Raw genomic sequence first — 51753 nt, 5'->3', positions numbered from 1 at the left:
CAAGGAGATCTGTTCAAAAATACTGCTCTCTGGCTGTACTTTTAGTGGGGATGACCATAAACCTCGGCATTAATGAAAAGAAGGCTTTACAAGCCTTTGCTGAGTGAGGATACTACAAGGACCCTATCTCTAAACTAATTCATAATATTGTCATTGAATCGGCATTATCTATATATTATATAACTGACTATACGTTGTGCGTAGCTACTTTGATCCTACACTAATCTCTAAAATGATGCACATGAGCTTACTACCCATAGCTGTTCTTTTAACGATTATCCCAGCTAGTGTTTATCTGGTATATCTTGTGGGAGCTTTTACAACAAAAAATCCATTGGTAAAAAAGCTTGAATCTTTGCCTGTGGTCAGTGTAGTTATTCCCGCTTACAATGAGGAATCTGGGATAGCTGATCGTATTAATAATCTTGTCTCTGTGTATCCCGTTGAGAAACTTGAAATAATAGTTTCCAACGATGGTTCACACGACAGGACAGAGGAAGTAGCAAAAGCTGCTCTTCAGAAGCATTCTATAAAGGGAAAAGTAATTACTCATGAAAGAAGCGGGGTCAATAAAGCTATCAATAGGGGAATAGAAAATTCCAGCAATGAGCTCGTGGTTATAACCGGAGCTGACGGACTTTTTGATGAAAATACAATTCCTGATCTTCTATCAGTACTTCTTAGCAGTGATGACATTGGTGCAGTTTCAGGCGACCTGATACCAGTAGCAAAAGGAGAATCAGTGTTCTCAAATTCTGAATCAGCTTACAGATCCATATATGGAAGAATGTGTACCTGGGAAAGCAAGATACATTCAACTTTCTGTTTTAACGGTCCCGTTGTTGCATTCAAAAAGGAAGCTTCTTCTTCCTTGAACACCCGCAGAGGTGCAGATGATGCAAGTATGGCATTGTCAGTAATAAAAAAAGGATATCGGTGCCAATACGTGCCATCTGCGAAGTTCTATGAATACGTTCCTGACAAATTCTATGAACAGCGCAGGCAAAAGATACGCCGGGCTACAAGGCTTCTGGAAGCTACTTTTGTCAACAGGGATGCACTTTCTCCTAAATTTGGAAAATTCGGAACATTCGTTTTTCCTCTCAGGATACTTCTTTTCTTTGTGGTACCTACAATGTTCTTTTTATCTCTGCTTGTTTGGTTCTTCTATTTAGTTTCTTTGAGCATAGTGTATTCAGTAATTTTTGTCTTAGCGATATTTGCACTCATATCCATAGGTGGAGTAGTACCAAACGTATTCTCTTCCTTTATTATCTACCAGAGTTATCTTTTCCTTGGTTTCTTCAATATGCTAAGGGATGTACACGTCTGGGAGCCAACTGAAAGAGTAAAGATAACCAATGAATGACCATTATGCAGAACAATAAAGCGATAATTGGAAAAAACTCTAATGTACAGGCTTTCGTAGAAATAAGTATTTATCCTCCAGAGGGTCCAGAAACAATAATCGGAGACGATGCGACAATACGCTCACATTCTGTCATCTACGGTGGGAACAAGATCGGTGATAAGTTTCAGACAGGGCATGGTGTGCTCATTCGTGAAGGAAATATCATTGGTGATAATGTAAGCATTGGTTCTCATTCTGTGATCGAACGTGAGAATAACATCGGCAACAATGTAAGGATCCACTCTAATTGTTTTATTCCGGAATTTGTGATCATTGAAGATAATGTGTGGATAGGTCCTTCTACTACGATATTGAACGTCCTTCATCCTCCATGTCCCCGTTTTGAGGATTGTGCTAAGAATGTTACATTGAAAAGAGGTGTGAAGATAGGCGGTAATGTAACAATTGGCCCAAGAGTAACCATTGGAGAAAACTCTTTGATCGGCATGGGATCAGTTGTCACAAAAGATATACCTCCGAATGTACTTGCTTATGGGAATCCGGCCCGTGTTATTTGTACAATTGATGAAATGAAATGTGAAGTTGGCTACTTCATAAGGCCTTATGAATGGTTGAAAGAGTGATAGGAAACTATCTGTAAAAAGGAGTTGAGATCTTGCAGGTTAATTTAAGTGAAATGTACATTGATGACGAGATTAAAAAAGCTGTTAATACTGTTCTTGACAGCGGCCAGTATGTGAAAGGTAAGAACTTGACAGCTTTTGAGGCAGAATTTTCTGCATATTGCAACTCCAAATATGCTATTGGCGTAAATTCCGGAACTTCAGCCATGCTTTTAACTATGATGGCTCTTGGAATTGGCAGGGGAGACGAGGTGATTGTTCCATCTCACACCTTCATTGCTACAGCAAGCCCTGCAAAGTTCCTGGGTGCTACTCCGGTATATGTTGATATAGATCCTGTAAACTACAATCTTGACCCTGCAAAGCTCGAGGAAGCTATTACTCCCAATACTAAAGCAATAATCCCTGTTCATCTTTATGGTCATCCTGCTGATATGGATCCAATCATGAAAATAGCAAAAAAGCACGGGATCTCTGTTGTTGAAGATGCCTGCCAGGCACATGGTGCAGAATACAAGGGCAGAAAAGCAGGTTCTATTGGAAATTTCGCTGTCTTCAGTTTTTTCCCCTCAAAGAATATGACTGTTGCAGGAGATGGAGGTATGGTTCTCACAGACAACGAGGAAATAGCTCATAAAATGTCAATGCTGAGGGACCATGGTCGTACTGATAAATACCTGCATGAAATGCTGGGTCTTAATCTCAGAATGAGCGAGATCCCTGCTGCAATTGGCAGACAGCAGTTAAAACACCTTCCACAATGGGTTGAAAGAAGAAGGCAAATAGCTTCTATGTACAACGATCTGCTGGAAGATTATGTAAGTGTTCCTCAGGAAGCGGATTGGGCAAAGCATGCTTATTATGTCTATACTCTGCAGACACCAAATAGGGATGCTCTGCGTGAATATCTGCACACTAAAGGCATAAGTACGGGAATTTACTATCCGGTGCCTGTCCACAGACAGCCATGTATGGAAGCTCCTGATCTAACGCTTCCTGTTACAGATGCGTGTGTAAAGAGAATTCTCTCCATACCGATGCACCCAAAACTTACGGATGAACATGTCCATTATATTGCTGACAATGTCATAGGAGGGTTAAAATGACAGGCATTGCAGTCATAGGTACTGGTTACTGGGGCAAGAACCATGTGCGTACCTATAGTGAACTTCTTTCAGAAGGCAGAATTGATAAAGTGATAATCTGTGATATAAATGAGAAGCGTGCCAAAGAGCTTGGAGAATTGTTCAGGATCGATTACATCACTGACTATAGAAAAATCCTTAATGATCCTACTATACATGGCGTTAGTATAGTCACGCCTTCTCCTACTCATTTCCATCTTGCCAAGGAACTGATGGAAGCAGGGAAAGATGTGCTTGTTGAAAAACCAATGACCATGGACATTGTTCAGGCAGAGGAGCTTGTAAAGGTTGCGGAAAGGACAGGCCGGATCCTTATGGTAGGCCATATTTTCAGACATCATCCTGCCGTAAAAGAGTTAAAGGAAAGAATTGACCTTGGAGAACTGGGTTCTATTAGGATAATGTTTGGAAATCGTTTTTCATTCGGTGCTCCGAGAAAGGACATGGGTGTTATCTATGCTTTGGGTATTCACGAAGTTGACATTTTCTGTTACCTTGTTAACAAGGACATGCCAATAAGCATACTTGCAGATACACGTTGTTCATTGCAGAATGACATTGAAGAAACCGCTATGATCACCATGGATTTTGGAGGGGCTACTGCTTATGCATTTGAAAGCTGGATCATGCCTGCTTATGGCAAGCACCGCGATCTTGTTGTGGTAGGATCTGAAAAAGTGGCTAGAATCGATTACTTAAAACCACAGGAACTCCATATCTTCGATATGCGGATAGCTGAACAGGAAATCCAGGACAATACAATTTTCAGTGTGGAGAATGAAGGCTTCTATACTATTCCCATTCCATATGCAGAACCTCTAAAGGAGGAACTTTGTCATTTTCTGGAGTGCATTGTCTCACGAAAGGAACCTCTATCCAATGGCACAATAGGTATGAGGGCTGTCAGGATGGCAGAGGCAGCATTGTTGTCTGCAAAAGAAGGGAAAAAGATTCAATTCTGAATCTCCTTTATTATATTAATTAGAAATAGGGAGCTTATCAGATGAAGGATGTTCTGAAGATGGCTCCTCAACAATGTGACCTATTGAAACCACTATTTTCTGCGCCCTCTAACAATAGTTCCTCTCATAAATATCCCGAGGGTAAAGAATTTGCAGTATGCCTTGTTCATGATGTTGGAATTATTTCTCCTTCATTACCAAATGTCTTTTATTACTGTTACAGGCACATGAAAAAAGGGTCAATAAAAAACGGCTTTAAAATGCTTTTTTCAAGGTTCAGCAGACAGTTCAATCCATTCTTTAATTTTGAAAAGCTCATAGAGCTTGAGCGTAAATATGGTGCAATTTCTGGTTTTTACTTCTCGGTCCTGAACAAAGGAGAAAAAGGTTATAACTACAACATTTCAGACCTTGCATGCGAATTAAAAAACATTCGTGAAAATGGCTGGGAAGTTGGTTTTCTTGGAAGTCCAGACTCACTTTTTGATCTTGAGGAGATAGTTTCACGAAAAATGAAATTAGAAGATGTCCTCAGGGATAAGGTGGTGGGGTATGTGGACCCATTTAACTCTTTGAATAATCCTGAAAATTGGATAATATTGTACCAAGCAGGTTTCGAGTATATGACTGCTTTTGTAGATCCGGTGAACCATTTTGGTGAAAGTGTCTGTTACCCTTTCAGGGCTTATGATCCTGAAATAAAGGACGTAGATATCACAGTATTGCCCTTGAATGTCATTGATTTCAATGCTTCAGAAAGTTTTGGAAATGCAAATCTAAATGATGATGATGATATTGAAAACACCTGGGAATCCATAAAGAAAATCATAGACTACGTCTCTGAATGCTCTGGCATACTTACTCTACGTTTTCCAAGTGAAGCCATGATAGGCAATGGACTGTTTTTTTACGAGAGAATACTATCCTATTGTTCAAAAAAGAATGTATGGATGACCTCTGGGAAAAAGATAACAGATTGGTGGAGGTCATTTCATACTTAAGGGTTGAAATGTAACTATTTAACTCAATTGCATGGATTAAGCGTTCTCAGATGCTCCAGCATTTCGTCTCTCATTTCCTCATTCTCTAAAGCAAAATCCACGATGGCTTTAACATATTCCAGTTTGTCACCGGTATCATAACGTTTGCCCGTGAACTTGTATGCGTAGATCTTTTGGGATGCGTTAAGAAGTCTAATACCATCTGTTAGCTGTATTTCTCCACCTACGCCACAAGCTGTTTGTTTTATGCAATCGAATATCTCTGGAGTGAATACGTATCTTCCAATAGCACCGGTATTCGAAGGAGCTTTTTCAGGAGCCGGTTTCTCCACAATATCTTCAAGGAGGTATAGGTGGTCATCAAGTTCACGCCCTTTGATGATACCGTAGTTGCTAACTTTTTCCTTTGGGACTTCTTCCACTGCAATGGTGGAGCGGCCATATTTTTTGAAAACCTCGATTAGCTGCTTTGTGCATGGAGTGCTGTTTACTATAATGTCGTCACCAAGCAGCACAGCAAAAGGATCTCCACTGATATGTTTCTCAGCTGTGAGGATTGCATCTCCCAGTCCTCTGGGTTCCTTTTGCCTGATATAGTGGATATCCACAAGAGAAGAGATGTCCTGCACCATTTTAAGCATCTCTGTTTTTCCCTTGCTCTTCAAGTGCATTTCCAACTCAGGAGAATCGTCAAAATAGTCCTCTATAGACCTTTTACTTCTTCCCGTGACGAATATAATATCATCTATGCCGGAGTTTATAGCCTCTTCTACTACATAGTGGATCACTGGCTTATCGATGATAGGAAGCATTTCCTTTGGCATGGATTTAGTTACCGGGAGGAATCTTGTACCAAGTCCCGCAGTTGGTATTACCGCTTTCTTAATAGTCATTTTTCATCCTCTTTATTGTTTCACCCTTCCATACTCATCGTCATAACGGACGATATCATCTTCATCCACGCATTCTCCAAGTTGCACTTCTATTATTTCGAGAGGCAGTTTTCCTTCATTAGCAAGTCTATGTCTCATGCCAGCTCTAATGAAAGTGCTTTCTCCTTGCCTGAGGAAAAATATTTCATCGTTTATCTGTACCGTGGCCATCCCTTTGACTACGATCCAGTGCTCACTGCGGTGGTAATGGAGTTGCAGGCTCAACTTCTTTTTTGGCTCAACTATGATGTTCTTTATCTTGTGTCTATCGGATTTCTCCATCACAGTATAGGAACCCCACGGCCGGTATACTGTCTGCTGCAAATATGCCCTCTCATCATTTTTGTTGTGCAATGTGTCAGCCACTTGTTTTACTTTCTGGCTGCTTTTCCTTGGACATACAAGTAATGCATCAGGCGTATCTATCACAGCCATATCTTCGACGTCTATAAGAGCAACGAGTTTATCGCATTTGGAATAAAGGAGGTTGTTCTTCGAATTGATCAGGATGTCTTCACATTCGTAAATGACATTTCCATTGTCGTCTTTATCCGATTCTTCATATATTGCATTGAAGTTTCCAAGATCGCTCCATTTATGTTCCAGGCGCACGACTACAACATTCTTGGATTTTTCCATGATTCCATAGTCGATAGATATTGCTCTTACTTTTTCAAATATTTCTTCAATGGTTGCATCAGGATTGTTCTCTGGATCAAAAGCCTTATAAAATGTTTTTTCCTGTTGCTGTAATTCTCTAAAGAATACATCAGTGTCAAAAAGGAACATTCCGCTATTCCAAAGACATCCTTCGTTCAAATATTTCAGAGCATCATCATGATTCGGTTTCTCTCTGAATTCAGCAACCTTATATCCGGCACCGATCTTTTCAGATGGTTTTATGTATCCATATCCGGTATGTGGTGATGTGGGTACTATTCCAAAAGTGACCAGATGATCCATTGCAAGGGTTTGTGCATTTTTGATCGTTTCCATTGCACGTATGTCGAGAACATGATCGGAAGAAAAAACCCCTACCATTGATTTTCCGAACTTCTTGACGATTTCCCTCATGCCGAAGCTAATAGCAGGAAGCGTGTTCTTCGGCTCTGGCTCAATAAGCACATTTTCTGGAGGGAGGTCGTATCCCAACTCTTTAGCCTGACCTGTAACAAAGAATCTCTGTGAATCATTTGTAACAACGAAGATTTCCGATATATCAGAGACTTCCAGGCAGCGTGTTAAGGTGTTCTGGAAAAACGATGTATCTTTAAGTTTCAGGAACTGTTTAGGATTATGCTTTCTGCTTAATGGCCATAGTCTTGTTCCAGATCCACCGGCAAGGATAAGCGATTTAATATTTTCATCTCCTCTTTTAATTGTGCACTTTCTTGATCAGTTTATGTTTTAGGCAGATTTGCTTTGTACCAATTGATAATAGTTGATGTTCTAGTTCTTTAGTCCAGAATTATATACTTAAAATGCTTATTAATATTTATCAGTTACCAATATTCTCTGTAGACGATAATTTACACTTCTGTTCTTTAGTAATGGTGTTCCTATCTAGGTGCATTAATATCTCTATTGCCGAAATTTGATATTATCATCATTGTCAAAAAACTTTCAGATTGCGTACCATGAACTATAATTTGATAACTGTGTTATCGATCGCATCTCATGCCAATGCTTGGGTTTTGGGAAATTTCAATATCGGATAAAAAATAAAATATAGAATGATTCCTATAATACATGTGAAGCAAGGTTTTTGTATGGCATCTCAAAAGCAATTAAATGTTAAACGGTCCTCTGTGAGTGCTACTTCAAAAGGAAATAGTAAAATATCGTACTTAATAAACATCATAAAATCATCCAGAGAACTGCAGTTAATATTGGCAATAACATTTTTAGGGGCTTTTTTAAGGATATATCAGCTTGGAACTGAATCTGTCTGGCTTGATGAAGCAACAACTTATCTGATGTCATCCAATACTTTGTCTGGAATATATGAGACGACAAAAGGCGATGTGCACCCTCCCTTCTATTATTTTGTGGTCCATTTTTTCCTTTTTGCAGGAAAATCGGAAGTACTCTTACGTTTTCCTTCAATGATTTTCGGAATACTTTCAATTCCATTATTATACATGCTTGGAACACGCTTATTCAGTGTAAAAGAAGGTCTCATCAGTTCATTTTTGCTTTCTATCTCTTTGGCCCATATTTACTATTCTCAGGAAGCAAGAATGTATTCGATGATGGTATTTTTGACACTTGGTTCCATTTTCTGTTTTTATGTTGCTATTGAGGATAAAAGGAACAGTTTCTGGTTCTTGTTTGTTGTTTTCACCGTGCTCAATATCTATACGCATTATTTCGGTTTCTTCATTTTCCCTATCGAAATACTATATTTTATATCTCTCTTGTTTTCTTATGAACAAAAAAAGCTGCATTTTAATACAGAAAGATTGTCACAATCAAAGGTCTTTTTTGCTAGCTTGGCTTTAATCTTAATTTCCATAATTCCCAGAATTCAGGTTTTCTTTGAACAGGCAGCTTCAAGAGTTGGAGGCGAAGTGACCTGGGGTGTGGACCAGGCGCATTTTGTATCAAGCACCATCTCTCATTTCACAATGTCTGAATCTCCTTCTCTGCTTTATCTTACTTTTTTTGTAATAGGTTTAGTAATAATGCTCCGTTCTAGTCGGAACCAGGCTTTTTTATTAATTTCTTGGTTCATTCTTCCAATGATAGTAAGTTATTACCTTTCGGATATAATGCCCTTTCATCCAAGGTATCTTCTTTTCATTTTGCCGGCTTATCTTCTTATAGTTTCACGCGGTCTGACTGGAACTTCGAGTTTTATACTTTCTGCAAGCAAATCCCCTAAGCAAAATGGTAAGTCATTAGAGAATATGCAGCAACTTCTAACAGTAATCATTTTGTTCATTTTCGTATTGAATGCCGTGTTTCCAATCGTAAACTACTATTCTTCTCTTCAGAAAGAAGATTGGAAAAGTGTGGCATCGTACATTTATTCAGTCACCAAAGAGGGAGATGTGATCATACCACTTCCAGGCTACATCGCAAAACCATTTGAATTCTATTACAATAACTCCGCTGATGGGACATATATAAAAACATCAGGATATAGCCAGCAGGAACTGGATAATATGGTCAACGGAAGGACAAGCACAAGTTTCTTTGTTCTTACAGGTGACATCAACGCAGCAAATCCAAATGGGAGCGCTGTTACATGGCTAGGAGCAAATGCTGAGGTGGTAAATATCATCACCAATGTGTACATCCTGACTCCTAAGGTCTGATCCATGCACATTGAAATCAAATAATTCTAGTTTTCAATAAATGAGAAAAATACTGTTTTTACTATTTATCAACTGAATTCTTAAGTACTATTAATATTATCCTATCCACCATAATCTTCCAATACAGTTTAAAATGTGATCGAATGTCATACAGGATAATTGAGAAACGTGATATGGTTCACCAGGTACACCTGATGAGGGTACTTGCGCCAGATGTGGCAAAGGCTGCAAAACCCGGGCAATTTGTGATAATCCGAATTGATGAGCAAAGTGAAAGAATTCCTCTTACAATTGCAGATTATAATGTTGCGGAAGGTTCAGTAACCATTATTTTCCAGGAAATGGGTAAGACTACCAAACGGCTGGCTGCTCTAAGAGCTCAGGACGAGCTTGAGGACTTTGTAGGACCGCTGGGTACCCCCTCCGAAATAGAGAAACTTGGTACTGTTGTACTTGTTGGAGGAGGCGTGGGTGTTGCTCCTGTTTATCCCCAGGCAAGAGCCTACAAGGCTGCAGGCAATAAAGTGATTTCTGTCATAGGTGCAAGAAGTGAGAATTTGCTGATCCTTGAAGAAGAAATGCAGGCAGCAAGTGACGAACTTCATATCTGTACAGATGACGGCACAAAAGGACATCATGGTTTTGTTACCGATGTGCTCCAAAAAATGCTGCAAAACGGTGAACATGTGGATAGAGTAGTAGCCATTGGTCCACCTATAATGATGCGTGCTGTGACAGGTGTCACCAAGCCTTTCGGTGTCCAGACTATTGTGAGCCTCAATCCCATTATGATCGATGGTACGGGTATGTGTGGAGGTTGCCGTGTTTCAGTGGGCGGTGAGACCAGATTTGCCTGTGTGGATGGGCCGGAGTTCGATGGACATAAAGTAGATTTCAACCTGCTCATGAGTCGTCTGGCAGTTTATAGAGATGAAGAAAGCAGTTCTCTTAAGAAACATGAATGTAAATGCGAAGGTGGGAAATAATGGCAACCAGACAGCCTATGCCAGTACAAGACCCGGCTGAAAGAAGTAAGAACTTCAATGAAGTGGCACTGGGTTACACTGAAGAGCAGGCAATTGCTGAAGCTGAACGCTGCCTTCAATGCAAGGATCCCAAATGTGTGCAGGGATGTCCAGTGAATATCGATATCTCCGCTTTCATAGCAAATATTGCTGAACACGATTTCGATGCAGCTATAAGGACCATCAAGCTCACCAATGCTCTTCCGGCAGTTTGCGGACGTGTCTGTCCTCAGGAAGTGCAGTGCGAAGAATACTGTGTACTTGCAAAGAAAGGGCAACCTATAGCTATAGGCCGCCTTGAACGTTTTGCTGCAGATTATGAGGGTGCTAAAGGTGTCGTATCTCCTCAGAAAGCAAAGTCAACCGGTAAACATGTGGCTGTAGTAGGCTCAGGTCCTGCAGGACTAACAGCTGCTGCTGACCTTGCAAAAGCCGGTCATTCAGTGACCATTTTTGAATCACTTCACGAGCCAGGAGGGGTGCTTACTTACGGTATTCCTGAGTTCCGTCTTCCTAAGGCGATAGTTCGCCAGGAAGTCGAATACATCAAACAGCTTGGGGTAGACATAAAAGTAGACTACATAATTGGCAGGATCAAGACGCTGGATGAACTGAGAAAAGAGTTCGATGCCGTCTTCCTGGGCACAGGTGCAGGACTACCCAATTTCATGGGTATCGAAGGCGAGAACTTCAATGGTGTCTATTCTGCAAATGAGTTCTTGACCCGTGTGAATCTTATGAAGGCTTTCCGTTTCCCTGATTATGATACGCCGATAAAGCGTGGTAAGAAGGTCATAGTCGTAGGCGGCGGAAATGTGGCAATGGATGCTGCTCGCTGTGCCCTCAGGCTGGGTGCTGATGAAGTTAGCATCGTCTACCGCCGTGGCGAGGATGAACTTCCTGCACGCAGAGAAGAAATCGAGAATGCTAAGGAAGAAGGCATTATCTTCAGGCTGCTCACAAACCCCGTGCGCATTTTAGGCGACGATAAAATGAAGGTAAAGGGTGTGGAATGCATCAGAATGGAGCTTGGTGAACCAGATGCATCAGGCCGCAGGAAACCCCTGACAGTGAAAGGTTCAGAACATGAGATCGAGGCTGACACTGTGATCATTGCCATAGGTACATCTCCAAACCCGATCATATTCACAGGTTCCAAGGGGCTTAAATCAACCCCCAAGGGCACTATAGTCGTGGATGATTCAGCCATGAGCTCTATTCCAGGCGTATGTGCAGGTGGGGATGTTGTTACCGGCGCAGCAACGGTTATAAGTGCCATGGGTGCAGGGAAGCTCGCTGCCCAGACAATCAATGAATACCTTAACAATTGACCGTATAATATCGGTCAATTCTTTTTTAAATACCCGAGTATGAAACCACAGAACAGATCTTTTTCTTCCAACAGGAATTCTTCAGCAGGAAAACCTGCACATGAGCGGGTTAGAAACAGTCCTTCGAGGTCTTGGAAACAGCATAGTGCTAATCTTCAGCATAATATTTTCTGGTGTCAGCATTGCAATGTGCCTCTGTTGAAGTCTACTTGTGACATCTGCCACTCAGAGGGTACTTATGTTAATCTGTCGTCTCCAGGAGACATAAGGTTCTGCTCGCCTTATGAGAAAGAAGTTCTCAAAGGTCTTCTGTTTACCTCTTTCAATTGTGATCCTATCGGTGACCGGATAGTATTCCTCAATAAGACTGCAGGTGAAGACAGAACAGATGAAGTGATAGTCGATGGATTGCATTTTGGTGTACTGCGTTTTGATATGAAGACGTTGGGATATGTTTTTGACCTGTCCGTTGACGGTGCAAAGATCCTGGCAGCACATACTAATAGCAAAACCATTGAACTTAAAAAGGCTTCCAGTCACCTCAGCGGCAAAAAGATAAAAGCTGACCAGCTTCTGAAATTTACAGAAGATATCAAAAAACAGGATACTGTCCTAATCAAATGTAAAAGTCTTATCGGTTTTGGTGTATCACTTTCTGATCATGAGCACTTTAAAAACTCAGAAGATGCTGTATTACGTGTAAGGAAACTTGATGGGAATCCTGTTTCACTTAACCCTCATATATCTTCCGTGCAAGATGTGATCAAAGCAAACACAAGCCACATGGAAAAGATTTCCAGGGATGCTGCTAATGTTATCAAGGGTATTGTCAACCGCAAGGAATACAAAGACCTGCCGGTCCATGTGTCTTTCAGTGGTGGAAAGGATAGCCTTGTGGTGTTTGATCTTACCCGCAGTACTCTTAAAAAAAGACATGTTAAGGCTTTTTTTCTTAACACTGGTATTGAATTCCCTGAAACTGTGGAATTCGCACGCAATTTTTGTTCAATTTGTGGTATCGAGTTAATAGAATCAGCTGCAGGTGATGCTTTCTGGGAGAATCTCGAAAGGTTCGGTCCGCCTGCAAAAGACATGCGCTGGTGCTGCAAGGTCTGTAAATTAGCACCTGCTAACAGGGTTATAGACGGATCCACAAGCGAAGGGGAAGTATGCCTTACTGTGGATGGTAAAAGGAAATACGAGTCTTTCTCAAGAGCTTCCATTTCTGCCAGTGAGAGAAATCCCTTTGTTCCAACACAGCTCAATATTTTCCCCATCCGGGACTGGAGGGCGATAGAAGTATGGTTGTATATATATGGAAAGAATCTTGATTACAACCCTCTTTATGATATGGGTTTCGAAAGAGTGGGGTGCTACCTCTGTCCGGCTTCTTTATCTGCGGAATACCAGATTTTTTCCAGGTTGCATCCTGCCCTTCATGCACGCTGGCACAGATATCTTCTGGAATGGGCCAACAAAAAGGGGCTGCCGGAGTCTTTTGTAGAACATGGTCTATGGCGCTGGAAAGAACTGCCTCCCAAAATGATCAAGCTTGCAGAAGAGCTTGGGATTAAATATGACCTCTCCGCAGCTAATGAAAACTTCAGTGTAGACTCTGTAAGCGGTGCTTCTCCATGTACTGGCGGAGGTTTTACAATTGAAGCTAAAGTGGGGGGTGTTTCTCTTCAGGATGCAGCAGATGTTCTGTATATTATAGGCGATCTAAAGGCTGCTGAAAGTATGGGAATGCTGCTTGTAAGAGCAGGTGATGCAACAGTTAAGTTCTTCTCTTCGGGTAACCTGCTGGTCACTGCCGATAGCAGAGAAAAAGCTACCGAAGTATTTAGACAGGTCACACTGCAGCTTATGAGAGTGTGCATGTGTACAAGGTGTGGCATCTGCCAAGGTGTATGTCCCGTGAATGCCATTGAAATTGATGATATGCGAGGTCTTTTCATAAGCAATGCTTGTATCAGATGTGGCAAGTGTATTGAACCGTGTGTGGTTTTGAAATACGCTCCCCGTAATCTCCCGTGGCTTAGGGAGGACCACTAATATATGGGTGAAGCTTTAATAGTTTTATACAAATTATATAACAGCCACAAAATAAAATTATAAGATGTGTATACATGCAGTTAGGTCAATTAGATGGTATTTCTGTACTTATATCTTCAAGGTTAAAGATAGCTGTCATTTTGATCGTCATACTGCTTTCACTGATTCTTATCTCTATTTTTCTTCCCCTTGCTGATGGCATTGTACTGGGTTTAGTTCTGGCGTATATAGCAAGGCCAATCTATCTTAAGCTACATCGGTATCAGCGTTTAGGTGCATTGATGGCAACTCTGATTATTGTAATGCCTGTAGTTTTTATCATAGGTTCTGGAATAATTGAAATAACAAGATTGGTAAGCTGGATATTCGAAAACCAAGGTGTATTTATCAATAGTTTATTTGATTTTGTTGCAGCTGTTGATATACCACCTCAATACAATGAACCAATCCGCCAATTTATATGGGATACATCTACATCAGTACTACCTTTACTTAGTGGATTTGGGTTATTATCCTATGCAAAGGCCATTTTAATGTTTATCCTCAATCTGGCCATATCAGTATTAGTGTGTTATTTCTTGCTGGCTGACGGCTACAAGATCTACAAAAGTCTGGTGGCATTTATGCCGGTGGACAACAGGCCATGGGTTGCAGAGTATATAAAACACCTTGACTTGATACTTAAAGGAGTGTTCATTGGCAACGCTTATGCTGCTTTATTTGTTAGTGTAACTTCTCTGGTTGTTTTCTACTTATTTGGTTTTTCCCATATTCTTGCCCTTGCAACTCTAATTTTTATTGCATCTATTGTTCCCTTATTTGCTGGTTATACTGTTCTTATTGCTCTTGCGGTTGTTCGCTATTTCCAGATGGGGCTTGAATCAGCTTTAATATTCTTTATTGTTGCTTCCATTGTAATTTACCTGCCACCTGAATTTATACTTCGGCCGTACCTTGCAAGCATGCATTCGCGAGTCCATCCTCTATTAATAATGCTTTCTTTCTTAGGCGGTGCTTTTGTGGGTGGCATTTCCGGGTTCTTTTTGGCACCTATTATCCTTGCATGCTTGATATCTGCTTACAGGGTTCATATGGGAACGCCTGTTTATGGTGAAATAAAAAAATCTGATTCTTCGGTATGATTTCCTTTCTTTTTGGGTAAGATTTAGCTTCTAAAAACTTTTGACGCTAAAAAGGTTTATAAGGATTGTTAAATCTAAGTCTACAGGTAATTTTGCAGGTGAAATCATGCAGCTATTGCTCATCCATTCTGATTATATCGAATACGAGGTCAAAAAAAGCACCCCGGTGGCAGAGAAGATCGAAGATCCAATGAAATCTGGCAGGCTGGAGGATGCACTCACAGTTTTCATAGCCGTAGAGAAAACGGACGAGGTGAATCCTGATGAAGTGGTCCAGAAAGGTGTCTCTGAGGTCGAGAAGGTCATAGGGCAGGTAAAAACTAACAACGTTATGCTTTATCCTTATGCTCATCTCAGTTCAAACCTCTCTTCGCCGAAAGTTGCAGTTTATGTGCTTACCGCCATGGAAAAAGCACTCTCTGAAAAGTACACTGTAAAAAGGGCTCCTTTTGGCTGGTACAAAGCATTCAAGATCAGTTGCAAAGGTCACCCGCTTTCTGAGCTTTCCCGTTCCATCGCTCCGGAGAACAAAGACGGTGTTAATGTTGTTTGCGCTCTTGAAGGAAAGCCTGAAGTGGTCTCTGAGGCCCTGAAAGCCGAAAGCACTGCTAAATCCTACTGGCGTATTCTCACTCCCGATGGCGAGCTTCATGAAATGGATGGTTTTGATTTCAAAGGCCATGAGAACCTTGGAAAGTTCGTGGATTATGAGATATCCAAGAAAAGAGAAGTTGAAAAGGCACCACCTCACGTTGAGCTTATGCGCAGGCTGGAAATAGCCGATTATGAGCCAGGGTCAGACTCCGGTAACATGCGTTTTTATCCCAAAGGCAGGCTCATCAAGTCTTTACTGGAAAATTACGTCGTTGAGGAGTCACTCAAGGTGGGAGCCATGGAAGTAGAAACTCCCTTGATGTATGACATGAACCATCCAACTCTTAAGAAGTATCTTGACAGGTTCCCAGCAAGGCAGTATTCCATAGAATCCGATAAAAGACAGCTTTTCCTGAGGTTTGCTGCATGTTTTGGTCAGTTCCTTATCAATCATGACATGACTATGTCTTACAAGAACCTACCTCTGAAGATGATCGAGCTAACTCGTTACAGTTTCCGTAAGGAGCAGAGGGGAGAGCTTGTTGGCCTGCGCCGCCTGAGGGCATTCACTATGCCTGATATGCATACTCTGTGTCATGATATGGAACAGGCTGTTTCCCAGTTTGACGATCAGTATAATATGTGCATCCGCATTCTGGATCAGGTCGGTATCAAGGTTGAAGACTTCGAGGTTGCCATTAGGTTCACAAGAGATTTCTATGAGGAGAATAAGGATTTCATCACTAACCTTGCCCGCACTGTGAACAAGCCGGTACTTGTAGAGATGTGGGATACAAGGTTCTTCTATTTCGTTCTTAAATTCGAGTTCAACTTTGTGGATGCTCTGGCAAAGGCAAGCGCTCTTTCCACAGTGCAGATAGATGTAGAGAATGCTGAAAGATATGACATAAAATATGTCGATGTCACCGGTGAGGAGAAACGTCCAACTATATTGCATTGCTCTCCAAGCGGCGCAATCGAGCGCTGTATCTATGGCCTGCTGGAGAAAGAGGCCATGAGAGCTGAACGTGGAGACGTTCCGATGCTTCCTGTCTGGCTTTCCCCAACACAGGTAAGAGTGCTTCCAGTATCTGAGAAGCATTTAGAATTTGCAAAGCAAGTGTCTGAGAAGTTGAACTGCCGTGTGGATATTGATGACCGCGAGGATACTGTAGGCAAGCGTATACGTGAAGCAGGGCGTGAATGGGTGCCTTATGTGGTGGTCATCGGAGATAAGGAAGTCGAGACTGGCAAACTAAATGTGACTGTACGGGCCGAATCCCAAGCTAATCGCCCCAAAACTGTGGAAATGTCCTCTGAAGAACTGAATGCCCGTATACAGGCAGAGATCGCTGGCTTGCCATACAGGGGCTTGCCTCTTGCAAAGATGCTCTCTTTGAGGCCAAAGTTCATATAATATGGTTCCTGAATACCCTTTCATGGATGACGGGCGTGTACTTATCGAGGTCCGTGTATGTGGAAGGGTACAGGGAGTTTTTTTCCGTCAGTTCACTAAAAATACTGCACAAGAACTAGGTATTGTGGGCTATGCGCGTAATCTCTCTGATGGCTGCGTACAGGTTTTGGCCGAAGGACCTAAGCAATTCGTGGACTCATTTGTTCAAAGGCTTCGTGTAGGCCCTCCTTCGTCTCGTGTGGATTCCTTAGATATAAAATGGAAGCAACCTTCAGGCGAATTTACAAGCTTTGTCATCAGGCGCTGAATACTGAGCTTCTGAATTCTATGGCATTTTCTTTTTAAAGGGTAAGTTATATGAGACTCATCAGGAAACAGTAAAATGATGAAAGAGATTGTAATTGTCAGATATGGGGAGCTGGCACTGAAAAGTCCGGGTGTCAGGAACCACTATGAAAAGATCCTTATGCGTAATATCTCTGCTATGCTTGATCAGCGTGGTGTTAAGTATTCAGGATTGAGCAGGGAATGGGGCCGAATATTTATCCGTACTTCCGATGAAAACGCTGCAAATGCTGCAGCTGATGTTTTTGGTGTTGTCTCTGCATCATTTGCAAGTGCAGTTGATGCGAATCTTGAAGATATATCCAGGAAATGCGCTGATGTTGGTTCCAAATTTATCCATGAAGGCGACTCTTTTGCCATAAGGGCTCGCAGGACTGGTAATCATACTTTTTCTTCTCAGGATGTAGGGATGAAATGCGGAGATGCTGTATGGGAACGCTTGCTTTTAGAAGGTAAAACTCCGAAAGTTGATCTTAAAAATCCTAATAAGGAGATATTTGTAGAAGTGCGCCAGAAAGAAGCGTATGTATTTACGGAAAACTCCAGAGGAGTGGGTGGTCTTCCATTGGGAACTCAGGGAAAAATGGTTGCTCTGGTATCAGGTGGGATTGATTCTCCTGTGGCTGCCTGGCTTATGATGAAGAGGGGAGTTGAGATTATTCCTGTATACTGCAGCAATGAACCATATGCGGATGATTCCACCAGGCAGCGTGCACTGGATAGTATAAAAGTGTTGCAGCAATGGGCTCCGGGTCGTCCATTAAAAATATATGAAATTCCTCATGGATGCTCTCTGAAGGCTTTTGTGGAGCAGTGTTCCCGGAATAAAACCTGTGTATTGTGTAAAAGGACTATGTACAGGGTTGCTTATGAAATAATGAAGCTTGAAGGTGCTACAGGGGTCATAACTGGTTCTTCTCTAGGTCAAGTAGCTTCCCAGACGTCTGCAAATATGTATGCTGAGCTTTACGGTCTTGCAATTCCTCTCTATCATCCACTGATAGCACTCGATAAGGCTGATATAATAGATCTTGCAAGGAAGATAGGCTCTTATGATGTATCCATCAGACCTGCAACATGCTGTTCAGCTGTGCCTGAAAAGCCCGAGACAAGAGCTGAGTATGATTCTCTGCTTGCTGAAGAAAGCAAAGTGGATATTGATGGTCTGGTAACGTATTCTGTATCTGGGGCAAAGGTATTCAAGCTATCAACTGTATAAAAGGTCGTATTGGTATACTTATTCTATTTTTCTCATTTTTTAAGTTATTTCTATTTGCACAGTTGTCATACTCATCATTATGATGAGAATTGTTTTTCCTTTCTCTGCTATCCGAGTTTACTTACGATCAACTACAAAACCCTTATATATTTTGATAACGTATGCACAGAATAGGCGCACAGAGTAACAACAACATGAATTTCTAGCACAAATTTCATCCTTTATCTCTCGTCCATTCCCTCAAATTTTCATGTGCGCCTGCTTCTAATTTATAATTCGAATTTACTTGATTTTCATTTTTGCTGAGTGTTTTTTGTTTGTTTAGTGTTATTTTTTTTATCATGCATATTTTCAACCAGCAAGTTTTATATAAATACATGTATAATTTACTCTAATTAATTTGAATTTACTGTTATTTGAAGTTGGGACTTTATGAGCAAATTACCATGGGAACAGCCAGGCCAGAAAAAAGAACAAGACTCAAGTAGTGATACTAGTACTCCTGCTGCAGGTGCACCACCTTTTGCAGCTGGAGCTCCCATTCCTGACCTTTTTCAAAAAGCTTTCTCAGAAACAGTTATTCAGGAGACAAGTATTTCTCCTCTTCCTCAGGAGAATACTTCCTATCAACCACCTTCCAATATAACTCCTCCTTTATTTTCCATGGAAATGCCTGATCTTAATTCTCTTCAGTCCAATCAGAAACCATCAAACGATCCACTTTCTCCTTTTATACCAGGTGGGAATAAAGAGTCTTTACCTCCCTTTTTATCTCAGGCATCACAGGTAGCATCTCCGGAGGTTACTGCACCTGATGTAAAGAATCTGTCCAAAGCTCAGACAGCTAAGAAAAAACAACTACCACTTTTTGAAATCGCATTGCCAGATGACGGTACAAAGGGCGGTAGTTCAACAACTTCTGTAAATGATGCTGCTACGCTTCCGTTTCTTTCTGGACTCTCCACCCCCGGTCCAAAATTGGATGAACCCGGGATGCCTAATTTGCCATTATTTTCGGTATCTGCTGAAAACACTATCTCTTCTCCTCTTACCTCGAATACTCCTGTTTTAGGTGGGATCACTCCACCTTCTCAAAACACAGCCCCTGCTTCGGTTGAGTTTTCTCCATTCTCATCAAATCAGGCCTCTATGCCTTCAACTTCTCCTGCTGAACATTCTGGCTCAGGTAATCCCTTTGATTTACCTCAGTCAGGTAGTGTAACTCCTGCTTTCTCAGTAGGTCCATCGCCTTTTGATGTCCCAGGCAATTCTCCATTTTCCGGGCCGAGTTCGTCTAAGGATCCGTTCTCTTCAGCTGGAAATCCATTTGACCAGGCACCTGCCTCTTCTCCATTATCGGGCAGTTCTCCGTTCCCTGCAACCTCTCCTTCTGCAGATCCATTTTCCGTATCTGTGGATCCTTTTGCAAAGGGTCCGGTTTCGAAGGTTCCTGATCCGTTTGCAGGTCAGACTAATCCGTTTGGCACAGGTTTTGTTCCTGAAGGTCCAAATCCATTTTCACCCTCGGGAGCCATCTCTCCTTTCCCTACAGGTCCGATTTCAATTGCTAGTACCAATAGTCAAGAGAAAAAGGCAGGCATCAGCGAAAAGATGGCTGGTGTATCGGGGAACTTGGTGGCAGGCATAAGTGAGTTTGCAGATTCCATTGTTTCCAATCTCCGTAATCTGACTAAAGGTAAGAGTCTGATGGAAAAAATGGAGAAAATAAAGGAAGGTAATAATCGCGAGGGTGATGATTCTTTACGGTTATTTGGTACTTCAGAATATGGGTATAAAAAAGAGAAAGTAAAAGTTAATGGATCAACTCCATTTTCAGGTGAATCTCCTTTTGATTCAGAACTTTCAGGTACATCACCTTTTGCGCCTAATGGTAGCGCAGATCAGTTCTCGATACCTCCTTCTGCTTCATCAAATGTCAGTACGGAAGATACTAAGGCAAATGATAGTACTCCAAACGATTTTATGAAGGTAACACCAATAGAAAATCCCTTGTTTGATTTCCCCGAAGCACTGAAGATAGAGAATAACTTACAAAAACTTCCTCCTACTAGTAATGACTCCTTGGAAGGTGCCAAAGGAGGGGCCAATGGTAATAAGGATGAGCTAAAATCTCTGAAAAATCAGGGCAATATGATTCCTGAAACATCTTCTCTTCCTGCAAGCATGGTACAGAGGCCATCGAGCACTCTTTATAATGCCGTTCCTGTCTCTAAAAAAGAATCTGCATCTGAATCTTCTGGTGATGAGGATGGCAGTATTTTGTATATGTCTAAGGAACTGGAAGATGTGAAGGAGAAGCTGGAGCTATCTACAGGAAATGTTTCACAGGTCTTTTGCATGTTTGAGGAGCTTTCGGGAAATGTGAATGTACTTGGGGATTCTGTTAAATCGCTTCAAAGCTCTTCTGATGACGTGATGAAGGCAACAGGTATGAAATTCGATAGCCTGGATGAGCGTGTAGGGCAACTGGAATCACGTTTTTCAGGAATTGAACAACAGGTCTCTCAGATTCAGTCTGAGAACAAGAACCTCATATCAAGTCTTTCAAGTATTGAGCAACATATATCTGAGCTGGTGGAATCTTATTCGGCCCTTGTTTCGAAAATGCAGGAGACATCTCAGGAAAATGATGAGCGCTTTTCCGCTTTGTCCGGTAAAATCGGATCAATGGAGAGCTTGATCCCAAAACTTGCTACTATGGAGAAATCTGGTGCTGAAACGTCTGATGCTGTTCAAGACATGGCAGGAAATGTTTCGAAGCTCGCAATCGATGTTTCTAGTGTTTCTGCTTCACAGCAACAGGTTCGGGACGAAATGGCTGAGCTATCCAAGTATGTGGAGGGTGAGCTCAAAAAAATAGGTGCAAGAGGTTATAAAGTTGCAGGCCAGAGCATACAGCTTGCACACATAATGAAAAATTCCACCAGTATCAAGCTGTGTATGGAATGGCTTGAGTTCCTTATGGAACTCGTGGGACGTAATAATCTTCCGGACATACTTTCTTACTATGAGGAGCTTGGCTGGATCACTGAAGAAGTGCGTCTGGAGCTCATGAGGTATGCCGAAGGTATAGATTTCTACATGGAGAAACCAGACTGGAAGCTGACTCCTGATGACCATGTGAAATCTATCTGGTTCATAGAGAACCTTGCAGGGATCAAAGTAGACAAGAACAAGCTTTCTATAATCGATAGGGATATCGATAAAGTAAGGAAAAGTTCAGAGATATATAATATCTGAAATAATACCTGAACTTTGTGTTAGTTCTGTTCTCTGAAATTATTTGCGGCTTTATCTCTTTGTTTTTGCAGCAGGAACACTGCAATGAGTGAATATGCCAACCCGCTTCCAATTATGTTGTAATTTGGGAATGTTTTAAGAAGGATAATTAATCCTATGAAATAGCTGATTCCCAACAGAACTCCAAAAACTGTTCGAACAACATTGTAGCTTCTATGTATTTTAAAAGCAGAAACAGACCAGTCAATAAGTGTGAATAAGGGCAGAACCGCTAACAATAGATAGTAATATCTTAGATTTTGGGTGTCTGGGCGGAATAAAATGATTCCAATTAGAATCCCTGCATATATGCCCAGACATCTTGAGCAAATATGGATTTTTTTATTAAGGATGTTCAAAGAATAGCACTTGTAGTATTCTTCAGGTTGATGATGTGATAGTATATACTTCGATGTTTCTTTAAGTGCTATCTTTGTTTCGCTGAAGATCAGTTTGGTGTTCATATCTTTTTGCAGATCTAGTCTTTATCCGTACTTTGCTTCAAACTCCTCATCGGATTTTGTTAAATAAATTATACCTTCTATAAATCCAATTATACTGGGTATGAATGTCCAGCTGAAGCATAAGTATAGTATTCCCAGTCCAATTTCTCCGAGATAGAATTTATGTACGCCAATTCCTCCAAGGAGAATGGCTAAGATTCCGGCTGTTGTTTTGTCTTTTTTTCTGTGGGATGAAGGAGATGCATTTTGTCTGACTCCGCATTTGGGACAAATTTCTGCTTCTTTTTTTATTATCTCTCCGCAAGAACTACAAAACATTTCATCTAGCTTCTTTTCTCTATCGGTCATATTATATTTTATTACACTATATTTATATATAAATTGCCGTGAACTATGAACAGCATTCTAAGTTAAAAAGCACTAGATTGAGCATAAAATCTCAATTTTAGATGACGTTACAAAAAAAGAAGTTAACCTGTGAAGTGTTCCACAGGTAAGATATTTAGCCTGTTTAATTAGATGTTGCACTGGTTACCATTGGTAGTGCCAGCACAAGCAGCAGCATGCTGAATGGCATTGTAAGGATTGTTCCAATCCAGATTGCGCTGCCGATTGCATTGAGTATCATTACTATTACAACCAGTATTACAGTGTCCTGAAGGTTAGCTTTTGCTATTTCCAGGCTTTCCTTTAGTGCATCCACAGCGCCAAGATCCTTGATTACCATCAGTGGCAGAGCATACAGGAAAATTACGCTGAATACTATACCGATTATCATGCCTGGGATTACCAGAAGCAAGAATCCTATGAAAATCGGAATCATGATTATCAGGAACAATATCCAGCTCTGTATAAACTTATCTGCCTTAAATCCTGCAAAGACATCAGCTATCTCTACAGTTTCTCCTCTTGCTCCCTTTGCAGCCATGTAAGTCAAGCCATAGGCTAATGGGGCGGATGTTATAACTATAATCGATCCAAAAATTGTTATAAGCGCACCAACAATGTACGCAACCATGTTCTTTTGGAATATCTCCCAACTATCTTTTAAGAGCGTTTCTATCTCCATAATTTCGCCTCCCATAAATGAATATATACTATTGTGATTGGATAGTATTTTTGTACATCTAATGACGGTTCTAATGAACTGAAGCTTTAAAGGATGCAGGTGCATTGCACCTATTTATTCCTCTATATAAGCCACTGGCTGTCCGTTGCCTGTCAGGTTCTTTGCCATAAGGGTGTATCCTATCATGCTGAATGGGAATGTCAGGAGCGCACCGATTACAATGAGGCTACCAATGAAATTCAGAGCGAAGAATATCAGGAATACAATAGCGGTTTCCACTGGATACTTTTGTATCAGTTCAAAGTTTTCCTTAATGGCATCTTTTCCGCTGTATTCTCTCATAACCAATAGCGGCAAAGCATAGATCATGAGTATTCCCAGTATTCCGCCAATTCTGCCAAGCAGCATAGAACCTGCTATCATCAACACCAGATATATGATAACAACTATCCAGCTCTGTACAAAGGCTCCAGGTGCTTTAAATCCTTCAAACACATCGCCAATTTCTACCTTTTCGCCCTTTATTCCTTTAACGGCCATATACACTACACCATAGAACAATGGCGCAATGGTTACAATAAGTATTGATCCAATACCCGCTATAAGCGTACCAATGATAAATGCAACAATATTCTTCTGGAAGATCTCTAAGCTATCTTTCAAAAGTTTCTCTATTTCCACCAAGGTCTAAACCTCCTATTATCAACACTATCCATTAAATAGAATTGTTATTGTATTGTATATATACTTGTTGAAATCGTCAATGATAAAAATGAGCAATGGTTTTTGTTATCTTACTTGCAGAATAAATTTATGCAATCGCCAGTCTCAACTGATTATAAATAGGGTAATTCTGGTTCTCAGATCTAATCCTATGAGATTATATGAGTATATATCAAAAGATATGACAAATCTCGAGAATCCTAAGAATAGCATGCCGTCATTTGAATAAAAAATTCAACAAGATATGGATCTCTATATCTCAGCTACCACGCAAACGACTCAACCAAAGTCGCCAAAAATGTATGTATGGCATGTGGGAATGACATAACCCACATACCGCCAAACACTCTATGTTGTGATTTTATATGGACCCGTGACCGGATATACCCGGTCGTCACAACTCCAAAAGAATACACACCATACTCCTATTTAAGGTTTATCATAATTAAAAATGTAATATTTTCATAATAATTAAATATGTAGTTTTCTTCTCTGGGAATTCAAGTCTGATCTGTCTTAGTATGTTTCTCCTTTATCACGGTTCAACTCAGCGTGTCGTGATGTAAAATTGAGGTGAATTTTCACAGTAAAATCAAGATTATTCTAAAACATAGCGTCCATTGATACTCTGCCATACGCAAAATAAGGCTATAAAAAAAGTCTGAAAGGAGTATGGGTGCGAGATTGCACCCTTGTCCTAAGGTTTCCATTCGTCAGGCTTAGAAGTTGACCTTGAGGTCAGCAATCATCTGCTGGCTACCAACGTCTACAATCTTGACGTTTGATGTAGTTCCGGTTGTGGCTAAGTCAGCATCTACTGGTTCAATGGTAGTATTAGTAGCTGTGACATTAGTCTTTGTAGTCATAAAGTATGCGCTGTCATAGTTGAAGATATATAATGCTTCACCAGCATCGAACTGTGTGTCATCTTCACCTAATCCAGTTAAGTCGACAGCACTTCCATCCAGGGTGACTTTTGTCTTAGAGTCAGTCAGAGTGAGTGCTTCTCCGCCTTGGTGTTCAAGTTTCAGTACATTGAATCCACCGACAGTATCAGCGCTACCTCTAATGCTTGCCTGTGGTGCCTGTTCTGGTGGTCCCATGCCGAACACGAACGCAGCAATTACTGCTGCAAGGATGACAGTAATGGCGACCATCAGGATTACACCGATGACCGGGGATACTGCGCCCTCTTCCTCGAGGAATTGGTTTGCTTTGCACATTGCGTGTTTCTCTCCTGTTTTTTTGGGTTACAAATTTTGAGATTTTTTCTTCTGGACGACCCTCTCTAATTTTTTCGTCCACATTTTATCTCCGAGGTCCGTGTACTCACACTCAAGATAATGCTGCACAGCTATGCTAAGAGCCTCCTTTGTAGAGGGCTCATTACATTTCTTCTTGAGAGCTTCAAGTTCTTCTTCTGTCAGCACGGTCTGAGCGTGTACGATTTTCACCATTATATCTTCCTGATTGAGTTTTAGTTAACAGACATACGATGGTATGTCCTTCATCATCATTATAATCATAAGTTCTGCAATATAAAAAGTTTTTGTTATTATCTAAGCTACAAAATGATTGGGGTGAAAGTTAATCCATAAATATACTTTTATTAGTATATAATTACAAGTAATAGAATAATCTGTTCTTTTATGGAACATATTTCTACATCTTAACTGATTATAGTGTATTCTTATTCTTTAAATTCATTTTCTATTGGGAAAATTCCATCTCAAATCAAAATCAATTTTTCTTCGCGTCTGCGCAAACTACTTAATCCATTCAGTAGTTGAACACGCAATTAATTTTCCTGTGACAAACAGGTGCATTATCATGAGCTCAAGCCGTTTTGTTATTACCGTCATCGGTATCGATAGAGTAGGTATAGTAGCTGGCATTACTGCAGTAATGGCCAAGCACAACGTAAACATAGTGGATATTACTCAAACCATCATGCAAGGCCTCTTTACAATGATCATGCTGGCAGAAATTCAAGGTGAGGACTTCGACCTGTCCGCATTCCAGAACAGCATGGCCGAAGAAGGCAAAAGGCTTGGTGTGGAAGTTAAAGTACAGCACGAAGATGCCTTCACTTGCATGCACAGGATCTGAAGGTTGAAAGCATGCTCATTCATCCTGAAGAGATACTTGAGACCATACAGATGGTCACTAGCGAAAGTCTCGATATCCGCACAGTCACCATGGGTATAAACCTGAGGGGCTGCAGTCATCCTGATATCGATGAGTTCAACGCTAACATTTACGATAAGATAACCACTTATGCAAAGGATCTCGTGCAGGTGACAGAAGAGATTTCCCGCCTGTATGGTATTCCTATTGTAAACAAAAGGATATCTGTTACTCCCATTGCCATTGTGGCAGAAGCCTGCAAATGTGACGATTATGTTTCCATCGCACAAACTTTAGATAAAGCAGCCTCAAAGGTCGGCGTGAATTTCATCGGAGGTTTTAGTGCCCTGGTGCACAAAGGCATCACTCCCGGTGATATGCGGCTTATAAATTCCATTCCCCAAGCTCTTGCCACCACTGAGAAAGTTTGTTCCTCGGTCAACGTAGCAACCACTAATGCCGGAATAAATATGGATGCAGTGGCACTTATGGGAAATGTTATCAAGCAGACTGCATCACTTACTGCAGACAGGGACGGCATAGGCTGTGCCAAGCTTGTTGTATTTGCAAATGCACCAGAAGATAACCCCTTCATGGCAGGAGCATTCCACGGTGTAGGTGAAGCTGACTGTGCAATAAATGTAGGTGTCAGTGGCCCAGGTGTAGTGAATGCCGCTGTCCGGGCTCTTAATGATCCAACGCTTAATGAGATCTCAGAAACTATTAAAAAAACAGCTTTCAAGATCACACGAATGGGTGAAAAGGTAGGGCGTGAAGTATCATCCCGTCTTAATGCACAGTTTGGTGTGCTGGACCTTTCCCTTGCACCCACTCCTGCTGTTGGGGACAGTGTAGCAGCAATACTTGAAGCCATGGGCCTTGAAAGATGTGGTACTCATGGAACCACTGCAGCTCTTGCTCTGCTTAACGATGCTGTTAAGAAAGGCGGTTCTATGGCCTCTTCATCAGTAGGAGGTCTCAGCGGTGCCTTTATCCCGGTAAGCGAAGATGCAGGCATGATCCGGGCTGTGGAAGATGGTTCTCTTACCCTGGAGAAACTTGAAGCAATGACAAGTGTATGCTCAGTTGGTCTTGATATGATAGCAGTGCCAGGAGACACTCCGGTTTCAACAATATCAGCTATCATTGCAGATGAAATGGCAATCGGCATGATCAACTGTAAGACCACAGCCGTACGTCTTATTCCGGTTCCAGGTAAAAAGGTGGGTGATGAGGTGGAATTCGGTGGTCTCTTGGGAAGGGCGCCTGTGATGGCAGTGAACCGTTTCAGTTCGGAAACTTTCATCTCAAGGGGCGGAAAGATACCAGCGCCTATACAAGCCCTGAACAACTAATACTCCGAATAAATCCTATATAATCCTATATAATATCTAGGGTGCATAACATGAACATCACATTGATAGGCATGCCGGGATCAGGGAAAACTTCCGTAGGCAGGGAAGTTGCCAGATTGCTTGAGTATAAATTTGTGGATATTGATCTTCTCATCAAGCAAAAGGCAGGGTGCACTCTTCAGGAGATCATAGACACTCAAGGTGATGAGGCTCTCGTACTTCTTGAAGGGAAGATTGTTCTTGGCCTTCCTATTAGTGATGGAATTGTCATCTCTCCAGGTGGCAGTATAGTATATTCACAAAAGGCAATGGATTTCCTTAAAGCAAAGTCCACTATTATATTCTTACACACCCCTCTTTCACGGGTCAAACATCAAATAGACAATCAGGAGTCTAGAGGCATCGTTGGCCTGAAAGGCAGAAGCCTTGAGCAACTTTTTGCTGAGAGATTCCCTCTCTATCAGAAATATGCTGACATGAGTATTAATATAGGGGACAAGGATACAGTTAATTCTGTAGCAACTAAAGTGGTTGAAGCCATTCGTTATGTCCCTGATAAGTGAGCATTGAATCTGTTTTTATTTTTTCTTTATCTCTAATCTGTTTTTGCTTTTTATCTTTTTAGCAGGTTTTGGTTCACCTATTTGTTTGCTATTATTTTTCATTAAGTTAACACCACCAGTTATATATAGCAAAATATTGTATCAAAAGTGTTACGAAAAAAGAAAATCTTCACACTTTAATATTATTGGAGGAATAAAATGCATATCCCTGATTCATTCGTACCTCTGGGGCAGGCTATCATCTACTGGATAATAGCACTGCCTTTCATTTTCATGGCCGTTAAATGGGCCGGAAAAGAAATGGATGACACGAAAGTTCCTATTCTCGCTGCCCTTGCGGCTGGTATTTTTGCAATTCAGGCTTTGAACATTCCAATAGGAATGGGCACCAGCGGCCACATGGTGGGGGCCACTCTTGTTGCTATTATCTTTGCAAGTCCATGGGCTGGTGTGCTTGTGCTTACTCTTGTGCTTCTAGTGCAGGGTTTTGTCTTTGGTGACGGCGGTATTTCAACTATGGGTGCCAATATTCTAAACATGGGTGTAATCTCTGGATTCGTGGGCTACTACGCATTTGCTGCCCTCATGAAACTCAAGCTCAACCTTCAGATCTCATCTTTTATAGGTGCATGGCTAGGTTTGTTTGTATCAGCTCTTGCATGTGCGGTCCAGATGTACCTTGCCGGAACTTTTCCGTTGGTTCCAGGACTAATTGCTATGGGTACTTATCACTTTATCATTGGAATAATCGGTGAAGGGCTCATCACAGCTATTGCAGTCAGTGCAATTGCAAGTTCAAGGCCTGATCTTCTGGAGAACAAGTCGCTAGCTAACAGGAGTACAAAAGCATGAGTAAGAACGTCACCGTTACAAGTTCATCTAATATGAAGTTTCTCTATGCAGGAATTGCTATAGCCCTCATACTTGCCATAATTGCTCCTTTCCTTGCATCTCCTGATCCCGATGGTCTGGAAAGTGCTGCCGGAGGCGTAGTAAGCGATGAAAAACTCTCAGAGATGGAAGAAGCAGGATCTGTTTTCTCCTCTCCAATGCCCGATTATGCCATAGAGGGCATGGGCAAATCAGGCGAAGTAACTGCAATAGTTGTGGGTACCCTGCTTGTGCTAGGAATAAGTTATGGTCTTGGAAAACTAATAAAGAAGTGAGTAATTCATTTCTTTTATCTTCTTTTTTGTTCTATTTACAAGACTTTGTGATGGTTAGTCTGGACACAAAATCGTATATGCATCTTTTTTCTCACTTTATTTTCAAGACAGAAAATAAGATCCAACCAAGACTAGAACTGTAGTTCCGGAAAACAGAATATCTGATGTTTTCAGGTCTTTTTTGTGAATCTTCATATTGCCATTTTGTCCATATCCTCTGCAAAGCATGCTGATATACGTTCTTTCTCCCTGTTCATAGGCCATCACAAAGATTGAACTGATGGTATATCCAATTTGTTCCAATACCCACTTACGATGGACTTTCTTGTTCCATATATTGTACAAACGGCATTTCTGAGCTGTACGAATACGTTTGAGCACACTCCAGAACAAAAACAAGTAGCGCACCATCATGGTAAGTAGCAATGCGATCTCCTTCGGAATGCCTAGCTGTCTCGCAGCTCCTACGATATCATGCATCTTTGTGGTAGAAGAAAGCAGTATTATTGCACTGATACATACAATGAACTTTACCAGCAGTGTTATTCCAAAGGTCAGGCCTTCGTATGTTATTGTTAGTCCAAATGGCAGATCAAGTGGGTATACTGTAAAGGAATCAAAGAATGGTTGTCTTACAAAAGGCTGTATCACAATTATTCCAAGTCCAAAGGGCAACACTGCCAGGAACCGGACTATAATATATGCAGGGTTCAGACTTGCCAATGCCATCAAAATAACAAGGTATAATTCTACAACTGCTAAACGTATCAGATTATCCTCATGGACACGAGGCAGGCTTACTGCAAAAATTATTATCAGGATAGTGGCAAGGAGCTTCACCCGACTGTCCAGTCTGTGTACCGGACTATCCTTGTAAGCTTCTTTTTCAATATCTGTAAGCGTAATTTCCATGCAGTTGCCTTCTCTATTCCCTGGGTGTATTTAAGAGCCTCAGGATCTCATCCCTGGCATCTGCAGGTGTGACTTTTGTTTCCACATCCAGGCCCTCGGCCTTGAGCAATTCAAATACCTCTGCTATCCGGGGGATTCTCAGGTGCACATGTTCCAACAGTCCATGTTGTTTGAATATTTCCGTTGCTGTACCATGTGCTTCTATTTTTCCATGATGCATAAGGAAAACCCTGTCCGCAAAAAGAGGCACCATGTCCACATCGTGGGTTGAGAGGATTATTGTAATTCCAAGACCACGATTCATCGTCTCAATAACGCTCATTATATTTTCAGCGCTCTTCGGATCAAGTCCGGCTGTAGGTTCATCTAATACTATGACCTCTGGCCTCATAGCTAGTATACCGGCAATAGCAACACGTTTTTTCTGGCCCCCACTGAGGTGGTGTGGAGATCTTTCTTCCAGTCCCAGCATATTCACAAATCCTAAAGCTTCGTTTACTCGTGCTGTAACCTCTTCTTCTGAGAGGCCCATATTAATGGGTCCGAAAGCTACATCTTGTTCTACTGTGGGTGCAAGGATCTGATCATCAGGGTTTTGAAAAACTATCCCTACCGTTTGGCGCACTTTTTCTATGTTTTTCTTAGATATCGTCTCCCCGTGGACTAATATCTCTCCGGAGTTTGGTTTAAGGATGCCGTTCAAGTGTTTAAATAACGTGGATTTTCCGGCACCATTAGCCCCTAAAAATGCTACTTTTTCTCCGGGATATATCTCCAGATTAATGTCTTTAAGTGCCTCTATTTTGCTGTTGCCGTAAGAATAGGAAAGTTTCTTAAGTTCAATTATGGGTGTAGTTGATCTCATGTTCCCTTGTTTGAATGTTTCCCACATGTGATTCCTTTCGTGTAATACTAAATTTAAGAAATAAGCGGTATAGTGTGAGAAATGCCTGTTATATTCTTACTATCTGTGTGGTTGATATGCAATACTAGGCTACATATTTATAAATGGTGGTAAGCAAAGAGGAATGATGTCACTTCAGAAATCCATTCACAGACATTGTTTTTATACAATTATCTCCTTAGATATGCAATATTATGCAGGGCAGCTTAGATCATCCAGATACCGGTCATTTGATAGATTTCAGGAATATCACAGTTACTCGTGGTGGAAAAAAGATACTTGATTCTGTTTCTCTGCAAATAGGTGTGGGTGAGAACGTTGCTATCATTGGTCCTAATGGTTCCGGAAAGTCTTCTCTCATCAAGACTATTACCAGAGAATATCGGCCATTGGTTAATTCTCCAGGTGTTGCATGTCGCATCATGGGTAAAGAAAGGTGGGATATATTTGATCTGCAAGATCTGTTGGGTATAGTTTCAGGCGATCTTCAGCATGAATATACTCGTGACATCTGTGGGTATGAAGCTGTTTTATCTGGATTTTTCAGTAGTATTGGGATTTACAAAAATCACCGTGTTACTTATGAGATGAAGTGTATAGTCCAGACAGTAATGGAATTTCTGGAAATATCTCATCTTCAGGATAAATCCATTTCTCAGATGTCAACCGGTGAGGCCAGAAGAATACTTATTGCAAGAGCCCTGGTTCATGATCCTCTGGCTCTTGTGCTTGATGAGCCTGCAAATAGTCTTGATCTGCACAGTTTTCATAAATTTAGAGAAGTAATGCGCAGAATTGCAGCAGCAGGGAAAAGCATTATTCTTGTAACTCACAACCTCCAGGACATAATTCCGGAAATAGAACGAGTCATTCTGTTCAAAGATGGAAAAATTTTCATGGATGGACCGAAAAAGGAGATATTGACCTCCTCCAACCTTTCTCTGCTATTCGGATTACAGGTGGAGGTTCAAAATACAGGTGGATATTACCGTGCCTGGTGTTGAAGACTCTTTTTAGGAAAACTTCTGTTGATACCATTTTTTTTCATGGTATTGTGATTACTTTCATGCGCTTCTTTTTCAATTTTAAAGAAATGTGTTGCAGGTAGTATTTGAGTATTTATCTGACTTTTGGCTTTTTCTGTTCGTTCAAATTTCCTTCTGGATATGATTGCTCTCTCTTTCTGTTTTTCTGAGTGGTAATATATAATTGATCTGAATTGTTTGATATTTTCTTCAGACTTGAGGAAATATGAGGGGTCATGTAATTCCCAGAATAATTCCACTAATCGCTCATAGGGAACAATTTTTGGATCAAATACAATCTGCACAGCCTGTATAAGGTCAGTTCCATTCTCTGTGTCCCTTTCAAGTCGTGGGTACTGTACTTCATCTCCTGTATATCCTACGTAGGAAGTGATTATTCCTCTGGATTTGTTGCGAAATACTGCCTCTGCTTTCCAAGAGGTTCCAACAGCAAAAGTTGCAATCTCGTACTCATTCTTGGGGATATTTTCCATTTTATCCATTTTTAGTCCCCCGTTTTTAGTTTATTTTGTTTTTAGTAGTTATTCTCTATGGGGTTTTATAAGCTGAACTAGTAATCAGTTATATTTATCTAAATATAATAATCTTTCTTTGATTAGAATTGTGTTATTCATAAATTGCTCTAAACAAATGGCATAATAATTATTTATACGAATAAGAAGCTTTCTAGGAATAATTCAAGAGTTTATTTATATATGTGAATGTACTTTCATCCATCATCCCAGATCATTGTCACGACTGGGGTATAAATCCATAGGGGAGGCATGATTCCATGTCTCCTCACTTCCCTAAAGCGGTTTTTATCTTCTCTTAATGTTTGGTCTATTCTGAGAATTTAACCTACTCTTTCTCTCGTATCAATGGCAATTCTCCTTCCTGTTACATTGAAAGGTACCATTCTATTAAATGGTGGGGTGCCAGGCATCTTGGGTATGTTAATGTAGCGATTTATTTTACTTCCTATGTATTCCGTCCTGAACTGGATTGTTCCGTCAGTCATAGCTCTTATGATTCTTTCTGAACGGTCAGTAAGTATTCCCATATCCGACAGTAGTAGAAAAGTTGTTCTATTTTTTCTGCTCATGGTAACAAAGCAATTCAGTATCTCTTTGATCGTGCTTGTATCTTCTTCCATGAAAAGGTGGGAGAATGTATCAATGATACATACATCGGCAGTAAAAAGATTGCTAAGAGGTGGGTTTTGGACCATGTTGGCATCTGCAGGTACATCTGTACTTTTCTTGCAAATGTTCAACAGAGAATTTAGTTCATTAAAACTTCCTAGTATTGTGAAGTCATTGTTCTCTTTGTCTTGCTCAGATGTTGAGATGTGATTTCTTACATCTTCCTGTGAACGTGTGGTGGAAATATATACTATTGTTTTCCTGTCATGAAACAGTTCCTGTACTGCCATCTGCACAAAAATACTCTTGACATTACCCATGTCTTCTTCTATTAACAGTACTACATTTCCGGGTATATCGCCTAATCCTAGATTTGCAAGCATTGATAATCTACAAGTATAGCATAATACTTAAACAGTGGTATCTCTTAAATGCCTATTTATAGGCGACTCCTATTGTTATTGAGAATCCTTCCTATTTCAGAAAGAAAATAAGCATTGCTCTAACTATGAACAACTGTATAATGAGAGAATTAATTCTCATGGTTTTCAAGATAAACCGCTTTATGCTTTTTCAGTTCACAGTTCTTCTGATTCCTTTGTCTTGAATTCAATTATTTCTACTTGTGTTTAAGTTTTGCTCTTTTTTATAACTATTCACTCTTTAAGGGTAAACTCTACAAACTTGGATAATAGTTTTTCTTTTAAGAGATGTTATATTTTTGGATTATAACAGTGGATAAGGAATGTTTTAAGTATTCATTCCAATTTATATAGAAAGTTCTCTCAAACAATAAAATGAACAAGTAACAAAAGAAAAGGTGTAAGAGAGGTTTTGAAACAGGTTCTATTACAAAGGTTCTAAAGTTGAGATTTGGGGTTGTAGGGACATGGAGGATGTGAAGGTAAAACTTTCAAGATATCAAAGAAAAACATTCCACTTACGCAAACACTGTTTGAGAATGGCTTTTTCGAGATATATCTTTTCATTAATGCTAATTCCATACCAATTGACCAAATCTTAAATACGAAGGTAGTTAGTTTAAATAATAGAGGGATCTCGTTATGAATGAAATACAAGGAAGATACGTAAAAATGGACAATATTAAGCTTCTGATTAAAGAGCACAGGAGTGAGATAAGACAGATGTTCAAAGCGGAAGTAATCGGCATCTTCGGTTCTTATGCCAGAGGTGAAGAGAAAGCTGGCAGTGACGTGGACGTACTTGTTAATTTCGATGATGGTGCAACTCTTTTTGATCTGGTGGGACTTGGAGACTACCTTGAAGAGATGCTTGGAATCCCTGTTGATGTGGTTTCCATGAGGGCCTTGCATCCAATGATGCGCGATGATGTTTTGAGAGAGCTGGTGGCTTTATGAGGTCGCCTTTGCTATACCTGTCTGAAATGATCGATGCTGTAGATGCAATAGAGGATTTCACCCATGGGATGGATAGAGAAGATTTCCTATGCGATGCGAAAACTGAGAGTGCTGTGGTTAGGCAGTTCGAGATATTGGGTGAGGCAGCCAAAGCAATACCTGAAAATATAAAGGCTCTTGTTCCGAATCTACCATGGAGCAAGATTGCTGGGATGAGGGACAGACTTATTCATGCATATTTTATTGTTGATTACAATCTTGTTTGGGACACTCTGGAAAACGAATTGCCTATACTTAAGGAAAAGCTTGAAAAGCTACGGTCTGAGCTAAAAGAAGTTGATGAAACCTAACATCCTCCCTCATTCAGTACTCGATGACAGATAACTATCAGTTCTCAGCAAGGTCCACCATACCATTTGACAAGATCTTCAATTCATCATTACTAATCAATTCATTGACTACGTCTTCGATCCTCTCTGAAGCGATCTTGCTGGTGGATCGTATTCCAAAGACCCTTGAAGTTTGAACCACAAGTTCATAAGGGAGGGTGGCATGCTGAGTTCTAATTACCAATTTTACAGCTTCAGCTATCTCCTCATCGCAAATCATTTCGATTTTTGCGGCAACTCCATTACATCTGCGACGGAGATTTACATCATTGATATCTTTCCATAGAAAATCGCCACGTTTAACAAGATTGTTTTTATTCTCCGAATAATTAACAGCATCCAGAATAGCATTTCTGATTTTTTCACCGGTTCTTTTCAAACCATGATTCTCACGAATCCTTTTTATTAATTCATCTATATGGATGGGAGATTCAATTTCAAGGATCTTTTGGATAGCTTTTTCAAGTTCATACGGATATAGCTCATGAATCTGCTTCCACGTAGGGATATCGATAGAAGTACATACCTTGTACTCTGGAACAAGACCCAAGAACTCATCCTCATCAGAAATAGGTAACTCTGTGACCTTTTCCCTCTCAACACCTGTATTCATTGTAAGTGCTGAACTTGTAAACTGGTCCTTCTTGGTTAGAATTGGTATAACGCTCTCCACTTTTGTCTTTTCAACAAATTCCCTAAGTCTTACCTGGCACTCTTTTTTATTCCGGTACCAGTCTGTAGACCAGATGCGATAGATGGTCCAGCCAAGGTCTTCAAGAATCTGCTGGCGTAGCCTGTCCCTATCTCTTGCTACCTGAGATGAATGGTATTTAACCCCATCACATTCTATTCCCAAAAGATATTTGCCTGGATATCTATGATCTATAATTGCAAGATCAATGCGATATCCAGCACAACCAACCTGTTTTTGAACATCATATCCGCAATCGCTAAGGAACTCATACACGGCTTCTTCAAATGGCGATCCGGCATCTTCTCCCGTAGCATACATGCTGTGGAGATTTCTGTTCTCGGCAAATTCCAGGAATACTTTCAATGACTTTACGCCAAAAGGCGATGTCTGAGTGGTCGGAAGGTCATGTGCTTTGAAATTAGAGAACACTACACACTTTTCACGTGCACGTGTGATCAAAACGTTTAACCGCCGCTCTCCACCTTCCTGGTTCAGTGGACCGAAATGCAGGCTAAGCTTGTGGTCACTATCAAAACCAAAACCAACACTGATGAAAATTACATCTCTCTCATCACCCTGTATTGTTTCCAGATTCTTGACAAAGAAATGATCCTGATGTTTACTATCAAAAAACTTAGCCATGGTGGGATGCTCGATGAGCAGCATGTCAACTTCTTCCTGTATGGCCTGCTGTTGTTTTATATTGAACGTACCAATACCAAGACTTTTGTCGGGATACTTGGAAAAATGTTCAAGAGCAGCTTTTGCGACTGCTTTTGCTTCTTTTCTATTTACAGAGGTCTTTCCGCGATCATATACAGTATCTGGCAGATGAACAAATTTCAGACCCAGATGTTCCATATCAGCTATCGGTGAAGGATAGATTACCAACCTGTTGTCATAGAACTCCTGATTCGAAACTGCTATTAAAGATTCATGCCTACTACGATAGTGCCAACGGAGATTCTTCGTAAGGAAACTACGTTTGCACAGGTGAAGAATACTTTCTATATCAGATAACGAAGTTGTAATTTCTTCATCGGTTTCCTCAGTTGGATCAACCATATTATCAAAAAAGCTTGTAGGAGGAAGCTGACGAGTATCACCTATTATTACACATTGGTTTGCTCGCAACAATGCCCCTAAAGAGTCTTCGGGCCTTACTTGGCTTGCTTCGTCAAAAACAACCACATCGAAATTGACATTGAGAGGGTCCAAGAATTGCGCTATTGACAGCGGGCTCATCATGAAACAGGGTTTTATTTTTTGTATCAAGCCACCTGTATATGTCATCAGTTTCCTTATAGGCATATGATTGCGCTTTCTATTGAATTCTCCTAAGAGGATACCAGCCTCGGATTTTGGCGATGCGCCTCTGGGAATTGGTGGCTGTCTCTTGTAAAGCAAATGAGCAAGCCTTTGCCTATTTTCCACAATCAGTCCGCTATCCAGTTCTATGAAATCTTTGATTTTCTTTTCGTGGAGTTCTCCCATAAAACTCGCCAAAGATGATCGTTCTTTGAACGCAGACCTAAGAATATCTTCTGCAAAGTTTCCTCTGAAACATGGAATAATATCATCTGGCTCCATCATGTCCAGATCAATGAGATCTACTATCGGGGATGCAAATGTGTTGAGACATCTATCTCGGGAAATAGTGAATTGACCCCATTTTTGAATCTTTGGTATTCCTTCTTTCCACAACTTAAGTTTAGAGTCCATTTCCTCAATAGGTACAGTATCAATGCTAGCTCCAAATATCTGCTCGTGATTGAAGTTCAGCCGAGCAAACAATTTATCCCGCTTTTCGATGAAGATACTTTTGTTCTTTGTTAGAGTATCAATAGATTTTTCTATATCTGTTTTAGAAACACCAGCACTGATCTTCTCGCATATCTGGTCATCATATGCCTTGTTAAGGAAATGTTTACGGAAAGACAGCATCCATTCGACAAAAGAGTTCAGAGATAACATATCGCTATCTTCCCCTCTCCAGTGAGGTCCAAAGAAAGATACTCCAATTTCATTTAGTTCTCTTATCCTTTCTCTGGATACATTGCAGTCTGATATCTCTTTCAAATTAGAAACTATATCTTCTGCTTTTTCAGGAGATTCAGTTCTGTAGAACTGAGCTATGGAATTTTTCCATTTTTGAATTTCTAAAATACCATTTTTCCATGAGTCTAATTGAATGCTGATATTTTCAAGTTGAGGATTCTCAGCCGTTGAGGAAAACAGTAATTGTGGAGATATTCCTATGAGAACTGCTAAATTATCACGCTGCTCAGTAAAGTGATCAGCGGCTCTTAAAAGGTCATCAATTGCCTTCTCCCCATTCTTCCTGGAAACGCCTGCACTTATCTTATGGAACACTTGATCATCAAAAGCATCCTTCAATAACTTCTGACGGAAAGACACTATCCATTCTGCAAATGGACCAAGTATTTGTGGATCGCTATTTTCATCCTTCCAGTATGGACCAAAAAGGCTCTTTCCCCTTTGACTGGAATCTCTTATTTCTTTTCTGTATTGAATGCATGTAGATAGCTCGTTCAGGTCTGAGATGATGTATTCTATTTTCTTAGGAGCTACATCCTTATAAAAAGAAGAGATTTCATTTTTCAAGTAACGATAACGGCTATTGAAAATGCGTAGTATGAAAAAACTGGCAGATAGTTCTTTATATTCCTTTATAATGGAGTCTATATCCTTTTCAAAAGCATGCTCTTTAAATTTGGAATGCAGACCCGAACTCAACCTTTTATAAAGTTCTACCTTTTCGATCAATGAGCGTGCTTGAGAATTTAGTTCGTTCCATTCTTTATTCTGCAGGACATCTTCGTCAATGGGATATGATGATGCTATAATTCTTGCAGCAGAAATAGATGGTTCAATCTCTTCTAATGTTAGAGGTTTATGTATTGAGCAGCTGTCACATAACCTCTTGATCATGTTTTCAAGGTCAATGAAAGATTTCTTACATCTAGCGATCAGTTCTTCAAGCTCTTTTTCATTAGGTGGAAGCGTCCCGTGAGGTGAATTTACTTTCCACGGATGTTCAATACATTTACTGTCTAAAAATTGAATTATAGGATATTTATCGGATAATTCCTTGTATTGCGATATAAGGGCATCAATGTCATTTTCCAGTACATCTTCCCTGAACTTACTATACAGTACTGAACGCTGTTTCTGGAAATCCCTTACTTTTGTGATCAGGGTAGGTGCAGCAGCGGGTTCCTTGTCCCAGTTTTGATTCAATAGCACTTCTTCGTTAACGGGTTTTGATAAAGCTACCACTCTTGAGACTAAAATTGATGATTCGATTTCACTTAAATTGAGAGGAATATTTGCTGAACTAAGATTACAAAGACCATTTATTGAACTGATCAGCTCATCCAATGAAACTTTACATGTGTCGAGTAAATCTTCGATCTCGCTTTCATCTGAAGGAAGCACAAGTCCTGGACTACATCCTTTCCACTGATTTCTGTTCACTGGTTTTACAAGCGGCAATACATCAGTAACATTAGAAAGGACAGATATTGCTTCTGTCCAATCCTTCTGGCTGCATTGTTCAGCATTCGAAAGTCTGATATTTGGTATTTCTCTTCCGGCATTTTCGAAATGGTGCAATGCAGTCTCTTTCATACAGAACAGATTAAATGGTGATTGGCAAATGGAGCCGAATGGTTCCCTCAAAGCTTTTGCATAATCATTCAATTCAGCTTTGAGATTTTCAAATTTGTAAAAACTACTATCCAAGGATACTGACTTTGGAGATGCTAGTGAAACTGTGCGCTTGAGCTCTTTAAGAACCTCTTTTTTGTTGGATTTTCTACTATGCAGTTCAAGACAAAAGTCCCCTAGTCCTACTTGTTCAAGGCGGCTTTTCACTACTTCTAGAGCTGCCATTTTCTCGCTGACAAACAGCACAGTTTTTTCTGCTGCAAGTAGCTCTGCAATGATATTTGCGATTGTCTGGGATTTACCAGTACCTGGTGGCCCTTCCACTACTATGTTCTTACCAGATTTGACATCCTCGATCACAGCAATTTGAGATGGATCGGCATCCATCACGTGATATATGTTCCTAGCATTTAGTTTTTTGTCAACATCGTCTTCTGAGAACTCGATACCATAGTCTTGAGTATCAGGATCAAATATACATTTTATCAATGGATGGATAGAAGGAGAGTTATCCTCAGGCCATGCCACCGGATCAAGGTCCTTATACATAACGAATTTGGTAAAACTGAAGAAACTTAGATTGATTTCGGATAGAACCTTCCAATTAGGTTTTTTTGAGATTATGTTAGTAATATTTTGATAATATTGGTCCAATCCATCCTTTAAATCGGGCATTTCAAATTCAGGAAATGCTATTTCATACTCTATCAGTTTTGTCTGAAGAGAGATGTTTGTTAATATGTCTTCTCCAGTCCATGATAATTGGAAAGGACCGCCTACTTCCGCACGAGATAACTCTACAGGAATAAGAACTAATGGAGATCGTCTTAGTTTCGAACCTTCGACACACTCATCCCATTCCAAAAAGCCAAGAGCCAAGTAAAGAACAGTATATCCTTGCTCTTCAAGAACAGATTGTGATTGCTGACTGATATAGTACATTCTTTTTTGAAGATCTTCGCTTTTTAGCGTCGTTTGAAGAAAACGATCCGTGTGTTTTGCTTCCATCATCTCACTGGATTGTGGCATTTTCCAGAGTACGGATGCTTCATCAGCATAAAGGTCTGCATTTTGAACTTTTAACTTTTTTTCATCTGCAGATTGTGTATATTTTATATTTTGAATGAATGATGGACGAAATTCCATTTTCTTTTCTTGAAGAACCAGTCGGTCATAGACTTCCCTTGGTATTTCATCAACTACTTTTATTGTTCTTGTTTTTGAAGAACGGAAATTCAGAAGTTGGTTGCGCATCGTCAGGTCCAGTAAATTGTGTCTTGCTACTTCCAACTCTTTGTCAACAATGGTCATGTGATTTCTCCACTTTATTTCCGCTACACTTGCTATCTTTTTCTCAAAGGAAAGCTTTTGTGGTTTTCAGAATATTTCTTCGCTTAAACTCTGCCCTTCCTAGAGTTGTATGTCCACAGGACTAAATATTATCAATTTTATAATAAACTACATTATAATACAACTACAAATACCTAACTCTTCTAAGCAAGAAAACGTAATAGGCTATGTCTGAATCCTGGGGAGTTCTACTTAATTAAAAAAGAATCCCTTATATGGAAACTTGAAGAAGCTCTCTTAGAACCAAATTCTGACCTGTAATGATGTTATTGTGGACTATAATCAAAGAAAACTTAAAATTGGTATGGATATGGATTGATAATTTAAGGGGCTCTAAAAAGGTCTAAATCAGACCTTTAACTTCAGTACTTCAAAATAGGTTTAAAAAGTCGTATTGATTAGGTGTATAAAAAAATTTATAGTGCTCCGATGGGGATTCGAACCCCAGTCGCAGGAGTGAGAGTCCTGCATGATTGGCCGTGCTACACTATCGGAGCATTGCGTTATTTGCTTTGACAGCATACCCAAAATACACTTAACGGATATTAACTTTTCGTTCAGGATAAATGATGTATGTTCTTATGCGAACATACCAGAGGGTGTAGCTGTCTCTTCTTCGGAAACTACTTTTTCATAAGCATCCATCATGTCTTGCATGGTCACCTGGTTTCCGCGGCGCCTTAGCACGAACATGCCTGCCTCCTTGGTAATAACCTGAAGGTCTGCACCACTAAGTCCAGTCGTGATCTTGGCAAGCTTCTTGAAGTCCACGTCATCTGCAAGTTTCATCTTGCGGGTGTGGATGTTCAATATTTCTTCGCGAGCATCCAGGTCAGGCAAAGGTATCTCAATTACTCTGTCAAATCTGCCGGGGCGCAAGAGAGCTGGGTCCAGCAAATCTATTCTGTTTGTGGCAGCGATAACCTTTACGTTCTTTGTGGCATCAAACCCATCCATTTCAGCCAGAAGTTGCAGCATAGTACGATTCACTTCGGCTGAACCTGTTGTGCCATCATGGGTACGCATACCGCCTACAGCATCAATTTCATCTATGAATAGTATTGCAGGAGACTTATCCCGGGCAAGCTGGAATACATCTTTGACCAATCTCGCACCTTCGCCGATGAACTTCTGTACAAGGTCAGAACCGGACATCCGAATGAAAGTTGCTTTTGCTCTGGAGGCAACTGCCTTTGCGATTAAGGTCTTCCCTGTACCAGGTGCGCCATAGAGAAGCACTCCATTTGGTGGCTCAATACCTATGTTAGAGAATAGCTCAGGCTCAGTGAGCGGCAGCTCTACAGACTCAATGACTTCTTTGATCACTTCGTCAAGGCCACCTATCATATCATAGTCTATTCCAGGTGAATTGATCAGTTCCATCACCTGTGCTCTGACATCAGTACCCTTGCGTATGATAGATATTATAGAGAAAGCTCCGTTCACACTGACTCTCATGCCAGGTTCCAGTTTTCCATGAAGGGAAGGTGGGGTCCTTGTCATGACTTCCTGGTTGTTGCCATGTTGCCTTATAAGGACCATATCTCCTTCTATCTCCATTATACTGGCAATGAACAGTGGAGGTGTTGTAAGGTGCTCAACCTGCTTCTTGAGCTTGCTGACTTCTTCCATATAGGAGTTGTTCATCATGCTGGCCTCAAGCAGCTTTGCCCGCATGTTCTCATTGTTGACTTTCAGCAGTTCTATCTCGTTGAGCAGTGACCTTACATCTTCTTTACTAAGATTCTCAAATCCTGTCCGGGCTTTGTCTCTGGTTGCGCCGGTATCAACGGGAGTATCTGCACTTGTGTTCGTCATAAGACGCCCCTATGGTTATCATTTGATATAAATCATACTGAGGTTTTATCTTACCTATTATTCATTAATTATTAGTTATCATTACGATTAGATATAGGTTTTCAACTTGATCCTGTTCTATATGTGTCTCATACTCATATCTGTCCTCTGTATTCGTAATGGTCAAATTTGAGGATTATTTAGTACTATTTATTAATTTAAAGGTATAAACACAGTTTTCAAGTCAAAATCTCTAACCCCTTTGTTTCCAGTGGAAAAATAAAAGAAACCTTTATCTATCAAGTTCACAATATGTATTTACTAGGTACAAATGGTAGGATGGATTATTGCTTATTTATTGAATTAAAGCTTTATTCTTCCTTTATTTGTATCGCCGACAATTAGGCACAAGATAATCAGCACAATATTTATATATAATCAATGCAATGTATATCATTGTAGCACAGAAGGCTAAAGTAGTGTTCTGTAAACACTAAACAGTCAAGCTAAAATAAACCATTGTCTGAGGGGATATATGGTTCGTGAATCCTTCAATCTGAGGGGATGAATGGATCCACATGCACAGAGGCAGAATAATGAAGGTCCGACTCGAAATAACAGATGAAGACGGGACGCGTGTAAATGTTGAATTTACAGGTGCTGAATGGCAAAAATGCCTGGTCTCCTTTATAGAGTCGTTCTCAGGGAAAAGAGTCCAGGCGTCCGGACCTTCTTCTGCTTCTGTAGCAAATTACAACAATTCTTTTCAACAACCTGTTTCACAACCTTTACCACAGGTTAACTCACAACCTTATCAACAATCGCCACCGTTTTTCCCTGGCTCATTTGTGCCACAAACACAGCCCGTTATGCAGCAACAGGTAGCACCATCGTTTGTTCAGGTACCGCAATCTTCTATGTATCAATATCCGCAGTATGCTCAGTATCAGCAAATGGCGCCTTCTTTGCAGCCAGGTATGTCTCAGGTTCCATTCCAATATTCTACTACGTTGCAATCTCCAACTCCACAACCTGTTGTGAACCAGTATATGCCGGAGAATAACACTTCACAACAACTTCCGCAATCCTCGGTCAGGCAGGAGCAACCTGCCCCTCCGGCCCGCAAGACCCCTTCTTTTCAGGAACGTATAGGGGATACTAAGCTCACAATAAACGAAAGACTGGAGCTTTTCCTTAAATATGAGTATCCACGCGTCTGGTTCTCATCTCAGTCTATACAGAAACATTATGAGAAGATATACGGCCCCATAAAACAGAGTACGGTGTCAACATATCTTTCCCGTATGTTCGGTAAGAATCTTCTTGAGCGCAGAGGCAATAGGACACAGCGGGAGTATAGGTATATCTCTGATGAACCTACAGAGCTTCAAGCGGGCGAGTCTGTTATGCAGCAGAGTATTATTTAATTATAGTTTCCACTATTTCTTATGACATCTTCCAGGGACATTATCAGAATCGGTTCCTATTTGATTTCTATTGGAATTCTACTTATGTTTGCAGGCTTTTTAATTTCCGCTATGGGCAGTGGCAGTGATAGTGGGGATTTTGGCGGATTAGTACTCATTGGTCCAATTCCAATTGCCTTTGGTTCATCTCCTGAAATTACTACGTCCATGATGTATATTGGTTTCTTTGTGTTCTTCATACACATGTTCTTCTGGAGGAAAATGCGATGGTAGCGCAATTGCTGATATTCACTGGGGTATTGTGTATAATTACTGGTTTTATTCTGTTTTTTATTGCTAGCTTCATGTCCTCCAGTGACAACAGTAGTGGAGTCGAATACGAGTATGCTCAACATCAGGTAAATAATACTAATAATAGTGAACAGATCCGCAAGGCTTCAGAAGGTGTGTTCAAAAGGTCAGAAATTCGTGGCGGGGGTATTATCATGATCGGTCCGATTCCTATTATTCTGGGTACTGACAGTAAAAGCGCTCAGATTGTCATAATGCTTGCTATAGTTCTCATGCTTATGGCTTTTTTCCTATTCAGGCAAGCTTAATATCCTGTTGTATTTACGTCTATGCGACTATTACACTCGCTATTCACAGATTATCTACGGATTACTGAAACTGTATGATCCGGTGAATTTGTGATTGGAGTGAATACCCTGAGTTAATACCTCGGTATGCATTATCGTATTGTGAAAACATTACCTCATTTACAAATGCATACTTTTATACTCCTATACTAAGATAAAACGCAGGTATGCGCCCTTTCACATTAGTATCTGATTATTCTCCCAAAGGTGACCAGCCAGAAGCCATATCCCGGCTGACAGAAGGCATTAACAAAGGAGTGAAGCACCAGACATTACTGGGTGTAACAGGTTCAGGTAAAACATTCACAGTAGCTAATGTGATCCAGAATGTCCAGCGGCCTACTCTGGTAATCGCACATAACAAGACTCTTGCAGCACAATTGTTTTCAGAGTTCCGTGAATTCTTTCCTGATAATGCCGTAGAATACTTTGTCAGCTACTATGATTATTATCAGCCCGAGGCTTATCTTCCTACTACGGATACGTATATCGAAAAGGATGCTTCCATAAATGAAGAGATTGAAAGATTGCGTCTGTCTGCCACTAAGTCTCTTATGGAGCGCAGAGATGTGATAGTAGTATCGAGTGTTTCCTGTATCTACAGTTTGGGTTCACCACAGGAGTGGCGGGCTATGACAGTGATGCTCACTGTAGGTGAAGAGATAGATCGTTCTACTTTGTTTGCAGATCTTATCAATATCCAGTATGAGCGTAATGATATAGAGCCAGCGCAAGGAACTTTTCGCTCAAGAGGAGATACTATTGAGATATTCCCTGCTCAGGAGAAGCGAGGTATAAGGATAGAATTGTTCGGTGACGAGATCGAAAGGATCGCTTATTTCGAACCTCTGACAGGTAAGGTGCAGGAAGAACTAGGTATGGGGGAAACTCTGGCCATCTACCCTGCAAAGCATTTCGTCATGCCACAGGAATACATTGACAAGGCACTTGTAGACATCGAAGAAGAACTTACTGGACAGCTTGCCAGGCTGCGGGCCGAGAACAAGCTGCTAGAGGCTCAGCGTCTGGAACAGAGAACAAAGTTTGATATGGAAATGATCCGGGAATTGGGGTATTGTAGTGGTATAGAAAACTATTCGCGTCATTTTGATGGTAGAAAACCCGGAGAACCACCTTCTTCACTGCTGGATTTCTTCCCAGAGGATTATCTGATGGTAATAGATGAGTCGCATGTGACGATTCCTCAGATAAGGGGTATGTATAACGGTGACAGGGCAAGGAAAGAATCTCTGGTTACATACGGTTTCAGGCTTCCCTCAGCTCTGGACAACAGACCCCTGAAATATGATGAATTTGCACGACACATTAACACAGTCGTTTATGTCTCTGCCACACCTGCTGAATATGAAGTGGAGCTGAGTAAGTCTGTAGTGGAGCAGATCATCCGGCCTACCGGACTTGTAGATCCGGAGATAACTATCCGTCCGGTGGAGAATCAGGTAGATGACCTTATTGGAGAAATTTCGAAGACTACCGCCAAGGGTTACAGGACACTCGTTACTACTCTTACCAAGAGAATGGCTGAAGAACTCACGGAATATTTACATGAACTAGGTGTCAAGGTGCGTTACATGCATTCGGATATTGATACCATTGAGAGGACTGAAATAATCCGCAGCCTGCGTAAGGGTGATTTCGATGTACTGATAGGTATTAACCTCCTGCGAGAAGGACTGGACATCCCGGAGGTTGCACTGGTTGCCATTCTGGATGCGGACAAAGAAGGTTTCCTTCGCTCAGAAAGGTCTCTGATACAGACCATAGGCAGGGCTTCGAGGAATGCCGAGGGAAGGGTAATACTGTATGCTGATAACATTACAGGTTCGATTGAACGCGCTGTGAATGAGACAAACAGGCGTCGTAAGCTTCAGATGAAATTCAACGAAAAACACGGGATTATCCCTCAGACCATCAAAAAAGCATTGCAGCGTGAACTTGTGGAGGTTGAGGAATCAGCAATACCTGAAGCGCTTGTGTTGGCAGAGGACAAGTCTGAAAAGGAGGTTTCTGATATGATTATTGACCTTGAGGCTGAGATGCACCTTGCCGCAAAGAACCTGGAATTTGAGAGGGCTGCAGAGCTTCGCGACATGATCAAGGAACTGCGTACAAGCTATTCACTGTGAATGTCGCAGTGTTTAAGTGTGTTTTTCAGTTTTAGACTTGGGATTGGTTAGTGAATATCTGATGTGTACTTGTTTTTGTATTCTTTTCTTTTTTCTAATTTTTGCTGAAAAGTAAATAAATATTGGATTTATTGTCGTTTTCAACCATATTATACGCAGATGATGCGAAAATGTTATATTACAAAAAGACGTGTATAGGCTGCTTAATGCGCCGATGGTCTAGCGGCTATGACTGGGGCCTTCCAAGCCCTAAACCCGGGTTCGAATCCCGGTTGGCGCATTGTTTCTTATTTCTCTTTTCTGCAATCGTTTTCTGTTCATTTACTTGCATGTTTACTTGAGTGTTTTTCAGTGGCTTGTCTGGCATTCTGTAAATATAGTTGTGACACGTGAATATCTAGTAAGCAGTATAATGGTTGGATCTTATGTATTCAAAGTCACTTTTCATATTCAGGCGGGATTTGCGTGTTGATGATAATACTGGCCTGATAGAGGCTCTTCACTCTTCACACGAGGTATTACCCTGTTTTATTTTTGATCATAGATTGCTAAAGGATGGTAAATACAGTAAGAATGCTCTGCAATTCATGTTAGAGTCCCTTGCAGACCTGGAAAAACAGCTTGAGTTGGTGAGTGGAAAACTGTATCTTTTCTCAGGCTTGCCACACGAGGTAATTGAAAAGTTGATCCGTGAAGAAAGTATAGATGCTGTTTTTGTGAACTGTGATTATACCCCTTTCAGTGCCCGAAGGGATGAATTGATCTCTATGGTTTGTGCTGAACATGGATTGAAGTTCCATCAGTTTCATGATGCAACCTTGCAAGTTCCAGGTTCAGTGAAAACTCAGCAGGGGAAGATGTATCAGGTGTTCACACAGTTCTTCAGGGCGGCTAGCAAGCTTTCAGTGGAAGTGCCTGTTCACGTTGAAAGAGGCAATTTCTGCAACTCTTATATCTCAGATGCTCTTGAGGCAATTCCTGAATATGATTCTGATAACCCGGAATTATTTGTTCATGGCGGCAGCAGCAATGCTCTGGAGCTGCTGTCTGATCTTAGCAGGTTTGCAGATTATGATCGATTACGGGATATCCCATCTGTAATGGGTACTACTGGACTATCAGCTCACAACAGATTTGGAACTGTATCTATTCGGGAGGTTTACCACTCTTTAAGGGACCATCTAGGGTCTGATCACACTCTGATTTCAGAGCTTTATTGGAGGGATTTCTTCATTCAGCTTGCATCTGAGCACCCCAGGGTGTTTGGTCACGCCTTCAGGGAAAAATTCGATAACCTCCATTGGGATAATGATCCTGTAAGATTTAATGCATGGTGTGAAGGTAAAACAGGTTTTCCTATAGTTGATGCTGGCATGAGGCAGCTTAATACTACTGGTTATATGCACAACAGAGTTAGGATGATAGCAGCTTCTTTCCTTGTGAAAGACCTTCACATCGATTGGCGTTTGGGTGAGATATATTTTGCCCGGGCACTTGTAGATTATGATCCATGTGTAAATAATGGAAATTGGCAGTGGTCAGCATCTACAGGTGCAGATGCAACTCCATATTTCAGGATATTCAATCCATGGCTGCAGCAGCAGAAGTTCGATCCGGAATGCAAATACATTAAAAAATGGGTGCCTGAATTGGGGGACCTAAGCCCAAAAGATATCCATGCATTGGAGAATAAGGCTTTACCGAAGGATATTGTTTATCCACAGCCGGTGGTGGATCACAAAGTGGAAAAGAATAAGACTTTGGGAATGTTCAGGTTTGTATAATGCGATCAATTGATAGAGGATTTACAGTTCAAAATTCTATATTTTATAACCAGTTATCTTTATTATACTCTTTTATATAGTTAAACTCAACACATAATATCTTTTTTTAATCTCTATGTGCTGATCGTATACATTTTATATAATGTTAAACCTTAACCATTTTAGGGAGCATTTAAAATGAAACTAAAGTTACTTTCTCTTTGCTTTATTCTTGTATTGTCATTGAGCTTTATATCAGGTTGTGTTGATGAACAAACTAAAAGTGCTGAAAATTCATCTATTTCCGGCACAGTTGATGAAGTAAAGTTTGCTGAAGTTATGAAAGAGGCAAATTCAGCATATATCAAATCACTTGTATTAACAAGCCAAAAAAATGTTTCTGCTTCTCAAGCCAGTATCGATGAACTTGTTAATAAATTAACCTATGTATCAGATAATTATGGGCAAGCACCACCTGCTATGTATGCAAATGATACCTCCTGGACAACTGAAATAGAAAGAGCAAAACTGATAGCATCAAATTCACAGGAACTGCTTGCAGGTGGGGATATTGAAGCTGCCCACACGGCTCTTGAGCCAATGAGGGATCTGTTTTATAGCCTGCACGAACGGAATGGCGTTATACGCATGGGAGATCTTCTTACAGTATTCCATGCAACAATGGAAGAAGCTATAGGTGCTGCAAGTGCCAATGATACAGAAAAGGTTGCCACCTATGTCCCTAAATTGAAAAGTGAATGGCAAAATGTGACAAATGCTGAAAAGCCATCAAGTGCAGATGAGAATTATGCACAGGTCCTTATCCAGGTTGATAATGCAATTGTGGTATTAAATAATTCAGTTTCTTCTGGTAATTCAACAGAGGTTAAAACCAATGCTGAAAACCTTAGACTGGCTTTTTCCAAAGCATTTGCAAAATATGGTGTTGTAATATCCTGAGATGGATCACAAAAGTGCAGATTTCATTCTGCACTTTATTTATACAGCCGATTGTTCTATTTCGATCTCTCCGGATATACTGCAATAAATTGCTACTATTTGCTTGATGTGCATTTTTTGCAGATTTTCTTTACAAGAGAACTAATAATTTTTATGTTATTTTTATTGTACATTATTCTATTTAATAGTACTAATTTGAATGTAAATATGAATTTTAATTTAATTCTAGTTTCATACGAAACTATTATATATTCTATGCAACTATTATTTATAGGCTGCAATAGATACTTATCTCCTATCCTTCAAGGATTAATTTAGTTTCATATGCTACTATTTATTTAATATTTCAAATTTCAACAAAAACAACCAGATCCTGAAAGTGAAGGGTAAAGTATGGATGATGCAATAATGTTACTAGGTTCGATTGCCCATATCCAGCGGAGTAATTTAGCCTATATGGCAAAAGAACTCGAAACTTATCGAATTGGAAGTGGGCAATTTGAGTTTTTATTGGTTTTATATCATTATGATGGAATATCCCAAGAAGCCATTGCAAAACTCCTAAAAGTGAGCAAAGCAACAAGTGCCAGATCAATCCAGAGTCTTGAACAAGAAGGTTATGTTTACAGGCAGAGGGATGAAAATGATCTTCGAGCTTACAAGGTTTACCTGACTGAAAAAGGCAAAGGGATGAGAGAACTAATATTGGAAAAACAAGCTTCTATGATAAAAATTCTCTTTTCTGATTTTACCTATGAGGAAAAAGAAATTATGAAGCTCCTTCTCCATAAAGCTGCTATTAAACTTTTTGAGCCCGGATTCGAGCCTCCATCTGATAAATCAAGTGAGATGAAGTAAAACAGTGAGATGAAAAAATGGATGAAAAAAGTGATTTTCTTGGTAAAGATAATGTACGAAAGCTCCTTTTTAAGCTTTCAACTCCTATCATTATTGGAATGCTGGTGCAGGCTCTTTACAATGTAGTTGACACGTTTTTCGTGGGAATGGCATATGGAGAAGATAGTGTCCCTGCTATAGGCGGGCTTTCTATAGCTTTTCCAGTCCAGATGATTATAATGGCTTTTGGAATTGTTCTTGGAACAGGTGGATCTTCCATAATCTCCCGGGCTCTTGGAGCACGAAATAATGAAAAAGCAGAAAGAGTTCTTGGAAATGTTTTTTCCCTGAGTTTGGTTTTAAGTGTGCTTATAGCAATTCCTTGTCTTCTTTATCTTGAACCCATTTTAAGAGTATTCGGAGCAACTGATGGAGTTCTGCCCTATGCAAGAGATTATCTGAAGTATATTATTTTAGGCGGTATTTTCTTTGTCTTTGGAGTGGCTGTTCAGAATATTGTCAGATCAGAAGGCAATTCCAGACTTGCTATGAATGCTATGCTTCTAGGAGGCGGCCTCAATATAATACTTGATCCGGTTTTCATGTTTGGTTATGGGATGGGTGTTGAAGGCGCTGCAATTGCAACTGTACTATCTCAAGCCGTAGTTTCTGTATGGCTGTTGCTGTACTATCTTAAAGGGAAAGGCACTGTTCATTTCAGATCACAAACTTTAACGCCAGATTTTCAAATCATTAGGGAAATAGGGGCCATTGGTACTGGTTCTTTTATTATGGAATGTTCAAACAGTATTATGATGATTATTGTGTATAATGTCCTTGCAATTTATGGAGGAGATGTCGCAATTGCTGTTTTGGGTATAGTCATGAAGATCAATTCTTTTATCTTTCTGCCCCTTCTTGGTATGGGTTTTGGCCTGCAACCACTTGTTGGATTTAATTATGGGGCAAAGAAATATGATAGAATAGTAGAAGCTGTAAAAATGTCTTTGGTGATAGTAACAGTCTTTGGATTGTTTGGTCTGCTCATTATTTACATTTTCGCAGAAAAACTTCTTATTATTTTCAGTGCAGACCCAGCATATCTGGAAATGGGAAAAACTGCTTTAATAATAATGGTCCTGGGTACGCCTTTGATAGGTCTGAACGTAGTTGCATCGATCTTTTTCCAGGCATTAGGGAGAGCCAAACCTGCTTTTATTCTTTCTATTAGCAGGCAGCTACTGTTCCTTATTCCTGCAGTTGTGCTGCTTCCCCGTTTTTATGGCCTGAATGGAGCTTGGGCAGCTTTTCCTGTGTCGGATCTCTTGGCATTTATGCTCTCCGGGTTTTTGCTTTTCAGGGCATATAGGCTATTTGAGAAGAGTAAAAAGCCCATAGGGTGAAATACGGGATCCAGAATTTCCTATTGTATATCATCCTCTTTTT

General features: G+C 40.5%; 45 protein-coding genes and 2 tRNA genes. 31 read left to right on the top strand and 16 right to left on the bottom strand.

Going from position 1 to position 51753, the window contains the following annotated elements; translation table 11 throughout:
• Positions 1-241 precede the first annotated feature (241 nt).
• From ACC612_RS06875 to ACC612_RS06855, 5 genes are read left to right on the top strand one after another with little or no spacing between them, the layout of a single operon-like run.
• On the top strand, positions 242-1369 hold the full coding sequence (locus ACC612_RS06875) for a glycosyltransferase (RefSeq protein WP_371853750.1): 1128 nt from the start codon (positions 242-244) through the stop codon (positions 1367-1369).
• Positions 1366-1995, top strand: a complete 630-nt coding sequence (locus ACC612_RS06870) for an acyltransferase (protein WP_371853749.1) — start codon at positions 1366-1368, stop codon at positions 1993-1995. The genes ACC612_RS06875 and ACC612_RS06870 overlap by 4 nt, the downstream gene beginning before the upstream one ends.
• 32 nt (positions 1996-2027) lie before the next feature.
• On the top strand, positions 2028-3101 hold the full coding sequence (locus ACC612_RS06865) for a DegT/DnrJ/EryC1/StrS family aminotransferase (protein WP_371853748.1): 1074 nt from the start codon (positions 2028-2030) through the stop codon (positions 3099-3101).
• Positions 3098-4102, top strand: a complete 1005-nt coding sequence (locus ACC612_RS06860) for a Gfo/Idh/MocA family protein (protein WP_371853747.1) — start codon at positions 3098-3100, stop codon at positions 4100-4102. The genes ACC612_RS06865 and ACC612_RS06860 overlap by 4 nt, the downstream gene beginning before the upstream one ends.
• A gap of 41 nt (positions 4103-4143) precedes the next feature.
• Positions 4144-5103: a hypothetical protein gene (locus ACC612_RS06855; protein WP_371853745.1), complete on the top strand. Its 960-nt coding sequence runs from the start codon at positions 4144-4146 to the stop codon at positions 5101-5103.
• Positions 5104-5126: 23 nt separating this feature from the next.
• Here the strand turns inward: ACC612_RS06855 and galU are convergent, their stop codons facing one another.
• Positions 5127-5996, bottom strand: coding sequence for a UTP--glucose-1-phosphate uridylyltransferase GalU (gene galU / locus ACC612_RS06850; RefSeq protein WP_371853744.1), 870 nt, complete (start codon positions 5994-5996; stop codon positions 5127-5129).
• Between the two features lie 12 nt (positions 5997-6008).
• Positions 6009-7394 (bottom strand): mannose-1-phosphate guanylyltransferase/mannose-6-phosphate isomerase, encoded by a 1386-nt coding sequence (locus ACC612_RS06845; RefSeq protein WP_371853757.1) that lies wholly within the window; start codon positions 7392-7394, stop codon positions 6009-6011.
• A 530-nt stretch (positions 7395-7924) separates the two neighbouring features.
• Here ACC612_RS06845 and ACC612_RS06840 point away from each other — a divergent pair.
• The 8 genes from ACC612_RS06840 to thiI all read left to right on the top strand — a co-directional run bounded on the left by ACC612_RS06840 (position 7925) and on the right by thiI (position 18483).
• Positions 7925-9355 carry a glycosyltransferase family 39 protein gene (locus ACC612_RS06840; RefSeq protein ID WP_371853743.1) on the top strand — a complete coding sequence of 477 codons (1431 nt, stop codon included), beginning with the start codon at positions 7925-7927 and terminating at the stop codon, positions 9353-9355.
• Positions 9356-9498: 143 nt separating this feature from the next.
• Entirely contained in the window at positions 9499-10341 is an 843-nt protein-coding gene (locus tag ACC612_RS06835) for a sulfide/dihydroorotate dehydrogenase-like FAD/NAD-binding protein (protein WP_371853742.1), read from the top strand.
• The gene (gene gltA, locus ACC612_RS06830; RefSeq protein WP_371853741.1) at positions 10341-11711 is read left to right on the top strand and encodes an NADPH-dependent glutamate synthase; all 1371 of its coding nucleotides are present in this window, start codon (positions 10341-10343) and stop codon (positions 11709-11711) included. Before ACC612_RS06835 ends, gltA begins: the two co-directional genes overlap by 1 nt.
• 39 nt (positions 11712-11750) lie before the next feature.
• The gene (locus ACC612_RS06825) at positions 11751-13766 is read left to right on the top strand and encodes a phosphoadenosine phosphosulfate reductase family protein (RefSeq protein WP_371853740.1); all 2016 of its coding nucleotides are present in this window, start codon (positions 11751-11753) and stop codon (positions 13764-13766) included.
• 74 nt (positions 13767-13840) lie between these two features.
• Entirely contained in the window at positions 13841-14908 is a 1068-nt protein-coding gene (locus ACC612_RS06820; protein WP_371853739.1) for an AI-2E family transporter, read from the top strand.
• 106 nt (positions 14909-15014) lie between these two features.
• Complete coding sequence (locus ACC612_RS06815) at positions 15015-16919, top strand: threonine--tRNA ligase (protein ID WP_371853738.1); 1905 nt, start codon at positions 15015-15017, stop codon at positions 16917-16919.
• 22 nt (positions 16920-16941) lie between these two features.
• The gene (locus tag ACC612_RS06810) at positions 16942-17226 is read left to right on the top strand and encodes an acylphosphatase (RefSeq protein ID WP_371853737.1); all 285 of its coding nucleotides are present in this window, start codon (positions 16942-16944) and stop codon (positions 17224-17226) included.
• Between the two features lie 78 nt (positions 17227-17304).
• Positions 17305-18483, top strand: coding sequence for a tRNA uracil 4-sulfurtransferase ThiI (gene thiI, locus ACC612_RS06805; protein WP_371853736.1), 1179 nt, complete (start codon positions 17305-17307; stop codon positions 18481-18483).
• A 214-nt stretch (positions 18484-18697) separates the two neighbouring features.
• Here thiI and ACC612_RS06800 read toward each other — a convergent pair whose 3' ends face one another.
• Positions 18698-18826 (bottom strand): hypothetical protein, encoded by a 129-nt coding sequence (locus ACC612_RS06800; RefSeq protein ID WP_371853735.1) that lies wholly within the window; start codon positions 18824-18826, stop codon positions 18698-18700.
• Between the two features lie 89 nt (positions 18827-18915).
• On the opposite strand from ACC612_RS06800, the gene ACC612_RS06795 reads away from it, so the two are divergent.
• Complete coding sequence (locus ACC612_RS06795; RefSeq protein WP_371853734.1) at positions 18916-21744, top strand: FlaD/FlaE family flagellar protein; 2829 nt, start codon at positions 18916-18918, stop codon at positions 21742-21744.
• Positions 21745-21764: 20 nt separating this feature from the next.
• Here the strand turns inward: ACC612_RS06795 and ACC612_RS06790 are convergent, their stop codons facing one another.
• From ACC612_RS06790 to ACC612_RS06765, 6 genes are all read right to left on the bottom strand, one after another.
• The gene (locus ACC612_RS06790) at positions 21765-22247 is read right to left on the bottom strand and encodes a DUF2085 domain-containing protein (protein WP_371853733.1); all 483 of its coding nucleotides are present in this window, start codon (positions 22245-22247) and stop codon (positions 21765-21767) included.
• 21 nt (positions 22248-22268) lie between these two features.
• On the bottom strand, positions 22269-22595 hold the full coding sequence (locus ACC612_RS06785; protein ID WP_371853732.1) for an NINE protein: 327 nt from the start codon (positions 22593-22595) through the stop codon (positions 22269-22271).
• Between the two features lie 163 nt (positions 22596-22758).
• A complete protein-coding gene (locus tag ACC612_RS06780; protein ID WP_371853731.1) occupies positions 22759-23316 on the bottom strand; it encodes a glycerophosphodiester phosphodiesterase in 558 nt (185 codons plus the stop codon).
• A 114-nt stretch (positions 23317-23430) separates the two neighbouring features.
• Positions 23431-23997: a glycerophosphodiester phosphodiesterase gene (locus tag ACC612_RS06775; protein ID WP_371853756.1), complete on the bottom strand. Its 567-nt coding sequence runs from the start codon at positions 23995-23997 to the stop codon at positions 23431-23433.
• A 761-nt stretch (positions 23998-24758) separates the two neighbouring features.
• A complete protein-coding gene (locus ACC612_RS06770; protein ID WP_371853730.1) occupies positions 24759-25262 on the bottom strand; it encodes a type IV pilin in 504 nt (167 codons plus the stop codon).
• 27 nt (positions 25263-25289) lie between these two features.
• The gene (locus tag ACC612_RS06765) at positions 25290-25496 is read right to left on the bottom strand and encodes a DUF5371 domain-containing protein (protein WP_321419136.1); all 207 of its coding nucleotides are present in this window, start codon (positions 25494-25496) and stop codon (positions 25290-25292) included.
• Between the two features lie 373 nt (positions 25497-25869).
• Here ACC612_RS06765 and ACC612_RS06760 point away from each other — a divergent pair, with 373 nt between their 5' ends.
• The 5 genes from ACC612_RS06760 (at position 25870) to ACC612_RS06740 (ending at position 29250) form a co-directional block, all read left to right on the top strand.
• On the top strand, positions 25870-26148 hold the full coding sequence (locus ACC612_RS06760; protein ID WP_371853729.1) for an ACT domain-containing protein: 279 nt from the start codon (positions 25870-25872) through the stop codon (positions 26146-26148).
• A gap of 11 nt (positions 26149-26159) precedes the next feature.
• Positions 26160-27521 (top strand): PFL family protein, encoded by a 1362-nt coding sequence (locus ACC612_RS06755; protein WP_371853755.1) that lies wholly within the window; start codon positions 26160-26162, stop codon positions 27519-27521.
• 50 nt (positions 27522-27571) lie between these two features.
• Complete coding sequence (locus tag ACC612_RS06750) at positions 27572-28084, top strand: shikimate kinase (protein ID WP_371853728.1); 513 nt, start codon at positions 27572-27574, stop codon at positions 28082-28084.
• A 198-nt stretch (positions 28085-28282) separates the two neighbouring features.
• On the top strand, positions 28283-28936 hold the full coding sequence (gene cbiM, locus ACC612_RS06745) for a cobalt transporter CbiM (RefSeq protein WP_371853727.1): 654 nt from the start codon (positions 28283-28285) through the stop codon (positions 28934-28936).
• A complete protein-coding gene (locus ACC612_RS06740; RefSeq protein ID WP_371853726.1) occupies positions 28933-29250 on the top strand; it encodes a PDGLE domain-containing protein in 318 nt (105 codons plus the stop codon). Before cbiM ends, ACC612_RS06740 begins: the two co-directional genes overlap by 4 nt.
• A gap of 102 nt (positions 29251-29352) precedes the next feature.
• Here ACC612_RS06740 and cbiQ read toward each other — a convergent pair whose 3' ends face one another.
• Positions 29353-30162, bottom strand: a complete 810-nt coding sequence (cbiQ, locus tag ACC612_RS06735; RefSeq protein ID WP_371853725.1) for a cobalt ECF transporter T component CbiQ — start codon at positions 30160-30162, stop codon at positions 29353-29355.
• Positions 30163-30175: 13 nt separating this feature from the next.
• Positions 30176-31027 carry an energy-coupling factor ABC transporter ATP-binding protein gene (locus ACC612_RS06730; RefSeq protein ID WP_371853724.1) on the bottom strand — a complete coding sequence of 284 codons (852 nt, stop codon included), beginning with the start codon at positions 31025-31027 and terminating at the stop codon, positions 30176-30178.
• A gap of 233 nt (positions 31028-31260) precedes the next feature.
• Here ACC612_RS06730 and ACC612_RS06725 point away from each other — a divergent pair, with 233 nt between their 5' ends.
• Positions 31261-32070 carry an ABC transporter ATP-binding protein gene (locus ACC612_RS06725; protein WP_371853723.1) on the top strand — a complete coding sequence of 270 codons (810 nt, stop codon included), beginning with the start codon at positions 31261-31263 and terminating at the stop codon, positions 32068-32070.
• On the opposite strand, the gene ACC612_RS06720 is transcribed toward ACC612_RS06725, so the two are convergent.
• Positions 32052-32594: a peptide-methionine (S)-S-oxide reductase gene (locus ACC612_RS06720; protein WP_371853722.1), complete on the bottom strand. Its 543-nt coding sequence runs from the start codon at positions 32592-32594 to the stop codon at positions 32052-32054. The genes ACC612_RS06725 and ACC612_RS06720 overlap by 19 nt on opposite strands.
• Positions 32595-32947: 353 nt before the next feature.
• On the bottom strand, positions 32948-33619 hold the full coding sequence (locus tag ACC612_RS06715; RefSeq protein ID WP_371853721.1) for an RAD55 family ATPase: 672 nt from the start codon (positions 33617-33619) through the stop codon (positions 32948-32950).
• Between the two features lie 681 nt (positions 33620-34300).
• Between ACC612_RS06715 and ACC612_RS06710 the strand changes: the two genes are divergently transcribed.
• Both ACC612_RS06710 and ACC612_RS06705 read left to right on the top strand, forming a co-directional pair.
• Positions 34301-34615 (top strand): nucleotidyltransferase family protein, encoded by a 315-nt coding sequence (locus tag ACC612_RS06710; RefSeq protein WP_371853720.1) that lies wholly within the window; start codon positions 34301-34303, stop codon positions 34613-34615.
• Positions 34616-34641: 26 nt separating this feature from the next.
• Positions 34642-34965, top strand: a complete 324-nt coding sequence (locus ACC612_RS06705) for a DUF86 domain-containing protein (protein ID WP_371853719.1) — start codon at positions 34642-34644, stop codon at positions 34963-34965.
• A gap of 37 nt (positions 34966-35002) precedes the next feature.
• Here the strand turns inward: ACC612_RS06705 and ACC612_RS06700 are convergent, their stop codons facing one another.
• The 3 genes from ACC612_RS06700 to ACC612_RS06690 form a co-directional block, all read right to left on the bottom strand.
• Entirely contained in the window at positions 35003-40699 is a 5697-nt protein-coding gene (locus tag ACC612_RS06700; RefSeq protein WP_371853718.1) for a DUF3320 domain-containing protein, read from the bottom strand.
• Positions 40700-41160: 461 nt separating this feature from the next.
• Positions 41161-41235, bottom strand: a tRNA-Glu gene (locus ACC612_RS06695).
• Between the two features lie 82 nt (positions 41236-41317).
• Positions 41318-42556 (bottom strand): proteasome-activating nucleotidase, encoded by a 1239-nt coding sequence (locus ACC612_RS06690; RefSeq protein WP_371853717.1) that lies wholly within the window; start codon positions 42554-42556, stop codon positions 41318-41320.
• A gap of 575 nt (positions 42557-43131) precedes the next feature.
• Between ACC612_RS06690 and ACC612_RS06685 the strand changes: the two genes are divergently transcribed.
• The 9 genes from ACC612_RS06685 (at position 43132) to ACC612_RS06645 (ending at position 51710) form a co-directional block, all read left to right on the top strand.
• Positions 43132-43962, top strand: a complete 831-nt coding sequence (locus tag ACC612_RS06685) for a hypothetical protein (RefSeq protein WP_371853716.1) — start codon at positions 43132-43134, stop codon at positions 43960-43962.
• Positions 43963-43983: 21 nt separating this feature from the next.
• Entirely contained in the window at positions 43984-44235 is a 252-nt protein-coding gene (locus ACC612_RS06680) for a DUF131 domain-containing protein (protein WP_371853715.1), read from the top strand.
• Entirely contained in the window at positions 44229-44561 is a 333-nt protein-coding gene (locus tag ACC612_RS06675) for a DUF131 domain-containing protein (protein ID WP_371853714.1), read from the top strand. The genes ACC612_RS06680 and ACC612_RS06675 overlap by 7 nt, the downstream gene beginning before the upstream one ends.
• Before the next feature lie 206 nt (positions 44562-44767).
• Positions 44768-46747 carry an excinuclease ABC subunit UvrB gene (gene uvrB, locus ACC612_RS06670; RefSeq protein WP_371853713.1) on the top strand — a complete coding sequence of 660 codons (1980 nt, stop codon included), beginning with the start codon at positions 44768-44770 and terminating at the stop codon, positions 46745-46747.
• 208 nt (positions 46748-46955) lie between these two features.
• A tRNA-Gly gene (locus tag ACC612_RS06665) sits at positions 46956-47027 on the top strand.
• Positions 47028-47172: 145 nt separating this feature from the next.
• On the top strand, positions 47173-48531 hold the full coding sequence (locus tag ACC612_RS06660) for a deoxyribodipyrimidine photo-lyase (RefSeq protein ID WP_371853712.1): 1359 nt from the start codon (positions 47173-47175) through the stop codon (positions 48529-48531).
• Positions 48532-48708: 177 nt separating this feature from the next.
• Positions 48709-49470: a hypothetical protein gene (locus tag ACC612_RS06655; RefSeq protein WP_371853711.1), complete on the top strand. Its 762-nt coding sequence runs from the start codon at positions 48709-48711 to the stop codon at positions 49468-49470.
• Between the two features lie 393 nt (positions 49471-49863).
• The gene (locus tag ACC612_RS06650) at positions 49864-50328 is read left to right on the top strand and encodes a MarR family winged helix-turn-helix transcriptional regulator (protein ID WP_371853710.1); all 465 of its coding nucleotides are present in this window, start codon (positions 49864-49866) and stop codon (positions 50326-50328) included.
• 17 nt (positions 50329-50345) lie between these two features.
• Positions 50346-51710 carry an MATE family efflux transporter gene (locus ACC612_RS06645; protein ID WP_371853709.1) on the top strand — a complete coding sequence of 455 codons (1365 nt, stop codon included), beginning with the start codon at positions 50346-50348 and terminating at the stop codon, positions 51708-51710.
• Positions 51711-51753 lie beyond the last annotated feature (43 nt).

The organism is Methanomethylovorans sp. (assembly GCF_041447285.1).
In the GTDB taxonomy this organism is placed as follows: domain Archaea; phylum Halobacteriota; class Methanosarcinia; order Methanosarcinales; family Methanosarcinaceae; genus Methanomethylovorans.
The sequence above is the reverse complement of the archived record's forward strand: the minus strand, read 5'-3'. Positions and strand labels throughout refer to the sequence as shown.

Excerpts from the sequence above, each read along its gene's own strand:
- ACC612_RS06875 (WP_371853750.1), top strand. The coding sequence starts at position 242 with ATGAGCTTACTACCCATAGCTGTTCTTTTAACGATTATCCCAGCTAGT.
- ACC612_RS06870 (WP_371853749.1), top strand. The coding sequence starts at position 1,366 with ATGACCATTATGCAGAACAATAAAGCGATAATTGGAAAAAACTCTAAT.
- ACC612_RS06860 (WP_371853747.1), top strand. The coding sequence starts at position 3,098 with ATGACAGGCATTGCAGTCATAGGTACTGGTTACTGGGGCAAGAACCAT.
- ACC612_RS06855 (WP_371853745.1), top strand. The coding sequence starts at position 4,144 with ATGAAGGATGTTCTGAAGATGGCTCCTCAACAATGTGACCTATTGAAA.
- galU (WP_371853744.1), bottom strand. The coding sequence starts at position 5,996 with ATGACTATTAAGAAAGCGGTAATACCAACTGCGGGACTTGGTACAAGA.
- ACC612_RS06835 (WP_371853742.1), top strand. The coding sequence starts at position 9,499 with ATGTCATACAGGATAATTGAGAAACGTGATATGGTTCACCAGGTACAC.
- gltA (WP_371853741.1), top strand. The coding sequence starts at position 10,341 with ATGGCAACCAGACAGCCTATGCCAGTACAAGACCCGGCTGAAAGAAGT.
- ACC612_RS06825 (WP_371853740.1), top strand. The coding sequence starts at position 11,751 with ATGAAACCACAGAACAGATCTTTTTCTTCCAACAGGAATTCTTCAGCA.
- ACC612_RS06820 (WP_371853739.1), top strand. The coding sequence starts at position 13,841 with ATGCAGTTAGGTCAATTAGATGGTATTTCTGTACTTATATCTTCAAGG.
- ACC612_RS06815 (WP_371853738.1), top strand. The coding sequence starts at position 15,015 with ATGCAGCTATTGCTCATCCATTCTGATTATATCGAATACGAGGTCAAA.
- ACC612_RS06810 (WP_371853737.1), top strand. The coding sequence starts at position 16,942 with ATGGATGACGGGCGTGTACTTATCGAGGTCCGTGTATGTGGAAGGGTA.
- thiI (WP_371853736.1), top strand. The coding sequence starts at position 17,305 with ATGAAAGAGATTGTAATTGTCAGATATGGGGAGCTGGCACTGAAAAGT.
- ACC612_RS06800 (WP_371853735.1), bottom strand. The coding sequence starts at position 18,826 with ATGATAAAAAAAATAACACTAAACAAACAAAAAACACTCAGCAAAAAT.
- ACC612_RS06795 (WP_371853734.1), top strand. The coding sequence starts at position 18,916 with ATGAGCAAATTACCATGGGAACAGCCAGGCCAGAAAAAAGAACAAGAC.
- ACC612_RS06790 (WP_371853733.1), bottom strand. The coding sequence starts at position 22,247 with ATGAACACCAAACTGATCTTCAGCGAAACAAAGATAGCACTTAAAGAA.
- ACC612_RS06785 (WP_371853732.1), bottom strand. The coding sequence starts at position 22,595 with ATGACCGATAGAGAAAAGAAGCTAGATGAAATGTTTTGTAGTTCTTGC.
- ACC612_RS06780 (WP_371853731.1), bottom strand. The coding sequence starts at position 23,316 with ATGGAGATAGAAACGCTCTTAAAAGATAGTTGGGAGATATTCCAAAAG.
- ACC612_RS06770 (WP_371853730.1), bottom strand. The coding sequence starts at position 25,262 with ATGTGCAAAGCAAACCAATTCCTCGAGGAAGAGGGCGCAGTATCCCCG.
- ACC612_RS06765 (WP_321419136.1), bottom strand. The coding sequence starts at position 25,496 with ATGGTGAAAATCGTACACGCTCAGACCGTGCTGACAGAAGAAGAACTT.
- ACC612_RS06760 (WP_371853729.1), top strand. The coding sequence starts at position 25,870 with ATGAGCTCAAGCCGTTTTGTTATTACCGTCATCGGTATCGATAGAGTA.
- ACC612_RS06755 (WP_371853755.1), top strand. The coding sequence starts at position 26,160 with ATGCTCATTCATCCTGAAGAGATACTTGAGACCATACAGATGGTCACT.
- ACC612_RS06750 (WP_371853728.1), top strand. The coding sequence starts at position 27,572 with ATGAACATCACATTGATAGGCATGCCGGGATCAGGGAAAACTTCCGTA.
- cbiM (WP_371853727.1), top strand. The coding sequence starts at position 28,283 with ATGCATATCCCTGATTCATTCGTACCTCTGGGGCAGGCTATCATCTAC.
- ACC612_RS06740 (WP_371853726.1), top strand. The coding sequence starts at position 28,933 with ATGAGTAAGAACGTCACCGTTACAAGTTCATCTAATATGAAGTTTCTC.
- cbiQ (WP_371853725.1), bottom strand. The coding sequence starts at position 30,162 with ATGGAAATTACGCTTACAGATATTGAAAAAGAAGCTTACAAGGATAGT.
- ACC612_RS06730 (WP_371853724.1), bottom strand. The coding sequence starts at position 31,027 with ATGAGATCAACTACACCCATAATTGAACTTAAGAAACTTTCCTATTCT.
- ACC612_RS06725 (WP_371853723.1), top strand. The coding sequence starts at position 31,261 with ATGCAGGGCAGCTTAGATCATCCAGATACCGGTCATTTGATAGATTTC.
- ACC612_RS06720 (WP_371853722.1), bottom strand. The coding sequence starts at position 32,594 with ATGGATAAAATGGAAAATATCCCCAAGAATGAGTACGAGATTGCAACT.
- ACC612_RS06715 (WP_371853721.1), bottom strand. The coding sequence starts at position 33,619 with ATGCTTGCAAATCTAGGATTAGGCGATATACCCGGAAATGTAGTACTG.
- ACC612_RS06710 (WP_371853720.1), top strand. The coding sequence starts at position 34,301 with ATGAATGAAATACAAGGAAGATACGTAAAAATGGACAATATTAAGCTT.
- ACC612_RS06705 (WP_371853719.1), top strand. The coding sequence starts at position 34,642 with ATGATCGATGCTGTAGATGCAATAGAGGATTTCACCCATGGGATGGAT.
- ACC612_RS06700 (WP_371853718.1), bottom strand. The coding sequence starts at position 40,699 with ATGACCATTGTTGACAAAGAGTTGGAAGTAGCAAGACACAATTTACTG.
- ACC612_RS06690 (WP_371853717.1), bottom strand. The coding sequence starts at position 42,556 with ATGACGAACACAAGTGCAGATACTCCCGTTGATACCGGCGCAACCAGA.
- ACC612_RS06685 (WP_371853716.1), top strand. The coding sequence starts at position 43,132 with ATGAAGGTCCGACTCGAAATAACAGATGAAGACGGGACGCGTGTAAAT.
- ACC612_RS06680 (WP_371853715.1), top strand. The coding sequence starts at position 43,984 with ATGACATCTTCCAGGGACATTATCAGAATCGGTTCCTATTTGATTTCT.
- ACC612_RS06675 (WP_371853714.1), top strand. The coding sequence starts at position 44,229 with ATGGTAGCGCAATTGCTGATATTCACTGGGGTATTGTGTATAATTACT.
- uvrB (WP_371853713.1), top strand. The coding sequence starts at position 44,768 with ATGCGCCCTTTCACATTAGTATCTGATTATTCTCCCAAAGGTGACCAG.
- ACC612_RS06660 (WP_371853712.1), top strand. The coding sequence starts at position 47,173 with ATGTATTCAAAGTCACTTTTCATATTCAGGCGGGATTTGCGTGTTGAT.
- ACC612_RS06655 (WP_371853711.1), top strand. The coding sequence starts at position 48,709 with ATGAAACTAAAGTTACTTTCTCTTTGCTTTATTCTTGTATTGTCATTG.
- ACC612_RS06650 (WP_371853710.1), top strand. The coding sequence starts at position 49,864 with ATGGATGATGCAATAATGTTACTAGGTTCGATTGCCCATATCCAGCGG.
- ACC612_RS06645 (WP_371853709.1), top strand. The coding sequence starts at position 50,346 with ATGGATGAAAAAAGTGATTTTCTTGGTAAAGATAATGTACGAAAGCTC.